We start from the raw sequence: 57,671 nt of genomic DNA on the forward strand, positions 1-57,671 counted from the left end.
CAGGGAGGTCATGAAGCCCTTCAGCCGCTCGAAGTCGTACGCGAGATCCGCCAGTCGGGCGCGGGTCGCGGCGGCCAGGATCAGATGGCGTGCCCCGGCGTAGCCGATCCGCGGCGGGAATGCGGGGTCAAGGTCGGTGGCAGACCAGCCGAGCGCATCGAGCGCATCGGTGATGTCCTTCCCGGCCGCGTCGTGGACGGCGGGCTCGACACTGGTCAGGGTCGCACGCAGGGCGCCGTCCGGCGCCTTGGTCACCGTCACCGGGACGGTGCCGGCAGGGGTGGCGAGGAGCATGTCGCCGGGGCCGTGGCGTTCCGCGTAGGCGATGGCGGTGGCGATCGTGGCGTGTCCGCAGAAGGAGACCTCGGCTTGGGGAGAGAAGTAGCGGACGGTGTAGGCCCGTTCCTGACCGGCGAGCTCCGCCGGCGGTGCGGTCAGGAAGGCGGTCTCGCTGTAGCCGAGCTCCGCGGCGATCGCGAGCTGGTCCTCGTCGGACAGGCCCGCGGCGTCCAGGACGACACCGGCGGGGTTGCCTCCTGCGGGGTCGGCGGAGAACGCGGTATAGCGGAGGATCTCAGGGCTGCGGTGCAGTGTCGTCATGATGGTGGCAACTCCTTGCGGTCCGGAGACCATGGGTGGGGTGGTATTGGTATCGGTGCGGGGATTGGTGCCGTCGTGTGTTCACGCGGCCCCGGGGGTGGTGCGGCCGGTGGCGGCCGCCGTCTGCGGGGTCGAGGACTGTTGCTCTCCGTGGGTCAGGCATGCACCCCGCGGGCTCGGCGCCGGACCGACAGGGCGAGCAGGGCGCCGATGGCGAACGTAGCCGCCGCGATGCCCGCCGACAGGCGCAGGCCGGAGGTGAAGTCGTCCGCCGTGGCGGCGAACGTGCCGAAGAGGGCCACGCCCACGGCGCTGCCGACCTGCCGCGACACGTTGAGGACGGCAGTGGCGACACCCGCGTCGGAAAGCGGAGCGGCTTCGACGACGGCGGCGATGGCGGCAAGGGCCGTCATGGTCTGGCCGAGGCCGGTGGCGATCAGCGCGAAGAGCAGGACGGGATAAGGAGTGCCGGGCCCGGCGAGCAGCCAGCCGAGGAAGCCGACGGTGCCGAGGACGAGACCGGCGGCCATCGGGACGTACGGGCCGGTGCGGGCCGCGATACGGCTGAACAGCGGGGCGGCGGCCAGCCCCATGCACACCGAGGGCAGCAGGGCCAGGCCCGTGCCCAGGGCGCTGAGATGGCGTTCCTGCTGGAAGTACAGCGTGGCGAGGAAGAGCATGCCGTAGTAGCCGAGGCCGATCAGCATCCCGATCACGGTGGTGGACGTGAAGGCGCGGGAGCGGAACATGGACGGCCGCAGCAGCGGATCGCGCCGGGTGCGGCCCCGCGCAGAGCGTGACTCCAGGGTGCGTTCCATCAGCACGAAGGCCACCATGGCCGCGGCGCCGACGCCGAACACGGACAGGACCAGGGGTGACGTCCAGCCGTGCGAGCCCGCTTCATTGAGGCCGCCGGCCACACCGACGAGGCCGATGACGGCGAGTATCTGGCCCATCGGATCCGCCTTCCGCGTGCTCGGCCGGGGTGCGGAGGAAGGGATGTGCCGCAGCGTCAGCAGGACGGCGAGTGCGCCGAACGGCAGATTCAGCCAGAACACCGAGCGCCAGTCGGAGCCCGAGACGAGCAGCCCGCCGACCGCCGGCCCCGCACCGAAGGCGACCGACGCGACGGCTCCCCAGACGGCGATGGCCCGGGCCCGCACCGCGCGGTCGGGAAATGCGGCTTGGAGCAGTGCGAGCGAGGCGGGCACGAGCAGGGCGGCTCCGGCGCCCTGGGCGAGTCGTCCGGCGATCAGCAGACCGGAGGTGGTGGCCAGACCGCAGGCCACGGAGGCGGCGGTGAACAGCCCCAGGCCGGCGAGGAACACCTGGCGATGCCCGAACCGGTCGGCGAGTCCTCCGCCGAGGAGCAGCAGTGCGGCGAAGACGGTGCTGCATCCGTCGACGATCCACTGGAGCGCGGAGGGGCCCGTGCCCAGCGAGGTCCGGATGTCGGGGATCGCCACGTTCACGACGGTGACGTCCAGCATCACCAGGAAGTAGCCGAGGCTGAGCGCGATCAGCGGGGGCAGATCGAGGGGCTTCTTCTCGCCGCTTGCCGGCGCGGGCGTGCGGCCGGCCGGGCCGCGGACACTGGTGGCAGACGCTGCGGTGGTCATGAGAAGAGCATCGGGGCCGAATATTTCGTTCCCCGACGAAGTGTCGTTGTTCTACGCTGGCTCCATGCCGAACACCAGCCGCCCCACTGGCCCGAACCCGGCGGCCGGTGCCGGCCCGGTCGAGCGCCAGGGAGAGCCGCTCAAGCACCAGACCGACATCGCACGCGCCGCCGCTCTCATCGCCGACCCCTCGCGTGCCCGCATCCTCAAGTGTCTGGCCGACGGCCGCGCGCTGCCCGCGAGCGCCCTGGCGGGCGAGGCCGGCATCGGTGCCGCCACCGCCAGTGCGCACCTGGCCAAGCTCGCCGAGGGAGAGCTCGTCACCGTCGAACAGCGAGGAAGGCACCGCCTGTACCGGCTCACCGGCCCGGACGTGAGCGCAGCTTTGGAGTGCCTTGCCCTGATCGCGCCACCATTGGCCATCACTTCGCTCAAGCAGAGCAACCGCACCAACGCCCTGCACCGGGCCCGCTCCTGCTACGACCACCTCGCCGGTGAACTCGGCGTCGCCCTGATGCGCGGCCTCCTGGAGCGTGGCGTACTCACCGGTCACGACGGCGTCCACCGGCCCGACGAAGCCGTACGCGACCGGCCGTCGTCCTATGGGCACGATGTCCGGTATGAACTCACCCACACTGGCCGCGCGACCCTCGCCGAACTGGGCGTCGACGCCGAACGTCTACCCCCACGCCGCCCCGCGATCCGCTACTGCGTGGACTGGAGCGAGCACCAGCACCATCTTGCCGGAGGACTCGGCGCCGCCCTGACCGCCCGGCTGTTCGCGCTGGACTGGGTACGGTGGGGACCGAGCCCGCGGATAGTTCACCTGACCAACGCGGGCGCACACGGCCTGGAGCGCACCCTCGGGATCGCGCTCACGGGTTGGGTACTGCCCGATTGATCTGCGACTGCCTGACTGGTGGCTGACGGCCCGTCGTGCCCGACATCGGGCCCAACACCAACCGGCCCCTCTGTCGAACAGTCAGGGCCGACAACGAGAGTCGCCCCTGCGGCTGCCGAGCCCTGGCCTGCCGCGGCACCGATCTCACTCTTGCTGACTCCGTCGCCGTCGGTGCCGCGCGTACCGAGCCGTCCCGGACCGTGACCGTCTGTGCCTGGCCTGCCGGGTGGAACACACCGTCCGCTCACGCATCGCTTACACATTTCGGCTCCGTCCCAGGGATCAGGAGCCGGGCTTGAGTTGCTTCTGAATGATGGTCGCCGGTGTTTGGCGCTGGAGCTCAGGCGCGTTGTCGATCGGGGCGAGGGTGACGCTGTAGTCAAGCTGATTGGGGGCTGTGATCGCGCGGCGGGTGGCGCGTTCAGGGTCGTGCTTGCGGCTGGCCGCTACTGCTCCAGCGGCCCGAGCTGCTCGACGATCTTCGCGAGGGCCAGGATTGCGTCAGTCTCGGCGCTGGTGCGCCAGACCAGTGCCCACCGGGCCGGCGGGGCGTCGTGGATGGGGACATAGGCGACGTCGGGCCGTGCGAAGTAGCGGGTGGCCTGCAGGTGTACCGGCGACACGGCCTCGTCGGTGGACAGGATCGGCAGCATCTCCAGGAAGTCGGAGGCGGTCGGTCCGACCGGGATGGGACGGCCGCTGGGGGTGTGCGACGGCACCACGGCCTCGCGCTTCTCCTTGCTGAACTCGTTCTCCTCCGTCGTCGCGGCACTGGGCGGCGAGGTGCTCACCGCGGAGTCGTCCACTCACACCGACGACACTTCTGAACCGGAACATTGGTACGGGCCGCCGGACCGGGCCGAGTGTTGCTACAAATTACGGCGCCGGAACCCGGTCGATCATGGCGTGCTCCCAGAACTGGGTGGTGTCCCTGTTCGATGTCGTGTCACTGGGCGAGCACGCCCAGGTCCCGCACCACCTGGGCGAGTGCGCGGACGGGTTCCGTCTCGGCGTCGGACCGCCAGACCAGGCCCCATCTGAGCAGGTGAGAGTCGGTGATCGGGAGGTAGGCGATGTCAGGGCGGGCGCAGTAGCGGGCCGCGTGGGCGCTGGTGAGATCGATGGCGTCGGACGTGGCCACGATCGTGGGCACCTCCTCACAGCTGGCGACGGTGTGGGCGCGTTCGATGGCGCGTCCCGAGGGGGTCGTGAACGGGCTGTAGGCGTCCTCCCAATAAGCGGGCTGAGGCTCGCTGGGCCCGAACAGTCCACGATCGCCGAATGCCTCCATGGACACGTTCTTGTCGTCGACGAGGGGGTGGGTCGCGGCCATCATCGCGACCATGGGTTCGGTGCAGATGACAGGGCCGACGCTGAGGTCGGGTTCCTCGATCGGCAGCCATGCGACGAGTACGTCGATATCCCGCTGGCGCAGCGAATCGAAGGGATTGACGAACGGGCTGTGCCGAATCTTCAGTTGCCACTGGGGGTGACGAGAGCGGAACGACTCCCAGAAGGGCAGGAGGTCGTGAGCGTTCTCGCCGATCATTCCCACCCGCAGCACGGCGGTGCCGCCGCGGGCGGCGAGTGCGGCTCGGTCCAGGCTGCGCCGCAGCGCGCCCGGGATCGGCAGGAGGTCTTCGCGGAGCTGTCGGCCGAGGGCGGTGAGCCGCACTGTGCGGCTGCTGCGGTCGAAGAGCCTGCCGCCGATGCTGCGCTCCTGCTTGGCGATGGACTGACTGACCGACGCCTGGGCGATTCGCAGCCGTTCAGCAGTGCGCCCGAAGTGCAGTTCATCGGCCAAAGTCAGGAATATCTCGATATCGCGCAACTGCATGGTGCAGGTCCCTCCATTGATAGCTCACAGCGATCGCAAGCATAAGAAAACCATCCTTGATCGACTACCGGATCCTCAAGCAAGCTGACAGCACATTCCGCCTCCGGATGAGTTACACGGATTCTTTGATTTCCGACAAATCGGATTCTCAACACGTTTGAGTTCTGTGGTGGGGATTCCGCGATCCGGGCGCAGGGAGCGGCCGCTCGCGGTCCATGGCCCAGCAGGGGAGGCCATAGGCCGCCTGGGCGTGACGCGGGAATCGCGCGCTGCTCGCACCGGTGTCCACGTGACATCGAGAACTCCTCCACATACCGACACCAACAGGAGAGTCAATGAAGCGAACGCTGCCCCGTCTTACGACGGCCCTGGCGACATTTACCATCGCGGCTGCTGGGGTGGTAGTCCTCGGAAGTCCCGCCCAGGCTGCCCCGTGCGGCAGTTTCCAGAAGAAGGAATTCCCCACGTCTGGTTACAACACTGACCTCACCATCAAACTGTGTGTAACCCAGACCAGTGAAGGAGAGGTGCGTGCCACCGCGGACGGCCACTGGACCGACGGTGGGGGCGTCCGGAAGTTCGACAACTTCGACCTCCAGGTCCGACTGGAGGGCGAGGGGGGCGTCAATATTCTGAAGACCACCTGCGATTACACGTCGGAAATAAACCGCCTCAGCTCCGGCGGCTTCCAATGCCACACGACGTGGCTTGAGCCGGCGACTGCCCGCGGACTGACCGCGGATGGAACCGTGTACTACGACTTTGACGCTGACGGTAAGGGCGGATACTCCTGGGGACTTCAGGGAACCCCGGCTGCGTAGCGACCACCGCCGCTCACAAGGGCTGACGCCAGCGTCTCATTTGCTCATCGCCTGGTGGGCTACCTACGCGCACCGACTGCCGCATCGACCAGGGTGGTCAGTATGGTCTCAACGTCGCTCAGGTGGAATTTCCTGCCCCCAGCCACTGCGGTTGGGGGCAGGCCTCGATGAGCCTCCCCATCGGACACCGTTGACGAACGTCGTGAAACACCACAACTAGCTGGGCGGCATGGAACGATCCGTGCCGCCCGTGTGAGAGAGAAGATCCCATGCGTACGTTGATCAGCACTGCTTTCGTCTCGCTCGACGGTGTCGTGGAGGCCCCCGGGGGCGAGCCCGGCTACCGGAACTCCGGCTGGACGTTCAAGGACATCGAGTTCGTCGAGGCCGCCTACGAGATCAAGGGCCGGGAGCAGCAGGAGGCCACGGCGATGCTGTTCGGCCGGACGAGCTACGAGGCGTTCAGCCCGGTCTGGCCGGGCATGGAGGAGTTCGCCGACTACAAGCCGATGCCGAAGTACGTCGTCTCCAGCACCCTGTCCGAGGACGACCTGGTCGACGGCTGGGGCGAGAACACCATCCTGCGCTCCCTCGACGACGTCGCCGCGCTCAAGGAGACCGAGGGCGGCCCGATCATCATGCACGGCAGCGCCACCCTCAATCGGAACCTCTCCGACGCGGGCCTGATCGACCGCTACCACCTGCTCGTATTCCCGGTTCTGCTGGGCGCGGGCAAGCGCCTGTTCAGCACCACCGACAAGGACGCGCAGCAGCTGAAGCTCGTCGAGCACGAGGCGTACTCCAACGGCATGCAGCTGAACGTCTTCGACGTCGTGCGCTGACTTGTCGCGGCACGGCTGTCGCCGGGAAGCGGCACGGACCTCGACGTCCACCGGTGGATCACCGACGGCACGGTCGACGCTGCGGACTTCATCGCGGGTATCGAGTCGGCTTCGGCCGGAGCCTCGACAAGCTCGCGGCGCGCCTCGCCGCAGACGCGCACGACAACCACAGCGACAGCGACAGCACCGACGACGCAGACACAAGGAGCACACGAGATGACCGACTCGACCGGCCGCAGGGTGACATCGAACCTGAGCCTCACCCTCGACGGACGTTTCAACGGCCCTGGCGGTCCGAGCGATTTCAGCATGTTCGCCCCGTACGTGACCAGCGAGGTCGCCCGGGACCAGCTCACCCGCATCTGGGAAGGGGCGACGACGGCGCTGCTCGGCCGGGTCAATGCCGAGGGATTCCTGGGGTACTGGCCGTCGGTTGCTGAAGACGAGAACGCCGATCCGCGTGATCGCGGATACGCGAAGTGGCTGGTCGACACGGAAAAGGTGGTCTTCTCGACCACCCTGACGGCAGCGCCGTGGGAACGCACCCGCGTGGTGAACGCCCCGGCCGCCGACGTCGTCGCCGAACTCAAGGCCACCGGTGAGGGCGACATCCTCGTCAACAGCTGCCCGAGCGTCATCAAGCCGCTCCTTGCGGCAGACCTGCTCGACCGGCTGTACCTCATGATCTTCCCCGAGATCGCCGGGGGAGGGCAACGACTGTTCGACGACGGCCTGCCGGCTTCGAAGTGGACGCTCACCCACCAGGCGACCGGCGAGCTGGGCGAAATCGCCATGGTCTACGACCGAGTCCGCTGACCCGGCCGATCTGCAAGTGCCGCAACCGGACCATGCGGGCGCCCGCGAGGTGCTCGCATGGACATCTTTGAAGGGACACGCTGATGAGGTTCGCTCTGGTGTACGCCTACGACCCCGTGCAGGCGGGGCCCGGGCACGGTGAGATCGACGAATGGGTGGAATTGGATGCGGCGTTGAAGGCGGCCGGACTCTCGTCCATGAGTCCGGGTTCCACCCGGCGGCCAGGCGCAGACCGTCATGGTTCGGGACGGACACGCCCAGGTGCGGGCCGGCGCTGTGATCGGCGCGGGGACCACGGTCGCTGGATACATCGAGGTCGAGGCGGCGGACGAGGACGCCGCGCTGTCCTGGCCGAGCGGGTGCCGACGGCTCGCTATGGGCAGGTCGAGGTCCGCCGGATCGTCGAATACTAGGCAGCCCAGTGTCCGACCAGTCACGGATGCAGCGATGAGTCTGCCCGGCCCGGAGAGTCTCACCACCGTTATCGACAACTACAGGAGGAACACATGTCTCAGCTACTGAGAGTCCAGAACTTCACCGTCTCAAGTGACGGATTCGGTGCCGGTGAGGGCCAGAGTCTTGAGCGTCCTTTCGGACATGCCGATCCCGGGAAGCTGGTCGCGTGGGCCGGTGCCACGGCGAGCTGGCCCGGGCGCACCGACCCCGGTGGCAGCCGCGGCCTCGACGACTACTTCACGCGGGACTACGCGCGCAACATCGGCGCCGAGATCATGGGCCGCAACAAGTTCGGGCCCCAGCGCGGGCCCTGGCAGGACCACGAGTGGCAGGGCTGGTGGGGTGACGAACCGCCGTTCCACACCCCGGTGTTCGTCATGACCCACCACAAGCGCCCTTCGTTCACACTCTCCGACACAACCTTCCACTTCGTGGGCAGCGACCCGGCCACCGTCCTCGCACAGGCGCGGGAGGTAGCGCAGGGCAAGGACGTCCGGCTCGGCGGCGGGGCCACCACCATCCGGCAGTTCCTCGACGCCGACCTCGTCGACACCATGCATGTGGCGGTCTCGCCGGTGAAGCTCGGATCCGGGGCACGGCTCTGGGAGTCACCCGATGAGCTGCTCGACCGCTTCCACCTGGAGGTCGTGCCCAGCCCGAGCGGTGTCACGCACCACCTGTTCTGGCGAAAGTGACCGGTCCTCAGGGCTGACCCCGGCCGGGCTGTTGCCTCCCGGGGCTCCCCTGAGGCGGGCCAGCGTGGTGGTGGTCTGCTCCGTCAAGCCTCAATCGAGGAGTCCGGCGTGGTGGGCGAGGATGGCCGCCTGGACGCGGTTGGTGCAGGAGAGCTTGGTGAGGATCCGGCTGACGTGGGTCTTCACCGTCGCCTCGCTCATCCCGAGGGCGGCGGCGATGTCGGTGTTGGACAACCCGCCGCCCAGCTCCGCGAGCACCTCACGCTCCTTCGCCGTCAGCACCTGGAGCCGTTCTCGGGCCTGCGTCCTGCGGCGGTCGTCCCGCGTATCGCGCGCGTCGTCGGCCGCGAAGTGCCGCAGCAGCCGCCGGGTCACCCGCGGCGCGAGCATCGCGTCGCCGCGAGCGGCGCTGCGCACCCCGGTGATCATCTCCTCCGCCGAGGCGTCCTTGAGCAGAAAGCCCACGGCGCCGTTGCGAATCGCCGCGCGCACGTACTCGTCCAGGTCGAAGGTGGTGAGGACGACGACGCGCGGGGCGGAGGCAGCCTGTGTGATCCGCTCGGTGGCGGTCAGCCCGTCGGCCCCCGGCATGCGGATGTCCATCAGGACCACGTCGGGCCGCAGAGCCGCGGCCATGCGCTGCGCGGCGGCACCGTCGGCGGCCTCGCCCACCACCGTCAGATCGGGTGCCGACTCCATGATGGTGCGCAGCATCGAGCGCACCATCCACTCGTCGTCCACGATCAGCACCCGCGTCGGGCCGCTCCCGCTCATCGGACTGCCTCCGCCCTGACCGCGTTCGGATCGAGCGGGACCTGCGCGGAGATCTCGAATCCCCCCTCCGGGGTCGGCCGGGCGTCCAGGGTGCCGCCCAGGAGCCGGACCCGCTCGGCGATGCCGAGCAGGCCGTGTCCGCCGCTCGGCAGGCCGTGCTCGGGCCCGGCGGCGCCCTGCTCATTGGTCACCGCCAGGTGCAGCAGCTGCGGGGTGGAGGAGATCCGGACGCGGGTCCTGGCCCCTCCCGCGTGTTTGCGGACGTTGCTCAGGGCCTCCTGGACGACGCGGTAGACGGCGTGCTCGATCAGGGCGGGCAGACCCGCGGCCGCCGCTCCGGCGACGTCGGCGATCTCCAGGGTGACCGGCGTGCCCGCACGGCGCGAGGCGTCAGCCAACACCTCCAGGTCGGCCAGACCGGGCTGCGGCGCGGTCGGCGCCGCCTCGTCGGCGCGCAACACGCCCACCAGCGAGCGGAGCTCGGTCAGTGCCTCACGTCCGATGGAGCCGATCTGCCGGCCGATGGTGACGGCATTGTCGCCTTTGGTCGCCTCCAGGGCCGTGGCATGCAGCACGATCAGCGACACCCGGTGGGTGACGACATCGTGCATGTCGCGGGCGATCTGGGCGCGCTCGTCGCTGCGTGCCCGCTCCACCCGCTGCTGCTGCTCGCGCTCGGCCCGCTCGGCACGCTCGCGCAGCCCCGCCAGCAACTCGCGGCGCGTCCCCACGTACAGCCCGATCAGTGCCGGGACGACACCGATCGCCAGGCCCATGGGGGCGCTGGCATCGGGGCCGCCCATCCGCCAGACCGGGACGATCACCACCGCCAGGACGGCGGTGGTGGCGACCGCCGACTTGCGCCAGGAGGCCGTCCGCTCCGCCAGCGTGAACTGGGCGAGCATCACCACGATCCACGCTGACAGGACCACAAAGGCGGTAAGAGCGGCGACCAGCAGCAGCTCCGGACGGCGTCGTCGCTGCCAGACCGCCGCGCCGACCAGCAGCCCCAGCCCGGCAGCCAGCCACAGGGGCGGCTGCCCGCCGGGATAGTCGACATACGCGAATTTCGCCGAACCGCCGTCCCGGGTAGCCGTGCTGACGGCCACGGCAACCGCGACCAGCACCTCGATAACCGGGCGGAAGCGTCTGACGGCCGCCGCATACCGGGAACTCCGTTCCATGGCGCACGACCCTAACCGGACCGCGAACCGGACAGGGTCAGTCTTTCGTTGTACGCGGACGGGTGCGGCCTGCGTCTTTCCGCCGATCAGCGGGCGGGGAACGGCCGATGTGCGAGAGGCGCCGCCCGGCCGACGCTGAGGCCATGTCCTCTACGAATCCCCATAGCCCCGCGCAGCGCCCGGAGCACACCACGGCGCCCGGCCCGATCGCCGGTCAGGACGGCGCCCCGTGTCGGCGGAACAACGGTGCGCTGCGGGCGGCGCAAGGCGTCTTTGCTCTCTTCTGCCTGGTCGCAGCCATCGTCCTGTACCTGCGCCCGGATCCCGCGTTCCCCGTGCTCCAGACGGCAGGTGTGGCCGGGTACCTGCTGGCGGCGCCGCTGGTGGCCGTCGCCGGATGGGCGCTGGCACGGCCGGTGTCCGGGGCCCGCGCCCGCCGCACACTGATCGTCTTTCACCTTGCCTTCGTCCCACTGCAGTTCCTCTTCAGCTTCGGCAACTACGAGCCGCTGGGCGGAATGCTCGCCTCGGCGGTGCTGGCCGTGCTGATGAAGCCGCTCTTCGGACAATTGGGGCGCAGGGCGCGCAAGGTCTGGCTGATGCTGCACATCGGCTTCAGCGTCAGCTGGCTGGGACTGTCGCTCGCGATGGCGGTCATGTCCGTCGTGGGGCTGACCGCCGACGACCACGGAACGCGGCGTACCGCGTACGACATCATGCACCTGTTCGACCTCACGCTGGTCATCCCGAGCATGGCGCTGGCCCTGATCACCGGTGTCGTGGTCTCCGTGGGCACGCCGTGGGGGTTGATCCGGCACTGGTGGGTGCTGCTGAAGTTCGTCATCGCCCTGAGCCTGCCGCTGTTCGCGGCCTTCTTCGAGCACAAGTGGATCAAGGAGCTCCAGGCTCTCGAGCCGTCCCAGGAGCCCGGCGGCACGGGCCTCGCCCTGGTGGTCTGCCTGGTTGTCTTCACTGTTCTGTTGTGGACCGCGGTGTTCCTCTCCGTCTTCAAGCCCGGCGGTAGGACCCGTTGGGGTCGCCGGGCCGCGGCGGCGCGATCCGCAGGCTCGAGTGCGAAGCGGGTCCCCGCAGCGCAGACGCCGGTGACCGTGGCCGCCGTCCGCCGAGCCGCCGAGCAGGTCGTGGAACTGGATCTGCGGCGCCCGGACGGCGGGGAGCTGCCGACCTGGCAACCGGGGGCCCATGTCGACCTGGTCCTGCCATCGGGGACGGTACGCCAGTACTCGCTGTGCGGTGATCCCGAGCAGCGGGACGTCTACCGGATCGCGGTACTGCGCGAACCGCGCGGCCGCGGCGGCTCCGTCGAGGCGCACACCCTCGCCCCCGGGGCGGCTGTCGCGGTGCGCGGCCCCCGCAACCACTTCCGCCTCGCCGATGCCCCGTCCTATCTGTTCCTCGCGGGCGGCATCGGCATCGCACCGCTCCTGCCGATGATCCGCCAGTTGGCGGCCCGGGGCGCCGATTGGCGGCTGGTCTACCGGGGCGGATCACGGCGGGCCATGGCCTACGCCGACGACCTCCTGCGCGACCACCCGGACCGGGTCCTGGTGTCGGTCTCGGACACCGATCCACGCCCCGACCTCGCCGGACTCCTGGCCGGCACGCCGCGTGGCGTCGCGGTGTACTGCTGCGGGCCCGCCCCACTGATGGACGCGGTCGCCGCGACCATGCCCGCGGCCTGCCCGCAGTGGCGGCTGCACCTGGAGCGCTTCGCCGCCGCCACACGGTCCGGTACGGGACCGGACACACCCTTCGAGGCCGAACTCGCCTGCAGCGGCAGGATCGTTCCGGTGCCCGTGGGCACCAGCCTGCTGACCGCCCTTCAGACAGTCGAGGCCACCCTGGACTTCTCCTGCGAGGGCGGGGTCTGCGGCAGCTGCGAGACCCGGGTGCTCGACGGCGCGCCCGACCACCGCGACGGCGTCCTCCAGCCCCATGAGCGCGACCGCAGGGACGTCATCCACCCGTGCGTGTCGCGGGCGCACGGCCCCCGGATCGTCCTGGATCTGTGAAGCCCGCCGCCGCCCTTCGACCCGTACCGGTCCGCTGCCACCACAGCCCCTCTCGCGCGACGAACTGCACACGATCCGACAACATCCGCACCCCTGGGAGTACGACGTGACCCGCCGTATCAACCGACGCACCCTGCTCAAGGCCGGAGGCGGCACCGTGGCCGCCGCCGCGGCGGCCACGGGCGGGGTGGTGGGGTGGATGTACGCGACGGCAGACACCAACACCGCAGGAAAGGTGGAGTTCACCAACCGTCTCGCCATCCCGCCGCTGGACACCGGCCGCCGCGGCTCCTCGGGCCGCCGCGTGTTCCACCTGCGCGCGGCCAAGGGGAAGCACCGCCTGCGCCGTGGTCGTCCGACCGAGACCTGGGGACTCAACGGCCCCTACCTCGGTCCGACCCTGCGGGCCGCCCGCGGCGACACGGTGGTCGTGAACCTGCGCAACGATCTGCCGGAGACGACGAGCCTGCACTGGCACGGAATGCATCTGCCCGCGCGAATGGACGGCGGCCCGCACCAGGCCGTCGAACCAGGCAGGACCTGGTCCCCGACGTGGACCATCGACCAGCCGGCGGCCACCCTCTGGTACCACCCGCATCCGCACGAGCAGACCGCCCGGCACGTCTACCGCGGCATGGCGGGCATGTTCATACTCGACGATGACGATGACGGCGCCGTGAGGGATGCAGCCCGCGGCGCCCTGCCAATCCGCTACGGCGTGGACGACATCCCCGTGATCGTGCAGGACAAGCGGCTGGACGGCGACAACCAACTCGACACCACCTCACCCCGAATGAGCGGTGTGGGCATTCTCGGCAACCTGATCTGCGTCAACGGCACCACCGAGCCCTACCACCAGGTCACGACCGAGCGGATCCGGCTACGGCTGCTCAACGCCTCCAACGCCCGCTTTTACCGGTTCGGCTTCGCCGACCACCGGCCGTTCGCACTCGTCGGCACAGACGGCGGGCTGCTGCCCGCCCCGCACGAGACGCGGCGCATCCAACTCTCCCCGGCCGAGCGCGCCGAGATCGTGGTCACCCTGAAGCCCGGTGAGCAGGCCGTCCTGCGCAGCTTCCCCCCAGACCTCGATCTGAACCTCTGGGACCGTCGCTTCAACGGCGGCGACGACACCCTGGATATCCTCCAGCTGCGGGCCGCGCCCCGCCTGGCACCCTCACCCAAGCTGCCTCAGCGACTGGCCGAAGCACCCGCACTGGCCACTACGAGCACGAAAGTCGACCGCACCTTCGAGCTGTCGAACTTCTCCATCAACGGCAAGAGCATGAACATGAGACGCATCGACTTCACCGCCCCACGGGACACCACCGAGGTCTGGGAGGTCACCGCCAACGACGCGGTACAGCACAACTTTCACGTCCACGACGTCCAGTTCCAGGTCCTGTCCGTCGGCGGAAAGCAGCCACCGCCCGAACTCCGCGGCTGGAAGGACACCGTCCACACCCCACCCGGCGTGCCGATCCGCCTCGCCCTGCGGTTCCGCGACCACAGCGACCCCAGGTTCCCGTACATGTACCACTGCCATGTGCTGTACCACGAGGACCAGGGCATGATGGGTCAATTCGTGGTGGTCGCCCCCGGCCAAAGGCCAGGCAGAATCGGCAGTGGTTCCGGCCATCACCATGGCCACTCCTGACCTCGGCCCTCGGTGCGGGCCGACGAACTGCGATGCCGAGAGAGCGTGCTGACGTACGTACGTCCCGGGCACCGCCAACTCGGTGTTTGTCGTGCTGAACCGCTCCGGGATCGGTGGAGGCTCCGGACCGTCCCGAGTTGGGTGGCGCAATGGGCCCGCCGGCAGGCACGGGGAGATATGCGGATTGGTGCCTGCCGACGGGGGTCTCGGTCGGCGCGCGGCTCTACGTCTGCCCCAGGCGCTTGAGGTCCGCGAGCTTGGCTGCGGCGTCCTCCGCAGCGTCCGTGCCGACCCGACGGGCGGCTGGGGGGAGCCCTTCGTCCTTGGCGACGCCGATCCCGGCGCCTACCGCGCCGATGAGGTCGAACAGCTCGTCGTAGTCCAGTTCCTGTGGTTTCTGTTCCTCGGTCGCCAAGGCGCCTTTCTTCTCGTGGTCGGGGGCGGCCCCGTCCCTGCCGCGACCTGTCCTTCTGAGGTCTTGGAGGAGCCTCCAGTTCGAACGGCAGGGACGGGGGCAAGGGCCCGCCCATGGCGCGGCTGCCCAGCTACGCGACATGGGCGGGCGGTCTGTCGAGTGGCGCCTGGTGGGCCACTGGCCGATGGGGCAAGGCGGTGCGGGCGCGGGCGTCCGGGGGCGCTGCCGGCGGACGGCTCGCTCACTCATCGTGTAGTGGAGCTGTTCGAGCCTGAAGACACACCACTGGCAGCTTTGGAGGGGGAAGGTCTCGCCTGCCACGGTGATATCGCCGATCTCGGTCACGGGAAGTCCCGTCCGCTCGCACCTGAAGCAGCTCCCGCCCTGCCAGTCGAACCGGCTCCACAGCTCGGCGGGCTTCAGTCCCATTCCGGCTCCTCCCCTGCGAGGTGAGGCAGGGGGGTTCCGCCGACCACGGGCACGAAGCGCACCGGACGAGCGTGCCAGATGAACGTGTAGCGTCCGGCCGAGAGAGGGAGCGTGAACTCCTCGCCGTTCTTCAGGGCTTCGGCGGGCTCGCGCCATCCGTCGGACAGCCAGTCCCAGACGTAGCCAACCACCGACGCGTCGATGGCCGAGGCGATGACGCGCATCTGGATGCGAGCCCAGCGGATCGCGCGGTCCGGCGTGGGCATGGACGCGAGCGCGAGCTGCTTGCCATCCTCCTGGCGCCACTCGCACCAGAACCCCGACTTGGGCACCACCAGTTCCCGTACGGCGATGGTGCACCACGTGAGTGTGCCGTCCTCGCTGGTCCCCCAATCCTCGGCGAGGGCTTCGACGATCAGCATGCCGCGACCGCTCTCCTCGTCGGCGCCCGGTCTCTTCACCTGTGGCCGGCCCGGAGTTCCGTCAGCCACCTCGATGCGGACCTCGCCCCGCCAGTACGAGACGGAGAAGCTGACGTCCTCCGTCTCGCCGTACCGGATGGCGTTGGTGACCAACTCGCTGATGAGCAGGTTGGTTGTGTCGATGCAGGAGCCGATCCCCCACAGCCGGAGGTGAGCGGCACTGATCCGGCGCAGTTGCCCTACTCGCTGCGGTGCGCGGGTGCAGGAGACGACGAAGCGAACTGGCTGGTCCATGTCTCTCCCCGAACCGTGTACCTGCGGGACCCTTCCCTGCGGCGGAACAGCACTGGCTATGCCGCCGGAAGCGCTCCGTAATCTCCCGCGCGTCGCCTCGGGAGCGGTTGCACTCTGCAAGGCAAGAGCCATCGCTGTCCTCCGCACGTCACGGGCAGGAAGGTTGCTCTCGGCGCCACACCTCAGGCGCGTTCGCCGGCTTCCCTTGGTTGCTCGGGTTTGGAGACGACCGTAGGACGGCTGTCTCTCAACCCCCAAGAAGATTGCGCGAGTTTGCAGCAAGTCGATTGACGGGGTAGAGCACCTCGCGGACCATCGTCGTGTCGCGCAAACCGGCGCAAGGCAGCGGACGGGAGAGCAGCCGTGAAGCTACGGTTCCTTGGTAAGAACTCCACCCCCGGAGACAGCCCCACCCTGTACGCCAGTGACCCGGACAGCTACGTCATTCAAGGCTGGAAGGTGTTCGCGAACGACTTGCTCATGCGGCTCGACGTGCCGAAGGGCCAGACGGTGATCGAGGTGCCGACCGAGCTGTTCGAGCACCTCACGAAGGATGGGCACGAGACCGGCGAGATCAAGCGCTTTACCGCCCCGATCAAGATCGTCACGGAACAGGGCACATGCATCCTGCAGGGGCCGGAAATGCACGATCCCGAGGCTCTGAGTCAGATGCGGATGCCCGACTATGAGACCTGCATCGAGGTCCCCAAGTCCTCGATCACGGCCCTACTGGAGGAGAACAGTGGACCTGATCACCTCGGCCCAGCGTGACGAGCTGTTCAGCAGCTTCGAACGCGATGCCTTCCACCTGGAGCTGAGGGACGACTACGGGTCTCCCATCGAGGACACGCCCTACGCGCGGTGGCAGCGGGGCGAGCCTGACGACTACGCATGGCTCGACCCCTGGATGGGGCTGATGAAGCGCGTCACGGGCGAAGGGAAGACCGTCAGGCGCGTCAGGGTCATCACCGAGCCGCACTCCCAATACGTCGGCTGGGAGCACTCGTTGACCCACCTCAACCAGGAGGCCGGCGAGGACATCCGATGGCTTCCGCGGCACCGGCTGCCCGAAGGCATCGACTTCCCCGTCGGTGGCAACGACTGGTGGCTGTACGACGACCGTCTCCTCGCCGTCGGCCACTTCGACCCCGAGGGCCGAGTGCTGGGGTCGGAAATCGTCGAGGACCCGGACACCGTGGCCGAATGCGTCCGCGTGCGGGACCTCCTCTGGACCGCCGCCATCCCACACGCCGAGTACAAGCCCTGACCCATCAGTGAATAACCAAGCTCAAGAAGCACGCGAGGCGCTGGGTGCCCGGCTGCGCGGATTCCGGAAGGATGCCGGGTTCGCGAGCGGCCGGGCATTCGCCGTGGCCACGGGTTGGGCCGAGTCCAAGGTCTCTCGGCTGGAGAACGGCAAGCAGAACCCCAGCGAAGACGACATCCGTGTCTGGTGCATCAAGACCAACAGGCAAGAGCTCGTTGATGACTTGATAGCCACGGTGCGCCACATCGACGAGCTGTGGCTTGAGTGGCGCCGACAACTCCAGACGGGGGCGGAACGACGGCAGCGCAAGGCCCTGCCGGTCTACGCCAAGACCAAGGTCTTCCGGATCTGGCACCCGACGCTCGTGTGGGGAACGCTCCAGACGGCGGACTACGCGGCCGAGACGTTCAGACAGGTTGTCGACTACTACGAGATCCCCGACGACGCGGAAGCCGCCACGGCCAAGCGGCTCGAACGGCAGCAGTACCTGTACCAGGGCAACCGGATCTTCAACGTGGTGCTCGGCGAACAGGCGCTCTACACCAACTTCGGCGGCCCGGAGGTGATGAAGGGGCAGCTCGATCGCCTGCTGGCGGTGATGCGGCTCCCCCGGCTGAGCCTGGGCATCATCCCCCGATCCGCCCCCCTGGGCATCTGGCCCGGCAACTCCTTCTCGATGTTCGACGACAAGCTCGTCCTCGTCGAGACCTACTCGGCGGAGTTCTCCGTCACCCAGCCCCGCGAAATCGAGCTGTACACGAAGGCGTTCGCCCTCTTGCAGCAGTCAGCGGTCTACGGGACCGAAGTCCGAGACCTCATCCTCACAGCGATCCACCACTTCGATCAGACGCCGAGCGACTAGGAGAGCACCATGCAGCCCGTGGCCCCGAACTGGCGTACCAGCTCCTACACCGGGACGGAGAACTGCGTTGAAGTGGCCGACAACGGCCCGAAGCACGTGATGGTTCGGGACACGAAGGCCCGCAACCGGGGAATCCTGGCCGTCCAGCGAACCTCCTGGACGACATTCGTGGAGTACGCCAAGCAGGGATAGTCCTGGGGTTGCCCGGTTCGGCCCACTGAGGCGAGAAGCCGCGTAAGCCCCGAATCAAGGGGTTCTGCGAAGAGACCCCGATCAGCCCGCCACACCGCGCCTGCTGCTGTTCGACGCGTAGCCGAAGCTGCCTGGCGCTCGGCGGTTGCCTCAGTGTTGCGTCGGCAAGGGCGGGACGTGCCGGGACCTTTCCCGCCACGGCGCCCCTACCTTGGGCCGGACAACGAGTCCGTCTCGGTCTTCGTGGACCTGCATCCAACCTGCCCACCCCTGCCGGGATCCCCGGCGGACCTACATGTCGTGTAACGGGCTTGGGCGCAGTAGGTGACAGGCTGACAGGAAGGCATCACTGTGGACGCAAAGGCGATACTCGACTCCGCCGCCGACGGCTGGTGGTACCCGGCAGTGGTCGTCGGGGTGGTCCTGGCCTTCGCCATCTGGAAGGCGTTCCATTTCAATCCAGACCGCCCTGGGGAGACCATACTTCCACTGTGGGTGCTCACCCGGGGCGCGGTCCTGGCCGCCGTACCGTTCGGCCAAACTGCTCGTGCATGGCACGATGCCCGAACCCGCCCCCGGCCTGTTCTTGCTCGTGTTCCTCTCCGCACTGAGTCTCTTCACCAACGTCAAACAACAGTTGCGCGAGACCGACCGACGGCGGCCGCGGCCGTGAGGCACTCGGCCTGCTTGCCGGGCTGGGATCACCACCACCCGCCGCCGGTCACCGCCCCGAGCCAGGGATCAGAACCAGCTTCTGAATCTTCAGCATGACAGTTCCACCAGTGCCTCTAGTTGGGCGCGTGGGAGTGAGCGATGTGCCGCTGGCCGGCGAGCGTGCATCCGGCTGGGATACCTCCGCTTTCCCGCAGCCGCGTCAGGGACCGGAGGAAGGCCGGTGGGGTGGCGGGCTCAAGGTCTCCTCACCGGCCTGGCCATGCTCGCCATCAGGGGCGTCACGCTCGCTGTGTCCGCGCCGATCGCACTGGAACTACCGAACCGAACGCACACCACCGGCACCGTTGACCTACGCGGTCGGTGTGGTGGGTGAAGTTCCAGGCAGACGGGCGCACGCAGCACCAGCTGCTCCTTCCCGAAGCACAGCAGCGAGGCACGGGTGACGGGGTTCGGCTGCGCATCGTCCCGGCCGACCCGACGCGAGGTGGCCGTGCGCGCCGAGGACGTGCCCGAGGGCGGGCCGGCCGAGGCGGTGATCCGGTACGCGTTCTGAACCGCTGTCGTTTCCGTCCAAGACGGCCGCCGCGACCGCGATCTAGCGTGGAGCCCAGCAGCTCGCCCGATCATGAGGAGAGAGCACAATGCGTGACCTGGTCTACACCGGTTTCATGTCGCTCGACGGCGTCGTGGACTCGCCCGGCGGGACGGAGGAGGGGCACCGCAGCGGCGGCTGGGTGTTCAAGGACCTCGAGTTCGTCCCAGAAGCCTGGTCGCTGAAGGGCGAGGAGCTCGCCGACACGACGGCGCTGATGTTCGGCCGCCGCAGTTACGAGGCGTTCGCCTCGGTCTGGCCCGGCTCGGAGGACCACGCCGACTACAAGGAGCTGCCCAAGTATGTGGTGTCGACCACGCTGTCCGACGATGCCCTCGTCGACGGGTGGGGGCCGACGACCATCCTGCGCTCGACCGAGGACGTCGCCGCGCTCAAGGAGGGCGAGGGCGGCGCGATCTTCATCCACGGGAGCGCGGAGCTGGCCCGGCGACTGTCGGACGCGGGCCTGATCGACCAGTACAACCTGCTCGTCTTCCCCGTGCTGCTCGGTGCCGGGAAGAGCGTGTTCGGCCGGGCCGACCGCGACAAGCAGATGCTGACGCTGCGGGAATCGGAGAGCTACTCGAACGGGATCCTGAAGCTGATCTACGACGTCAAGCGCTGATCCAGGTCGAGGGCGATCGCGCCGTCGGCGCCCTCGCGCAGCTGCCTGGCGGTGCGTCCGACGTAGGAGCGCAGCGCCCGGGCCAGGTGCGGCTCGTCGAAGTAGTCGAGCTTGGCGACGACGTCGGCGGCCGGGTGGCTGGCCGCCAGCAGCTCCGCCGCCGCGCGGGCCCGCTCGATCCGCCGGACGGCGCCCCGCGTCAGCCTGGTCGCGGCGCGGAACCGGCGTTCGACCGTGCGCCCCGAGACGGCCGGGCGGTGCCCCCGCAGCACCTCGGCGACGAGCGGGTCACGGACCACGATCCCGGCCCGGACTAGACGCTCGACCAGGGCCTCGGCGTCGTCGGGGCTGGGCGTCTCCCAGCGTGCGCCGTCCAGCCGGAACGTCCGGCGCGTGGTGTCGGGGAGCTCGACGCCGCTGTCGACCAGCGTCGGCGTGGGCACGGCCCGCAACGAGGTGCCCACGGCGAACTCAATGCCCGTAAAGGCCGCGCCCTCCGGCACCGGCGCCGTGCCGGTCCGGGTCTCGGGACCGGTGATGCCCGCATACGCCTGGCCGTCCTGCTCCCAGAACACCAGGCCCCAGCGCACCCCTGCGACGGACGTCATCGCCGTGACCTGCTCGCTCGTGCAGGTCCACACGGTGCCGACCCACGGCGAGTCAGACTGGCGCGTCTCGAAGCGCAGTTCCACGGGCGAAGGATACGCCGCGCCGTAGCCGACGAACCCACTGGATAGATCGCGAAACCAGACTGGAGTACTAGCGGGGACAAGTCGTAGGAACTGATGGCCTCGTCGCCACGAACGGCGAGGTCATCAGTCTGGCTTGGCCATGCCGGATGGGCACACTGCGCTGGGTGCCTACCGGCGGTGTCGGTGCTGCTGTTCGGTGGGTGATGGAGTCACCGTAGGGGGCTGACCGTTTCGGGTCTGCTGGGCGGGGACCGGGCCTGCGATGGTCGATTGCAGGCGGGCGGCTTCGGCGCGGCGGTTGGGCGCTGGGTTTCGGCCTGTGTACTGGATGCGAGTGATGAGCACGCGGGCGGGTTGGCGGGCGGTGGTCAACTCACGCTGGGCAGCGGCTTCCTTGAGGAGTTGGTGAGGCTGGTGGCCGCGGGCTTCGGCGTCGGCGAGGACGGTGGCGAGCGCAGGCCAGGCCGGGTCGGCGAGGATTCGCTCAGCGTGGTCGGGGACGGCTGCTCGCACGTCGCTGGCCAGGACGTGGCGGGCTTCCGCCTTGGGCGGGCGGGCTGTGAGTTCGGCGAGCGTCGGGGCGAGGGCGCGGTCGGCGGCTGTCTGGAGGTGCTGGACGGCCTGGCGGGCGGCTTCGGCCTGGTGCGCGTGGTTCTTCGCTTCATGCCAACGCCCGGCAACGATGGCGGCCCAGACGAGGCGGCGAGCAGGGCAGCGAGGGCGCTGCCATCGGGGCCGGTGGCGGTGTTGGCGATGTCGCGTGCCGCGCTGCGCAGAGCGTGGGCGACTCGGTCTTCTGCCCGCATCTGGGAGCGCTGGGCGCGTGCGAACGCCTTGGAGGCGGATCGGAGTTCGACCCGGAGGTTGGCTGGTGCCTTCTGGGCGGTGGCTTCGATCAGTTCGCCGAGGGCGGTGATGTGGGCCTGGGCGTGCGTGTCGTCGGTGAGGTCGGTGTGGAGCGTGTCGAGGGCGTCGGTGGCCTGGTGCCAGGGAGTGTCGGGACGGTTGCGGCGGGCGGTGGGATGTTCCTCGGGCGCGCTGGTTTCGAGGCGAGCCTTGAGTTTGGGTAGCGAGAGGTCGGGGGCGATCTTTCCGCCGGGGTGGAAGATCTGCTCGCCGTCATTGTTGAGGTCGCCGGGGCGGCCGACGGCATATCCGAGGAGGTCTCCGGAAGGGCCGCGCTTGGCCCTGACCACGACGTCGTCGGCTTCGAGGTAGGCGAGCAGTTCCTCCGCGCTCTTGGAGTGCGGGATGGCGGCGCGGATGCGCTCCTGGAGCCACTCTTGGCTGGTCTGCTCCCAGCCGAGACGCTCGGCCTTGTGCATCTCAGCCTGGGTGGGTCGGCGGGCGGCGGTGCGGTCGCCCTTCTTCAGTTGGCGTAGGCCGTAGTCCTTCTCGATCTCGCGGCATTGGTCACCGACGCGGATGCCGCTGTCGTGGAGCTTGGGGCGGCGGCCGTCTTCGCGGACGGTGGTGGCGAGGATGTGGATGTGGTCGTCGGCGTGGCGTACGGCGATCCAGCGGCAGGCCAGGTCGTCGCCTTCGGGGGCGATGCCAGCGGCAGCAACGATGCGCTGGGCGATCTCGCCCCACTCGGCGTCGGAGAGGTAGCGGTCCTCGGGGGCTGCGCGGACGGGGCAGTGCCAGACATGGTCGGTGACCGGCTTGCCGAACTCGCTGTTGCGCAGCCGGACGGGCTCGTCGAGGTGCCGGGCGAGTTCGGTGAGGGTGGCGTGCTCGTCGCGACCGGGGTCGGGCATGCCGAGCATGGCGAAGCCAGCCACGGTGTGCGGGTCGATGTGCTCGTCGTGGCGGCCGGGTCCGTAGAGGTAGGCGAGCAGGCCGCGGGTGTTGGTCCCCGAGGGCTTGATGGCGGCGATCATCTCGGTCAGACCTCCGTCGGGTCGGCGGACTGGCGCAGGGCTTCGGCGATCTGGGCGAGCAGGTGGTGCAGCTCGTCGAGGTGTCGGCGGATGTCGGGTGGGGTGTGGTCACTGTTGAGGGCGCGGGCGATCTGGTTGACGTTGACGCCTATGCGGTTGAGCTGGCGCAGGACCTGGGCGCGGAACATGTGTGTGCGGCGGCGGTCCTCGGACAGCGGCAGGTTGGCCGTAAATCGGCCGGTGATGAAGGCGAGGACAATGTCGGCGGCGAAGCCGGATTCGCCTTTGTAGCCGTGCTCGGCGGCGGCTGCCTGGAGGCGGGCGCGCTCGTCGTCGGTGAAGCGCAGCGGGCCGACGCGGTCGGCGCGCTTGTTGCCGGTGAACCGGCGGATTGTGGGCTGGACGCTCCGTACGGCGGGCTCGCCAGCGGTGGGGGTGGCGGCGTGTACGGGGCGAAGGACGGCTTGCTGAACGGCGTGGAGTGTGTCCGGGGTGGGGCCGCCCTCGGCCTCGGCTTCCTGGTCCGGCGCCCCCTGGCGCTGGGCCGTCTCCGCCACCCCTGGGGCGGAGATCCCCCGATTCCGGCCTTGAGTCGGACTCGGGGTACTACTGGCTCCGCCAGTGGCTCCGCCAGTGGCCACCCGTCCGAACGCCTGCCGCAAACGTCCCAGCAGCGTAGGGGACTTCGTCAGCGTCAGCGGCTCGTCGGGAACGTGCTCGGGGCGGTGTGGGTCCTGCGTCACGGGTGGTTCTCCAGATGGGGCGAGCCAGGCAGGCGCACTGCCGTGGAAGGTCTGCAGCAGCGGGGGCGGTCACCGCCTTGTCCTCAGTTGTGGACAAGGGGGCGGCGAGTGGGGTGGCAGCGGCTGGCCGGTGACCGGAAGCGTTCCGGTCACCCCTCGGTAGGGCGGTCAGCCGTTGGCCGGGCCGGTGTCCGCTTCGGCTTCGAAATCGGGCCGGAGGATGTCCATCACCTCGGTCAGCCGTTTGCCGCTGACCGTCAGCCCCTTGTCCCGTACGGCCTTTCGCACGATGGCCCGGGTGAGCTTCCCCTCCTCGGCGGCGGCGATCCGACCGATCTCCGCGAGTTCCTCGACCGTGGCACCGGCCGGACGGCCACCGCGCGGCGTGCTCTCCGAAACCCGGACCGCTGGTTCCGGCGGCTGGGCGGACAGGGCAGCCAGCGGGTCGGCGGGCCGGGCGGAAGTAGTGCCCGGGTGGCCCGCAGGTTGGTCGATGAGCTGGTGGATCTGCCGCATCAGGACGCCGAAGGCCAGCAGTGCGGCAGTCGGGGGAACCGCGGCGACCACGTAGTCGAGCAGGGGCACGGTGCCAGCGTTGCCCGCGCCGCTGACCCCGGCCACGTTGAGCGCGATGGAACCGACCGATCCGGTGGCCGTGAGCGCGATGGCCCACCCGTCCGTTACCCGGCGCAGGCCCGCGCGGAGCATGAGCAGTTCGCCTGCGACGATGAACGCGTCCAGGGTCGCGGGCCAGGCCCATTGGCGGACCGGAGAGCTCCCCAGCCCGTGCTGTCCGGCGACCTCAGCAAGGTGCGCGTACGAGAGCCAGAACCCGCCGGCGGTGAGCCCACGATGACGGTTCCCGCCGCGACGAGTGCATACCGCTCGGCAGTCTGCTTGGTCATCACTTGCCGCCCTTCAGCGCGTCGTAGGACAGGGCGCAGGCGGCGGTGCCGAGAGGGAGGATCGCGGCGCGATCCCAGCCGGTCGCCAGGTGGGAGTTTGTGTGATGGGTCGGGGGAGCGAGGGTGGTCAAGCGGGATACTCCTGCGGCGGTGGCGTGGTCCGTCTTTGCCGTCTTGGCCGTTGCAAGCGCAGGTCAGGGCCGTTACGGCATGGTGGCGGCGTTCCGTCTTGGCGGTGCCGTCGCGTCTTGGTGGCCCGCAAATGCGGTGAGGGTTGTGGCTCGGTGCCCGTGGACGGATCGAATCCGTCTTCCGTCCCGGCCGCATGTGCTGTGACCTGCGGGGATACGTCAAGGACGCTGGGGACGGCACAAGACGGATGCGGGCGATGTCCCGGCGACGGCGCGGCCGTCATGATCGTGTTGCCGTCTTGGCGCCCGGCTGCCGTCTTGCCCGTATGCCGTTTGACCTGCGGAATTACGGCAGGGACGGCAAGGACGGCAACTGGGGCGGGGTCTCAGCCCTCGCTGCGGGTGGGGCCGGTGTCGGCCGGGTGGACGGTCGGGCAGTAGCGGCGCCACGCGTCGAGGAACTTGTTGCGCGTGTAGCCCTTGCGCTGGGTGCCGTCGGCGAGGCGAACGTTGCCCGAGGTGATGCCGAATTCGCGCAGCATCGAGGCGAGCTCACGGGGGCTCAGCCCGCTTCGCCCCCACTCGGCCCACGGGCTTTCCGGGTCTTGGCGCAGGTGGTGGAGGAGTTCCTCGGTGCTGAGGCTGTCGACCTCCCGCTGGGCGACGAAGACGCGGCGGATATCGGCGAGGATCCGCGCTCCGCTGGGGTGCTCCTCCTCGGCTGCCGCTTCGGCGGCGACCATCCGCGCGCACGCCGCGCGTGCGAGGTGAGGCCAGGAGCCAGCGGCAAGGTCGGCGACGATGACCAGGGGCTCCCAGGTGTCGGCGGCGCGGTCCTCGACGGGCATCACCGGTTCCAGTTCGGCGGCCTCATCAAGCAGCGGCCTGGCCCAGGTGGCGATGCGGTCGCGCAGGTCGTGGAGGGCTGGGGTGTCGCGGCGGGATCGGAAGGGCCGGACGGTCTCGCCCTCGGCCCGGCGGCGCATGCGAATGACCACGGCCCGGTCCATGATCGTGTCGGGCAGGTCTCCGATCCCGGCCAGGGCCGCCATGGCGAAGGTGGCGAACCGGTGAGGCGTGTGGTCGTTGCCGACGACGCGGGTGACGTACCGGTTGCGCTGATGCCCGGCGTTGAGCAGGCCGCGCATCTCCTCGTTCTTCTCCGCCATCTTCGGGGTGCCGAAGATGGTGTCCGCCTCGTCCACCAGGAGTGTGGGCGGCTCGTCGGTGATCGAGCGGAAGACTGCCGCCGGGGTGGTGTTGATGGTCAGCATCGGCTCGTGCACCGTCTCGGTCAGCACGTCCAGCAGCCGTGACTTGCCGCACCGCTTAGCCGGTCCCACTACCGCCAGACGAGGGGCGTGCTGCCACGCGGGCTGCAGATGCGTCGCAGTCACCCACAGCGTGACCGCGTCGAGCGCTTGCTGCGATGGCGGGATCACGAACTTGGCTATGTGCGCACGCAGCTCGTCCAGCAGCTCGGAGCCATACGTCGGCTCCGGATCCGGAACCGCTTCCTCCTCGGCGGGTTGAACCGCCCGCGCGGGGTTCGACGTCGCGACGTTGGTCTCCTTGGTGACATCGCTTGCGTGGTCGCCGGGCCGGCCGGGCACCGCGACCGGAGGCCATGCAATTTTGCCAGGTGCGGGATTCGGTTCGGGTGTCGTAGGTTGCACAGGGCAGCTCCTTATCCGGTGGCTTCGGGCATGCAGGCCCGGGGCACGCCGGTCGTTCGTTGGAATGCGGGCAGAGGGGTGTGCTGAGCCTCCGGCGTTGGCCCGCCGGGGGCTTTCTCGCTCCCTTGGCCGGGGCGAGCGACCACGGACAGTACGTCCACACCCGGCCACAGTCCAGCGATTCTGTGTCAGCTCAGCGCAGAAGCGTCTGCTACAGGCGGACGCGGTCATGCGGCCAGGCCCAGCAGGCCCAGCAGGTCGGCGGTCACGACCCGGTACGCCTTGCCCAGGCGCAGGAACCTTGCACGGGTACTGGCCGCGCTTGGCCAGCTCGTAGCCCTTGCTCCGCCCGAGCCCCAGTGCGCGGTTACCTGTGTCCAGGTCAACGGCAGCGGGAAGGGCCAGCAGCTCCTCCCGGCTCATGCCCTTCGACTGGTTGGCGATCTCGCGCTTGTGCATGCAGTGCTCCGTCCATGACTGGGCCCTCGGCGAACGCGGCATCACGTCCGGCTCCAGGCCATCAGTAACCAGGATGAGGAAGCTAATGTGTCTTCATGACACAACGCGGTTTCGATTCTGGATATGACGAGGACGACGTCCCGGAGTGGGCGGACAAGGTGATGGCCACCGTGGCCGCCGAGGTACGCAGACGGAGGAAGGAACTGCGCATGAGCGCCCAAGACCTGGCCGACCGATGTGAGGAGATCGGTTACCCGATCCCACGCAACGTGATCGCCAACATGGAGTCCGGCCGCCGCTCCACCCTGCCGCTGGTCGATGTCATGGTGCTCGCAAGAGCCCTGAACACCTCCCCGATCTGTCTGATCTACCCGGTCGGCTACATCGACCGGGTCCAACCCCTCCCCGACCAGGACATCACGGAGACCTGGAACGCCCTGGAGTGGTTCACCGGCGAGGGCTCACAGCTCGGTCTGGAAGTCGACATGCTCAGCTACTACCGCGAGCACGTAGAGGCGGAGCGCGCCGCTCTGTCAGCCATGTCGCTCGAAGACTGGGAACGCTGGAGGGCGGAGAACGCATCCAATCCCAGCCAGAGGGCCGAAGCCCTCGAAGCCCAGGCGAGACACGCCAAGCGGGCCGAATCCGCGCGACAACGGCTGCGCGTAGCCCGCTCCTTCATCCGCCGGGACGGCGGCCGACTTCCACTCCTGCCCAGCCAACTCAGCGACATCGACCCGCCCGCTACCACCTTGAACGAGACCAAGGAGAACAAGGCTTGAAGGGCTCCACCCACCGCCGCTGCTACTGCCGCGACCCCAAGACCGGCAAACCGCTCGGCAAGAACTGCCCCAAGCTCTCCGGCCGCAAGCACGGCTCCTACTCCATACGCCAGGAACTCCCGCCCCACGAGGACGGCACCCGCCGCTCCTTCAGCCGCGCCGGCTACGAAACCCTCAAAGCCGCCCAGGCCGATCTCGACCACGTCCGCGCCCTCCTCGGCTTGGCCGACGCCGACGACCCGGAAGGCATAGCCCTTATCGCAGCCATGCTCGAAGAGGTCTGCGACGAGAAGGCACCACTCCCCAATGTGGAGGAGACTCGGCGACGCCTCCGGTCCGGTCAGGACCTGATCGGCCGTCTGACCGTCAGCGAATGGCTTGACCGGTGGCTCGAAGGCAAGCGCATCCGCAAGTCGGGGCTCAGCCGATACGAGACCGATATCCGGGTCCATTTGAAGCCTCGGATCGGCCACCACCGCCTCGACCGACTGCGCGTGAGCCACCTCAGCGAGATGTTCACGGCTATCGCCGACGCCAACGCCGAGATCCTGGAGCAGAACGCCCAGAGGCGAAACGCCGTCGCCGAGTTGGCGGACGTTCCGTGGAAGGGCCCGGAGAACCGCGCCCGCCGCAAGTCGATGAAAGCGGCGATCGATGCGATGCCGCCCTTTAGGCGTGTGACCGGGCCTGCCACTCGGCTGCACATCAAGGCCACACTGCGGACCGCGTTGAACGACGCAATCGGCCAGCAGATCATCACCTTCAACCCGGCGGCCCACGTCGAAATCGACCTCGTACGCAAGCCGAAGGCCCTCGTGTGGACGGACGAGCGAATCGCGAAGTGGCGGCAGACCGGTGAGAAGCCCTCCCCCGTGATGGTCTGGACGCCTGAGCAGACAGGCGCGTTCCTCGACTTCGTGGCCGAGGACCGGCTGTACGCGATGTGGCACCTGATCGCCTTCCGCGGTCTGCGACGGGGTGAGGCGTGCGGGCAGCCATGGTCCGAGACCAACCTCGACACCCACTTCCTCACCGTCTCCTCCCAGCTCGTCCAGGACGGTTGGGATGTCGAGACGTCGGAGCCGAAGACGGACAGCGGTCACCGTGTCATCGCCCTCGACGACGACACGGTCAAGGTGCTGAAGCGCCACCGCGAGCGTCAGGAAGCGGACCGTGAGGAGTGGGGCTCGGCCTGGGTCGACACCGGTCTCGTCTTCACGCAGGAGGACGGCTCCTGGCTGCATCCGGGCAAGGTGACGGACCTCTTCGAGCGGCTCATCGCCGCATCCGGCCTCCCGCCCATCCGGCTGCACGACCTCCGCCACGGCGCGGCCACGCTGATGCTCGCCGCCGGCATCGACGTGAAGATCGTGTCCGACACCCTCGGGCACAGCGACACCCGGATCACGCGGGACATCTACCAGAGCGTCCTGCCCCATGTCGGCAAGAACGCCGCCGAGGCCACCGCCAAGCTCGTCCCACTTCAGCGGAAGGCCGAGGCGGAGCAGGCCGCCCGCAAGGCGGCGAAGGCCGCCAAGAAGGCCAAGGACAAGGCGAAAACCCAGGCCAAGGCGAAGAAGAAGGGCAAGCGGAAGAAGCCCAACAAGTAGGCCACTGAGCCGCTCCGCTCACGCATCGCTCACGCAAGCCATCCCACGGCGCCTCGGCCGTGTGGCGCGCCATGCCCAGAGAAAGCAAAAAGGCCAGGTCACGGGCTATGTGACCTGGCCTTTCTCAGAGCCGCCTAGGGGAGTCGAACCCCTGACCTACGCATTACGAGTGCGTCGCTCTGGCCGACTGAGCTAAGGCGGCGAGCTGCGGATATGCCCCGTCGCGCAGTACGGGACCGGCAGCCGCAACGGCGCCAAGTCTACACAGTCACCGGCGGTGCCTCGCACCGCGGCCCGACGGCGCTGGCGCCCCGGACCGCGGCCGCCGGAAATGCCCGCAAAGGCCACTACCTGCACCTCTTGCCGTCCTTGGGCGCCTTCCCCTCCAGCAGGTAGGTGTTGATCGTCGAGTCGATGCACTCACTGCCCCGCCCGTACGCCGTGTGCCCGTCGCCCTCGTATGTCAGGAGCGCGCCCGAGCCGAGCTGGCCGGCCAGGGCCTCGGCCCAGCGGTAGGGGGTCGCCGGGTCGCGGGTCGTGCCGACCACGACGATCGGGGGCGCGCCCTTCGCCTGGATGCGGTTCGGGCGGCCGGTCGCCTGCACCGGCCAGTACGTGCAGTTCATCGCGGCCCAGGCCAGGCCCGTACCGAAGACCGGCGAGGCCTGGCGGAACGACGGCAGCGCCTTGCGGACGTCGTCGGGTCCGCCGAAGGCCGCGGGGAGGTCGAGGCAGTTGACGGCCGGGTTGGCGAACATCAGGTTCTCGTAGGAGCCGTCCGCGTCACGCTCGTAGTAGAGGTCGGCGAGCTTCAGCAGCCCCGCCCCGTCCCCGTCCATCGCCGACTGCAGGGCGCCCCGCAGCTCCGCCCACGCTCCCTCGTCGTACATCGCCGCGATCACGGCCGTCGTCGCCAGTGACTCGCCCAGCCGGCGGCCCTCGCCGGTCGGCACCGGGTCCGCGTCGAGCTTCTTGAAGAAGCCCTGGAGGCGGCGGCCCGCGTCGCGCGCGCTCCCGCCGCCGAGGGGGCAGTCTTCGCGCTGCACGCAGTCCTCCGCGAAGGCGGTGAAGGCGGTCTCGAAGCCCGCGGTCTGGTCGCGGTTCATGGTCAGGGCGGGGAGCGAGGGGTCCATCGCGCCGTCCAGGACCAGGCGCCCCGCCCGGCGCGGGTAGAGCCCGGCGTACGTGGCGCCGAGGAAGGTGCCGTACGAGGCGCCGACGTACGTCAGCTTCTCGTCGCCCAGCACCGCGCGCAGCACGTCCATGTCGCGGGCCGCCTCGACCGTCGAGACGTGGCCGAGGACCTCGCCGGACCGGTCCTGGCAGCCGGTCGCGAAGTCCTTGAAGGAGGCGACGAGTTGGTCGACCTCCTTCTGGTCGTCGGGCGTCTGGTCGACCTGGGTGAAGGCGTCCATCTGCGAGTCGGACAGGCAGGTGACGGGCTCGCTGCGGGCCACGCCGCGGGGGTCCACGGCAACGATGTCATACCGGGCCCGGACCGGTTCCGGGTAGCCGATCCCGGCGTAGCTCTGCAGGTAGCCGATCGCGGAACCGCCCGGCCCTCCCGGGTTCACCAGCAGGGAGCCGAGTCGCTTGCCGGGACCCGTCGCCGTCTTGCGGGATACGGCGAGCTTCACGTCCTCGCCCCCGCCCGGGCTCTCGTAGTCCAGGGGCACCTTCAGCGTGGCGCACTCGAAGCCTTCGACACCGCACTCGCGCCAGCTCAGCTTCTGCTCGTAGTACGCCCGCAGCCCTGCGGGTACGGCGTCGGGGAGCGGCTGCAGCACCTGCAGGGCGTCGGTCTTCTTCTGCGGCTGCCCGCTCTTCGCGGCCTTGGGGGACGCGGACGCGCTCGACGACGAACTTCCTGAGGAGCAGCCGGACATCAGCAGGCCCGCGACCGCGAGAACGGTCCCGGAGGTGCGGAGCAGACTACTGGTGTCCATGCGGCGATCCCTCAGTCAGTTCTTCGCGTCTTCACGCCTTCACGTGTTCGCGGCTTTACGCTTCGCGGCTTCATGTCGGGTGTTCGGAGAGTATCCGTCCGAACACCGTCCATGCGCGGTCCGCCGTTCTCATACGGGTGAGAGTCCGGGGCCGGCGCGTCCGCGGTTGCCCGGACGCCCCGGCCCCCAGAGTCCGTACGCGTCACCCTGCGCGCAGCGCCATCGTCATCGCCTCCACCGCCAGCAGCGGCGCCACATTGCTGTCCAGGGCCTCCCGGCACGCCAGCACCGCCTCTATGCGACGGAGGGTGCGCTCCGGGGTGGACGACTGCGCGACGCGCTGCACGGCGTCCTGCACCTCCGTGTTGGCCATTGCCACGGAGGAGCCGAGCTGGAGGGCGAGGACGTCCCGGTAGAAGCCGGTGAGATCGGTCAGGGCGAGGTCGAGGCTGTCGCGCTGGGTGCGGGTGGCGCGCCGCTTCTGACGGTCCTGCAGGTCCTTCATCACGCCCGCGGTACCGCGGGGCAGGCGGCCGCCGGTGCCGGACGCGGCGCCCAGCGCCGCGCGCAGCTCCTCCGTCTCCTTCGCGTCGACCTCCTCCGCCACCTGCTTGGCGTCCTCGGCCGCCGCATCGACGAGCTCCTGCGCGGCCTTGAGGCAGCCGCCCACGTCATCGATCCGGAGCGGGAGCTTCAGTACGGCGGCGCGGCGGGCCCTGGCCCGCTCGTCGGTGGCGAGCCGCCGGGCCCGCCCGATGTGCCCCTGGGTCGCGCGCGCCACGGCCGCGGCGACGGCGGGCTCGATGCCGTCCCGCCGCATCAGCACGTCCGCGACGGCGTCCACCGGCGGCGTACGGAGGATGAGGTGGCGGCAGCGCGACCGGATCGTCGGCAGCACGTCCTCCAGCGACGGCGCGCAGAGCAGCCATACGGTGCGGGGCGCGGGCTCCTCGACCGCCTTGAGCAGGACGTTGGCCGCGCCTTCCGTGAGGCGGTCGGAGTCCTCCAGGACGATCACCTGCCAGCGGCCGTTCGCGGGCGAGAGCTGGGCGCGGCGGACCAGTTCGCGGGTCTCCTTCACGCCGATGGAGAGCAGGTCGGTCCTGACCACCTCGACGTCGGCGTGGGTGCCGGAGAGGGCGGTGTGGCAGCCGTCGCAGAAGCCGCAGCCGGGGGCTCCGCCGAGGGCCCGGTCGGGGCTGACGCACTGCAGCGCGGCGGCGAACGCGCGCGCCGTCGTCGACCGGCCGGAGCCGGGCGGCCCGGTGAACAGCCAGGCGTGGGTCATCTTCGATGGCCCACGCACCTCGTCGGAGGCGTCCGGGGGCGCGGGCGTGAGGTCGAGCGCGGTCCCGCTCCCAGCCTCGGCCTCTGCGGTGACGATCGCGTCGGCATCGCGCGCGGCGGCCACGAGCTGCTCCGTCACCCGCTCCTGCCCGACGAGTTCGTCCCACACCGTCATAAGCCCCTGCCCGCCTGCCTGACCGACTGCCGCCGCGCCCGTACGTCCTGCTGCCTCCTGCAGCTCCCCATTGTGGTCCACGGCACCGACACCGACGCCGCCCACCGAAGGACGGCCCCCCCGGCCGGGGAAGGAGGGAGGGGTCGCACCGCGGGCGCGCGGTTGCGCCTGCGAGGCCGCCGTCGGCGTGGGTCAGCGGCCCCGGTGGTGGCGGCCGTTGTCGTCCCCGTCTTCGCGGGGGCCCAGGAGTTCGTCGGCCAGAGACGGGAGGTCGTCCAGCGGGGTCTCCTCGGCCCAGTCCGGGCGGGAGCGGCGCGGGCGGTCCGCGGCTGACGGGTCGACCTGCGGCATCTCGCGCGTGCGCTCGGTCTCCCGGTGCGCCGCGGGCTCCGGCTCTCCGTCCTCCGGACGGAACAGCCACGGCGGCACCCGGTCCGCCGGGTCCGCGGGACGCCCCTCAGGGCGCGGCTGCCCGCCCGCCGCGGGCCCCTCGGGCGGTACGGGCGGGAGGACCGCCGTCTCATCCGCGGATCCCGCATCCGGCGGCTGCGGCAGGACCGCAGTCTCCTCGGCGTCCGGACCCGCTCCCTCCTTGCCGCCGGGACCCTCGGGCCGCACCGGCCGCAGCACCGCCGTCTCGTCCGCGGCAGCGCCCTGAGGCCCCTGAGGACCGTGCTGGTCCACCCGCGGGGTCGGCACCGTCTGCGTCGCCTCGGAGTCCGGATCCGACCCCGCATCGGTGCCCCCACCAGGGGCCGGGCCTCCGCCACGGCGGTCCGTACCAGGCCGGTCCGCAGGGCCACGGTCCGTACCCGCGACCGGCGTCTCCACCGTCGGCGCCTCGTCCGGGGCCCGCGGCGCGTCCTGAGCCGCGGCCGCCTCCGCCGCGACCCGCGCCTCCTCCGCCCGCAGCAGCGCCTCCTCCGCCTTGCGCTGCTTCTCCAGGCGGCGCGCCTCGGCCTCGGCCCGCAGCCGGGCCTCCTCCTCGGCCTGGCGCCGCAGCCGCTCCTGCTCGGCGGCGCGCGCCCGCTCCTCCGCCTCGCGCCTCTTGCGCTCTTCCTCCGCGAGGCGGCGGGCCTCCTCGGCCCGCAGCCGGGCCTCCTCCGCCTGGCGCTCGGCCTCGCGGCGCCGCGCCTCCTCCGCCTCGACGCGCTTGCGCTCCTCTTCCTCGGCGCGCAGCCGCGCGAGCTGCTCCTGCCGCTCGCGCTCCAGCCGCTCCTCCTCGGCCTTCCGCGCGGCCTCCTCCGCCTCGCGCCGCTTGCGCTCCTCCTCGGCGGCCTTACGGGCGTCCTCGCGCGCCTGGATCTCGGCCTCCGACAGCGGCAGCATCTGGTCGAGCCGGTGCCGTACGACGGTGGTGACGGCCTCCGCGTCCTGCCCTGCGTCGACCACCAGGTAGCGCGCCGGGTCGGCCGCGGCCAGCGTCAGGAACCCGGCGCGCACGCGCGCGTGGAACTCGGGCGGCTCGGACTCCAGCCGGTCGGGTGCCTCGGTGAAGCGCTCCCGCGCCGTCTCCGGCGAGATGTCGAGCAGCACCGTCAGATGCGGCACCAGGCCGTCCGTCGCCCACCGCGAGATACGGGCGATCTCGGTCGGCGACAGGTCGCGGCCCGCGCCCTGGTAGGCGACGGAGGAGTCGATGTAGCGGTCGGAGATGACGACGGCACCGCGCGCGAGGGCGGGCCGTACGACCGTGTCCACGTGCTCGGCGCGGTCCGCGGCGTACAGCAAGGCCTCCGCGCGGTGGGAGATCCCGGCGCTCGAGACGTCCAGCAGGATGGCGCGCAGCCGCTTGCCGATCGCGGTCGCGCCCGGCTCGCGCGTCACGACCACCTCGTGGCCCTTGGCCCGGATCCACTCCGCGAGCGCCTCGACCTGGGTGGACTTCCCGGCCCCGTCGCCGCCTTCCACCGCGATGAAGAAGCCGGTGGCGGCCGGGGCCTGAACGGGCTCGCCGCCGCGCAGCGCGTCCCGCAGGTCCCGGCGCAGCGGCACGCCCGACCGGTCGTCCGTCTTGCCGAGCACGAGCGCAGCCACGGGCAGCAGCAGCGCGCCGACCAGCATCAGCGTGAAGGCGGCGCCGCCGTGCGCGAAGACGAAGTCGTCGTTCGCGAGCCGGTGCGGGCCGATCGCGGCGGCCAGCAGCGGCGCCGCGACCGCGCCGAGCCCGACGAAGACGCGTACGACGGCGTGCAGGTGCTCGGTCGTACGGGCCCGCCGGTGCTCCTCGGACTCCTGGTCGAGCAGCGTGTGCCCGGTGTTGGCGGCGACACCGGCCGCCGCGCCCGCGAGCAGCGTGAGCAGCAGCACGGTCGTCGCGTCCGGCACCAGACCGGCGGCGAGCAGAGCGAGGCCGGTGACGGCGGTCGCGAGCGCGAGCAGCCGGCGCCGGGAGAGCGCGGGCAGCACGCGCGGCGCGAGCCGGATTCCGGCCACCGTGCCGCCGGTGAGCCCGAAGACGAGCAGCGCGAAGCCGACCGGCCCGCCGCCGAGGTCCGCGGCGTGCAGCGCGGCCACGGCGACGGCGGACGCGATGGCACCGGCGACGGCGGCGCAGGCCAGGACGAGCAGCGGGATCGCACCCGTACGGCCCTTGTCGGCCTCGGAACCGGACTTGGGGCGGCGCAGGCCCTCCAGCGGGGAGCGCGGGCGGGGTGTCTGCGCGCCGGGCAGCTCGAGGAAGTAGAGGACGGACACAGACGCGGCGAAGAGCCCGGACGCGACGTATGAGCCGAGGGCCGCCTGGTGCTGGTCGAACCAGTCGATCCCGGCGCCGAGCAGATTCCCGAACAGCGTGACCACGACCAGCCCGGCGGCGGCGATGGGCAGCGCCACGTAGCCCGTACGGAGCCAGAGGCGGCGCAGCGCGTCGACGTTGTCGGGCAGCGGCCTTATAGCGGCGCCCTCGGCGGGCGGCGCGGGCAGCAGCGCGGGGGCCGCGCCCTCCTTGGCGACCGTCCAGAAGCGCTCGGCGACACCGGCGACGAAGACGGTGATGAGCAGCAGGGAGAGGGCGTTGTCGGGGGTCCAGTCGATCCACAGGGGCGCCACGATGAGGAGCGCGATCCGCACCCCGTCCGCGCTGATCATGGTCCAGCGCCGGTCGAGCGGGCCTCGGTCCGCGGTGAGCGAGGAGAGCGGCCCGAGGAGCGCCGCCCCGAAGAGGACCGTCGCGACGAGGCGTGCCCCGAACACCGCCGCGACCGCGAAGGCCGCACCGCGATAGCCGCCTCCGAAGGAGCCCTCCGACACGGCCGCCTGGAGCGACAGCAGGAGGAGCACCAGCAGAGCGAGGGCGTCTCCGATGCCACCGACGAGCTGGGCGCTCCACAGCCGCCGGAGCGGCGGGAAGCGCAGCAGGGCCCGTACGGCGCGCTCGCGTGAATCTGCGGCAAGGGCGTCGGATGTGGGGTTCACGACCGTTGGCTGCTCGGCTCGCGTCATCCCGTCAGCCTATCCGCAGTGGCCGAATCCCTGTCGGCCCGCCCCGAACAAGTGGGCGTACGGGCCCGCCCCGCCGGTACGAGCGCGGCGGGCCCGCTCCCCAAACTCCTTCAGGTTTCAGGCCGTCAGGGGACGTCAGGAGGATCGAGGGGGTCAGGCGTCCTCGGCGGGCGCCTTCGCCGTGGCGGTCTTCTTCGCCGTCGTCTTGGCGGCAGCGGCGGTCGCCTTCGCCGCCGTCTTCTTGGCGGTGGTCTTCTTGGCCGCCGCCTTCTTGGCCGTGGTCGTCTTCTTCGCCGCGGCCTTCTTCGCCGGAGCCTTCTTGGCCGCCTTCTTCGCGGTCTTCTTGGCCGGGCCCTTGGCGCGCTTCTCCGCCAGCAGCTCGAACCCGCGCTCCGGCGTGATCGTCTCGACGTCGTCGTCCCGCCGCAGGGTCGCGTTGGTCTCGCCGTCCGTGACGTACGCGCCGAAGCGGCCGTCCTTCACGACGACGGGGCGCTCGCTGACCGGGTCGGTGCCCAGCTCCTTCAGCGGCGGCTTGGCCGCCGCACGCCCGCGCTGCTTGGGCTGCGCGTAGATCGCCAGCGCCTCGTCGAGCGTGATCGTGAAGAGCTGCTCCTCGCTCTCCAGCGACCGCGAGTCCGTGCCCTTCTTCAGGTACGGGCCGTAGCGGCCGTTCTGGGCGGTGATCTCGGTGCCCGACTCGGGGTCGGCGCCGACGACGCGCGGCAGCGACATCAGCCGGAGCGCGTCCTCCAGCGTCACCGTTTCGAGGGACATGGCCTTGAAGAGCGAGGCGGTACGCGGCTTGACGGCGTTCTTGCCGGTCTTCGGCGTGCCCTCGGGCAGGACCTCGGTGACGTACGGACCGTAGCGGCCGTCCTTGGCCACGATGGCGCGGCCCGTCTCCGGGTCGGTGCCCAGCAGGCGCTCGCCGCTGGGCTTGGCGAGCAGCTCCTTGGCCAGCTCGACGGTCAGCTCGTCAGGCGGCAGGTCGTCCGGCACATCGGCGCGCTGCCCGGGCTCGCCCTCGGTCTCCGACGCCTTCTCGACGTACGGGCCGTACCGCCCGACGCGCAGCACGATGCCGTCGCCGACGGGAAAGGAGGACACCTCGCGGGCGTCGATCGCGCCCAGGTCGGTGACCAGTTCCTTCAGACCGCCGAGGTGGTCGCCGTCGCCGTTCCCGGCCTCGGCGGCCGCGCCCGCGCCCGCCTCGTCCGAGCCGAAGTAGAAGCGGCGCAGCCACGGCACGGCCTGGGCCTCGCCGCGCGCGATGCGGTCGAGGTCGTCCTCCATCTTGGCCGTGAAGTCGTAGTCGACGAGCCGCCCGAAGTGCTTCTCGAGCAGGCCGACGACGGCGAAGGAGAGGAAGGAGGGCACGAGGGCGGTGCCCCTCTTGAAGACGTAGCCGCGGTCGAGGATGGTGCCGATGATCGACGCGTACGTCGACGGGCGGCCGATCTCCCGCTCCTCCAGCTCCTTCACGAGGCTGGCCTCGGTGTAGCGGGCCGGGGGCTTGGTGGCGTGGCCGTCGGCGGTGATCTCCTCGGACGTCAGCGGGTCGCCCTCGCCGACCTGCGGCAGGCGGCGCTCGCGGTCGTCGAGCTCGGCGTTCGGGTCGTCCGCGCCCTCCACGTAGGCCTTCATGAAGCCGTGGAAGGTGATGATCTTGCCGGAGGCGGAGAACTCGGCGTCCCTGCCGTCACTGGAGCGGCCGCCGACCTTCACGGTCACGGACTGGCCGACCGCGTCCTTCATCTGGGAGGCGACGGTCCGCTTCCAGATCAGCTCGTAGAGCCGGAACTGGTCGCCGGTCAGGCCCGTTTCGGCCGGGGTGCGGAAACGATCGCCCGAGGGCCGGATCGCCTCGTGCGCCTCCTGCGCGTTCTTGACCTTGCCCGCGTAGATCCGCGGCTTGTCCGGCAGGTAGTCCGCGCCGTAGAGCTGGGTGACCTGCGCGCGGGCCGCCGCCACCGCCGTGTCCGACAGCGTGGTGGAGTCCGTACGCATATAGGTGATGAAGCCGTTCTCGTACAGCTTCTGCGCGATCTGCATCGTCGCCTTCGCGCCGAAGCCGAGCTTGCGCGACGCCTCCTGCTGGAGGGTGGTCGTACGGAACGGGGCGTAGGGCGAGCGGCGGTACGGCTTGGACTCGACCGAGCGCACCGAGAAGGCGGTGTCCTGCAGCGCGTCGGCGAGGGCCCGGGCGGTTGCCTCGTCCAGGTGCAGAACCTGGGAGCCGTCCTTCAGCCGGCCGTTCGGGCCGAAGTCGCGGCCCTGCGCGACGCGGCGGCCGTCGACGGTGGTCAGCCGGGCGGAGAAGGTGCCGGGGTCGGTCGCGTCGCCGGTGCGGCCGGTGGCGAAGGTGCCGGTCAGGTCCCAGTACTCGGCGGAGCGGAAGGCGATGCGCTCGCGCTCCCGCTCGACGACGAGCCGGGTCGCCACGGACTGGACGCGGCCGGCCGACAGCCGCGGCATGACCTTCTTCCACAGCACGGGCGAGACCTCGTAGCCGTAGAGCCGGTCGAGGATGCGGCGGGTTTCCTGGGCGTCGACGAGGCGCTGGTTGAGGTCGCGCGGGTTGTTCACGGCCTCCTGGATCGCGGCCTTGGTGATCTCGTGGAAGACCATCCGGCGGACCGGGACCTTGGGCTTGAGGACCTCCTGCAGATGCCAGGCGATGGCCTCGCCCTCGCGGTCCTCATCAGTGGCGAGGTAGAGCTCGTCGGACTCCGCCAGCAGCTCCTTGAGCTTGCTGACCTGGCTCTTCTTGTCGGCGTTGACGACGTAGATCGGCTGGAAGTCCTGATCCACATTGACGCCCAGGCGCGCCCAGGATTCGCCCTTGTACTTGGCGGGGACCTCGGCGGCGCCGTTGGGCAGGTCGCGGATGTGCCCGACGCTGGCCTCGACGACATAGCCCGGGCCGAGATAGCCCTTGATCGTCTTCGCCTTGGCGGGCGACTCGACGATGACGAGTCGGCGGCCGCCTGCTGCGGTATCGCTGGTCGGGGACAACTTCGCTCTTCTCTCCGGTCGACGCCTGGGTGGTCTCGGGGCACTGCGCTGACGATGCGGAGTGTGACGGTACCTCCCGGCCCCGTGTCAAACGGGAAAAGCCCGCAACGCCACTCGAACGGTAACCCGACAAGCGTCCCGTCTGCCGCCCGGACGGGCAGGCGGGACCCGTGCACTACGGACACAGTGCGCGAACAAACGTACGACAGTGCAGCTCGGAGGGGTGAAATCAGGCCAAGCCGAAGCACCAGATGCCGAGGGCCAGCGAGGCAAGACCGAAGAAAGCCGCGAGGGCGGCGGATGCGACAGGGCTCACGCCGTGGGCCACCGGCGCGCGCAACCTGGCGCGCGCCCCAGTCCACAGCAGCAGCCCGGTTCCGAACAGGGTGAATGCCGTTCCGGCGAACACCGCGGGTCCGCTCTCCATGGCTCACGCCCTCCCTCGTGCCGCGAGACTGCCGTGTGACCGCTGGAGGATGGCACGCACAGGCGGCGTACGAACGAACCGCGGGTGAACGCGGGGCATCCTCGAGTCTCCCGCCGGTCGGCGTCCGGGCGCTCATACGGCCGTGCCTGCGGCCCCTCATCCGGCCCTTCCTGCGGCCGTGCCTGCGGCCCCTCATCCGGCCGCGGTGGGCTCCGGGACCGGCTCCAGGAAGCCCTGTTCGACCAGCAGCCGGATCGACGCGGGCGTACGGTCACGCAGCTGGACCGGGTCCTCGCCGAGGAGCTGGGCGATGGCGTCGAGGATGCGGCCCGCGGCCAGCGTTCCGTCGCACACGCCCGCGAAGCCCGCGCCGACCGTGTCCACCTGCGTCGCCCGCCGCATCCCCCGGTTCTGCCGGAGCACCACATGCTCCGGGTCCTCCGCGCCCGGCAGTCCGACCTGCTCCTGCAGCACCTCGTCGGCCAGCCGGAAGCGGGCGGCGAGCAGCGCGGCGTCATCCGTCCCGCGCAGGAAGTCCTGCCGCTCGAAGTGGGCCTGTACGGAGGTGCCGAGCGGCTGCTCGACCGGGTGCGGCCACTCCTCGGCGACCACGGACGGGCGGTCGGCGCCCGACTTGCGGAGCGTGATCCAGCCGAATCCGACGGCCCTGGTCTTACGGGCCTCGAACTCATCCAGCCAGGCGTCGTAGCGGGCCGCGTACTCGGCCGGATCACCCCGGTGGTCGCCCGCGTCCCGCAGCCACAGCTCCGCGTACTGCGTCACGTCCTGCACCTCGCGCTGCACGATCCACGCGTCGCAGCCGGCCGGGACCCAGGACGCCAGCCGCTCCCGCCAGTCCTCGCCCTCGATGTGCTGCCAATTGGCGAGGAGCTGGAGGTATCCGCCGTCGGTGAGGTGGCCCGCCGCCTTCTGGACGAGCGTCCGGCACAGGTCGTCGCCGCCCATCCCGCCGTCCCGGTATGTGAGACGCGGTCCTGGGGAGATGACGAACGGCGGATTGGAGACGATCAGGTCGAACGCCTCGTCCTCGCCGACCGGCTCGAACAGGGAGCCCTCGCGCAGGTCGGCCTGGGGCGCGCCGGACAGGGCGAGGGTGAGCCTCGCGAAGCCCAGGGCGCGGGGATTGACGTCGGTGGCGGTGACCTGGGTGGCGTGCTGGGCGGCGTGCAGCGCCTGGATGCCGGAGCCGGTTCCGAGGTCGAGCGCCCGGGCCACGGGCGTACGGATCGTGATGCCGGCCAGTGTCGTGGACGCGCCGCCGACGCCCAGCACGAGCTGCGAACGGTCCACCCCAGTCACACCCGTCACTTCGGTCACACCCGCCACGATGCCGCCTGCGCCGCCGACCGCGCAGCCGAGGTCGGAGACGATCCACCAGTCCTGGCCCTCGGGACCGCTGTAGGGGCGCACGTCCACGCTCGCCCGTACCTCCTCGCCCTGCTGCACCAGCCATCCGTCGGCCATGCAGTCCTCCACCGGCAGCGCCGCCCGCGCCTGCGCGTACGGGACCGCGGCCTGCAGCAGGAACAACCGGACCAGGGTCTCGAGCGGCGAATCGCCCCGGGTCGCGCGCAGCGCGGGGACGGTCTCGCTGCGGGCGAGCGCGGCGTAGGCGGGCGCGCCGAGCAGGTCGAGCAGCCCGTCGGCGGTGAAGGCGGCGGCGTGCAGCGCGTCGCGCAGCCGGGAGGTGCGGCCGGCGTCGGGCGTGGGGAGGCTCTGCGTACTCACCGGATCATTGTCGGGCCTTGCGGACCGGGTGCGGGTACGCCGGGCCGGGGCACGGGTTCGCCGGGCCCGGGCACGGGTTCGCCGGGCCGGAGGCGGGCCGTGGCCGCCGGGAGCCGGTCAGCTCTTGGTGGGCGTGGCGGCGCCGGGCCGCTGGCAGCCGGGCTGCTTGCTCATCGCCGCGCCGATCTCGCCGGACTGCAGCTTCTTGATCGCGTCGTCGCCGACCTTGTTGACCTTGTCGAGGTCCTCCGCGACGCCCTTGAGGCCCTCCGCGAACTTGGCCTGATCCTTGGTGTCCAGCCGATCGACGGACTTCTTCAGCTCCGCGTACGCCTTGGACGTGGCGTCGAGCTCCTTGACCGCGTCCGTCTGGATCTTCTCGCCGCCGTCGACCGGCGGGACGCCCGCGTTCTCCACGGAGTCGGACATTGCGGCATACGCCCCGGAGATCTGCTGGAACGCGGCCGAATCCGCCTTCTTGATGTCCGCTGGCTTGCCGTCCGCCGCCGTGGAGGTGATCGACTTGTTGGCGTCGGTGATCTTCTTCAGCTGCGGCTGGACCTCGTCGCAGACCTTCTTGGCGTAGTCGTTGACCTCGTTGTCGTCATCGCCGCAGCCCGACAGCGCCATCAGCAATGCCGCGCCACCCGACAGTGCGGTCACGAGCTTCTTGTTCACCGAATCGGTCCCTTCCGTGGCCTACGGCCCCGGAACATACACGGCGGGGCGGGAGGTACGCCCCAGGCGCACCGCCCGCCCCGCCCGCCGAACGGCCCCGGGGCCGCCCGTAAAACAGCCGGAAAACCCCAGCTCAGCTAGGAGACCACCGCTGGATCACCAGCCGGATCGCTGGCCTCGTTCTCGGCCCTCCCGGAGTTGCCTTCGTCACTCATGGCGATGCCGCGCCGCTTCGAGACGTAGACCGCGCCGATGACGATCGCGATGGCGATCAAGGCCACGACGACCCGGACACCGACGCTGGCGTCGTCTCCGTACGAGAACGTCACCACCGCCGGAGCGATCAGCAGCGCCACCAGGTTCATCACCTTGAGGAGCGGGTTGATCGCAGGGCCCGCGGTGTCCTTGAACGGGTCGCCGACGGTGTCGCCGATGACGGTCGCCGCGTGCGCCTCGCTGCCCTTGCCGCCGTGGTGGCCGTCCTCGACCAGCTTCTTCGCGTTGTCCCAGGCGCCGCCCGAGTTGGCGAGGAAGACGGCCATCAGGACGCCGGTGCCGATCGCGCCCGCGAGGAAGGAGCCGAGGGCGCCGACGCCGAAGACGAAGCCGACGGCGATCGGGGACATGACGGCGAGCAGACCGGGGGTGGCGAGCTCGCGCTGCGCGTCCTTGGTGCAGATGTCCACGACGCGGCCGTACTCCGGCTTCTCGGAGTAGTCCATGATCCCGGGGTGCTCGCGGAACTGCCGCCGGACCTCGTAGACGACCGAACCGGCCGACCGCGACACGGCGTTGATCGCCAGCCCCGAGAAGAGGAAGACGACCGAGGCACCGAGGATGAGGCCGACGAGGTTGTTGGGCTGCGAGATGTCCAGGCTCAGGCCCAGCTCCCCGGCCTTGGCGTCCACGTCCGCGACCGCCGTGGCGATCGCGTCGCGGTACGAGCCGAACAGCGCGGCCGCGGCGAGGACGGCCGTGGCGATGGCGATGCCCTTGGTGATCGCCTTGGTGGTGTTGCCGACCGCGTCGAGGTCGGTGAGCACCTGCGCGCCCGAGCCCTTGACGTCGCCGGACATCTCGGCGATGCCCTGCGCGTTGTCGGAGACCGGGCCGAAGGTGTCCATCGCGACGATGACGCCGACGGTGGTCAGCAGACCGGTGCCGGCCAGCGCGACCGCGAACAGCGCCAGCATGATCGAGGTGCCGCCGAGCAGGAACGCGCCGTACACGCTGAGCCCGATCAGCACCGCCGAGTAGACGGCCGACTCCAGTCCGACGGAGATGCCGGACAGGATGACGGTCGCGGCCCCGGTCAGCGAGGTCTTGCCGATGTCCCGTACGGGACGCCGGGTCGTCTCGGTGAAGTAGCCCGTGAGCTGCTGGATCAGCGCGGCGAGAACGATGCCGATGGCGACCGCGACGAGCGCGAGCATCCGCGGGTCGCCGCTGTGCCCGGCGATGGCCGAGTCGGTGACCCCCTCCAGCTCCGCGTAGGAGGAGGGGAGGTAGATGAAGACGGCCGCGGCCACCAGCGCCAGGGAGATCACCGCGGAGATGAAGAAGCCGCGGTTGATCGCCGTCATGCCGCTGCGGTCGGCGCGCCGCGGGGCGACCGCGAAGATGCCGATCATCGCGGTGACCACGCCGATCGCCGGAACGAGGAGCGGGAAGGCCAGGCCGGAGTCGCCGAAGGCGACCTTGCCGAGGATCAGCGCGGCGACGAGGGTCACGGCGTACGACTCGAACAGGTCGGCCGCCATGCCGGCGCAGTCGCCAACGTTGTCGCCCACGTTGTCCGCGATGGTCGCGGCGTTGCGCGGGTCGTCCTCGGGAATGCCCTGCTCGACCTTGCCGACCAGGTCGGCGCCGACGTCCGCGGCCTTGGTGAAGATGCCGCCGCCGACACGCATGAACATCGCGATCAGCGCCGCGCCGAGACCGAATCCCTCGAGCACCTTGGGCGCGTCTGCGGCGTAGACGAGTACGACGCAGGAGGCGCCCAGGAGGCCGAGGCCCACGGTGAACATGCCGACGACGCCGCCCGTGCGGAAAGCGATCTTCATGGCTTTGTGGGAGACCTCGGTGAGGTCCTTGGCCGGCTCGCCCTCGGCTGGTGTCGCTTCGCGGGCGGCCGCGGCGACGCGCACATTGCTGCGCACCGCCAGCCACATACCGATGTAGCCGGTCGCTGCGGAGAATGCCGCGCCGATCAGGAAGAACGCGGATCGCCCTGCGCGCTGCGTCCAGTCGTCCGCCGGAAGCAGCATGAGCAGGAAGAACACCGCAACGGCGAAGATGCCGAGGGTGCGCAGCTGCCGGGCCAGATAGGCGTTGGCGCCCTCCTGCACGGCGGCGGCGATCTTTTTCATGCTGTCGGTACCCTCGCCTGCCGCGAGCACCTGGCGTACCAGCACCACGGCGACGGCGATCGCCGCGACCGCTACCACCGCGATGACCAGCACGATCGCGCGATTCTCACTGGTCAGTACGGCGGCTGCGAGCGATGAGGGGTGGTCCTGCTGAAGAGGGGTGAAGGGCCCCGCCATTCGTCCTCCTTGACGTTTGGCACATGGGCGCGCGCAGCCAGTCCTTGCGACTTCTTGTGACAAGAACAGCCGCCACGCTCAGGCGTCCTGAGCTCAAGATGTGGACGGATTGTAGGTAGCAGGACTAGATCAAAACAGTGCGCGAGGGCGGGAATTCGCCTGGACCGGTGAAGAGACCAGCGAAGATCAAATAAGCGCTCCCAGGGAATTCGCCCGGATGAAGGATGCTGATCAATTCGCTGACGCCATTGGAATGATCTACGGAATGGCCGACGGAAAGATCTCGGGCCGTACGAAACGCCTGCTCAGCACGGGTGCGCGGACCATCGCCGCGGGTGGGGCGGGGTGTGCCGAGCTGGGCGAGGCGGCCGGAAAAGAGTCGAGACGTCGCGGCCGGGCAGGGCGGCCGGAACAGGGTGGAGCGTCGCGGCCGAGCATGGGACGGCCGGGGATGGGCCCGGCGGCCAGGGGTGGTCGGGCTAGGGGAGCACCGAGGCCGGGGTCGTCGGCCAGCTCATGCGAATGAGGCCGCCGGTCTCCCCGGCGGTCACCTCGACATCGTCGACGAGCCCGCTGATGACCGCGAGGCCCATTTCGTCCTCCTCCTCGGCGGTGGGCTCCTCCGCGGGTGGTGGCTCCCCGCCCGCGCGGGCAGCGGGCACCGGGCCCGAGGCGTTGGCATGTGGCGCCTCGTCGCCGACCTCGATGGAGAACTTCTTCTCGTCCTCGATCAGGGAGACCTTGACCGGCGCCGAGACACCGCTGCTCTGGTGCAGGCTCACGGCCCGGGTGCAGGCCTCGCCGACGGCCAGCCGCACCTCGTCCAGCACGGCCTCGTCGACTCCGGCCCTGCGCGCCACCGCGGCCGCCACCAGACGCGCGGTTCTGACGTGCTCGGGCAGAGCGCTGAACAGCAGCTCAACGGTGGCCATGCCATCCCCCTCGATCGTGCGGGCGTACATCTCGGGGGCCCGGGCAGAGCCCGGAGCCCCCCGGTGACTTCCGTGCGGTGACGTCGTCAGTCGGTTGCGGCGACGGCGTCATCGACCGAGGTGTGAATCGGGAACACCTTGGTCAGACCGGTGATACGGAAGATCTTGAGAATGCGCTCCTGGTTGCAGACCAGACGGAGCGAGCCCTCATGGGCACGCACCCTCTTCAGTCCGCCGACCAGCACGCCGAGCCCGGTGGAGTCGAGGAAGTCGACGCCCTCCATGTCAACGACGAGGTGGTAGCTACCGTCGTTGACAAGCTCGACCAGCTGCTCGCGCAGCTTGGGCGCGGTGTATACATCAATCTCGCCACCGACCTCGACGACCGTGCGGTCGCCAACGGTCCGGGTCGACAGGGACAGGTCCACGGATCCTCCAGCACCTTGCATCGAGCGGTCGCCCCCCATGGATCGGCAGCCGCGATGGCATTCAATCACTTACCAGCAGGCGTGCACGACGCCTTCAGCCCATTGTCGGTCACTCCGGTGACAGACTCGGTGCCGATGGCCAACAATCAACTCCCGCACGGCGCGGGCGTCCGCCCCTCCCCCCGCTCGGTCCTGGACCGGCTCGCCGCTGGGGCCGATCGGGCTGTACGCATCACTCATACGGAGCACTTGCCCCCACGCGCGGGCCGTCATGCGGACTGGCCGACGGAGATCCGCAAGGAAGTCACCGACGCCATCGGGCGGGCCGGAATCGAGCGTCCGTGGGTGCACCAGGCGCTTACGGTCGAACACGCCCTGCGCGGCGCATCGGTCGTGGTCGCCACGGGCACCGCCTCCGGCAAGTCCCTCGCCTATGTCACGCCGGTCCTCAGCACCCTCCTCGACGGCTCCGAGGCGCCCAACGGGCGGGGCACGACGGCCCTCTATCTCGCGCCGACGAAGGCGCTCGCCGCCGACCAGCGGCGCGCCGTCGCCGAGCTGGCCGCACCGCTGGGCATCGGCGTACGGCCCGCGGTATACGACGGCGACACCCCCGTTGAGGAGCGCGAGTGGGTGCGCCAGTACGCGAACTACGTGCTCAGCAACCCCGACATGCTCCACCGGGGCATCCTCCCGGCCCACTCCCGCTGGTCCACCTTCCTGCGCGCCCTGCGCTACGTGGTGATCGACGAGTGCCACACCTACCGCGGGGTCTTCGGATCGCACGTGGCCCAGGTGCTGCGGCGGCTGCGCCGGGTCTGCGCCCGCTACGGATCCGAGCCGGTCTTCCTCCTCGCCTCCGCCACCTCCGCGGACCCGGCCGAGGCCGCGAGCCGGCTCACCGGCCTCCCGGTCGCCGAGATCACCGACGACGCATCGCCCCGCGGCGAGCTGGTCTTCGCCCTCTGGGAGCCGCCGCTGACCCAGCTCCACGGCGAGCAGGGCGCCCCCGTCCGGCGCACCGCCACGGCGGAGACCGCGGACCTGCTCACCGACCTGGCCGTCCAAGGGGTCCGCTCGGTCGCGTTCATCCGCTCGCGGCGCGGCGCGGAGCTGATCGCCCTGATCGCCCAGGAGCGGCTGGCCGCCGTCGACCGTTCGCTGCCCGGGCGGGTCGCGGCCTACCGCGGCGGCTACCTCCCCGCCGAGCGCCGTGCCCTCGAGCGCGCCCTGCACTCCGGCGAGCTGCTCGGCCTGGCCGCCACCACGGCCCTGGAGCTGGGCGTGGACGTCTCCGGCCTCGACGCCGTACTCCTCGCCGGATACCCGGGCACCCGCGCCTCCCTGTGGCAGCAGGCGGGCCGGGCGGGCCGCGCGGGGCAGGGGGCGCTCGCCGTGCTGGTGGCCCGCGACGACCCGCTGGACACCTACCTGGTTCACCACCCCGAGGCGCTGTTCCGCCGACCGGTGGAATCCACCGTTCTCGATCCCGACAACCCGTACGTCCTCGCCCCCCATCTGTGCGCGGCCGCCGCCGAACTCCCGCTCACGGAGGCCGATCTCGAACTCTTCGGGCCGGCCGCCCCCGGCCTGATACCGCAGCTCGAACAGCGCAAGCTGCTGCGCCGCCGCACTGCCGCCGGAGCCACGGCCTGGCACTGGCCGCGCCGCGAGCGGGCTGCCGACCTCACCGACATCCGCGGCGCGGGCGGCGCCCCGGTCCAGGTCGTCGAGGCGGCGACCGGCCGTCTGCTGGGCACCGTGGACGCAGCGGCCGCGCACTCGGCCGTCCACGACGGCGCGGTCCACCTCCACCAGGGCCGCAGCTACCTGGTCAAGCACCTCGATCTCGAGGACTCGGTGGCCCTGGTCGAGGAGGCGAACCCGCCGTACTCCACCACCGCCCGCGACACCACGGCGATCTCCATCCTGGAGACCACCACCGAGATCCCGTGGGGCCACTCGCGCCTGTGCTTCGGCTCGGTCGAGGTCACCAATCAGGTCGTCTCGTTCCTCCGCCGGAAACTGATCACCGGCGAGGTCCTGGGCGAGTCGAAGCTGGACCTGCCGCCCCGGACGCTGCGCACCCGCGCGGTGTGGTGGACGGTCACCGAGGACCAGCTCGGCACCGCTCGCGTCGCCCCGGAGCAGCTGGGCGGCGCGCTGCACGCCGCCGAGCACGCCTCCATCGGGATCCTGCCGCTGTTCGCCACCTGCGACCGCTGGGACATCGGCGGGGTGTCGGTCCCGCTGCACCCGGACACCCTGCTGCCCACGGTCTTCGTGTACGACGGCCACCCCGGCGGGGCGGGCTTCGCCGAACGCGCCTTCCACACCGCGCAGCGCTGGCTGCGGGCGACCCACGAGGCCATCGACTCCTGCGAGTGCGAGTCCGGCTGCCCCTCCTGCATCCAGTCCCCGAAGTGCGGCAACGGCAACGACCCGCTGAACAAGCGCGCCGCCGTGCGGCTGCTCACCACACTCCTCGCGGGCGCGCCTGAGGAGGCCGCCGACGCCCGGAACGCCGGGGATGCTGCGGACTCCGGGGAGGCGAGCCTTCCATGACCTCCGCGAGACCGGTTCGGCCGGAGTACTAGTCGCGGCCCTGCCCTACGGCGCTGGGTGGCGGGCGGAGGTGAGCGCGCCCGGGACTCCGGGTCACGCGGATTTCGCCGACCCGGCGGGCCGTGGCTCGGGCGCGGGTCAGGCCCGGCGCGGGTGGCAGCAGGGCCCGCCCGCGAACGAACCCGCGAACTGAAGGGACCCGAGCGCACCTCGGCCGTGAGGTCGGCGATCTCGCCGGTCACCGCGCAGCGCACCACCCGCGCACTCTGCGCGGCCGCCACCCGCCGTGCCGTGGCGCAGGCCGTCGACTGCCCTTCAAGCGCGTGGTCAGCTGCGGCCAGTGCCGCCAAGTCGGCAGCTGCCCCCGCGCGGTGACGGACCACCACCACCTGGCCGAGGCTCAGAACGGCGGCGAACACCGCGCAGAGCGCGGTCGCCAGCACGGCTGTCCACACCGTGGCCGACCCCCGGTCGGCAGGTCGCTTGATACGGCCACTCCCGGCTCCCCCGACTGCCCGGGCTCTCCCGACTGCCCCGGCTCCTTCGACTGCCCCGGCTCTCCGGGTTGTACGGGTTGTCCGGGCTCTCCGGTCTCTTCCGCTTCCCCCAGTTCTCCTTGCTCGCTCGTGCGCTGGAGCCGGACAGGGGCGCGTCGAGGGCATGCCCGTGGCGGTGAGGCGTCTCAGGCGGCTCATGCGTCGCATGTGTGTCATCGGGCCGCCCACGCGGCGTCGTCGGTCACTGCCGCATCCTCAGCCAGCGCCGCGGCTTCGGCGCGCAGCCGGACCGACAAGGGCCCTGGGCCGACCGTGGGTGCCTCGACCCGAACCCGCACCAGGTCTCCCTCGCGCTGAAGGGCGACTTCGGCCCCACGTGGCGCGGCCGACCGGGCGGCGGCCAGCGCCGCCGCCCGCGGTTCGGACCGTGCCACCGCGCGGGCCCCGGCCCTCGCCGCGTCCACGCACTGGATCTGCGCGGCGGCGGCCATCAGCCCCCAGAGCAGCACCACGGCGAACAGCGCCAGGGTCGGCATCACCAAGGCCGCCTCAGCCGTCACGTAACCCCTGTCGGAACGGTCCCGGCACCGGTTCCGGCACCGGCGGCCCGAACGGCCGGAACACCAGCCAGAGGACCGGTCGGAAGACCCTTCAGAACTGCGCATCGAGGGCCCTCCCGATCACCGACTCGAGCGCCGCGGACACCGTCCCGCTCGTCACCACCTTGTAGAGAACAGCGGCGAAGCCACATGCCGCGACCGTCCCCACCGCGTACTCGGCCGTGGTCATTCCTGCCTCCCGCCGCGCTCCGCACACTGCCCGCAACCGAGCACAGACCTTCGCGAACATTCCGACCCCCTCGTTGTTTCGTTCCTTCGCGGTGCGTCCTATCCCGCCCTATCCGCGGAATTCGCCCGTCTCGGCACTTCGCAGTCGGGGCTCCCACTCGGTCAGCCACCGCTCAGCAGCCCGCTTGCCAGCCCGATCAGTACGGGCGCGACGCCGATCGTCAGAAAGGCGGGGAGGAAGCACAGGCCCAGCGGCGCGGTGGCCAGCACCCCGGCCCGCCGTGCCGCAGCCGTGGCCGCGCGCGCCTGCGCGGCCCGGCAGTCCGCCGCCAGGCGGGTCACGGGCTCCACCGCGGGCACGCCCGCCGCCATGGCACGATCCAGACAGCGCGACAACCCGTCCGCACCCGGAAGGGCCCCCAACCGGCCCCAGGCGGCTGCCGGTTCGCCCCCGAGCCGTAGCTCCGCGGCGGCCTGTGCCAGCCGGTCGCCAACCGGACCGCCCAGCGAACTCCCCACCGCCGCGGCCGCTTCGCGCGGCCCGGCTCCTGCCGCGAGACAAGCGGCCAGCAGATCGGCGGCCAGCGGTAGTTGGCGGTGCGCCGCGTCCTCGGTATCCGCGCCCGCGGCCGGTCTCGGGCGCCGGTGCCACCACGTCCGTATGCCGTACGCCGCGGCGAGCCCCACGGCGCACCCCGGCACTCCGCCGACGAGCACGAAGCCGGTGAGTCCCGCGGCCAACGGGGGCCACCCGTCCCGCAGCGCGGCACCACGGCTCCACCTGGCGAACCGGTCGGCCAGCCCCGCCCACATACCGGGCCGCGCGCGGGGCGCCCCCAGCAGCAGAAGAGCCAGCCGCCGGCGGGTCGACCGCTCCCGCCGGACCCCGCACATCGCCGCTGCCAGGCATCCCGCCGCCACGACAGCGAACACCACCGCCCCCAGCCTGTGGACAACCTCGCCGCTCATGCGGCCCCCGCTCCGCGCCCGACGGCCGCGGACCGCACGATGCGCGATGTCCAGGCCAGCCCAGCGCATTCGAGCAGGACGCCCACCGCCAGGCAGGCCCAGCCGGCCGGTGTGTGCAGCAGCACTCGCAGCGGCTCGGCACCCAGCGCGCTGCCCATCAGCAGCCCGAAGACCGGTAGCAGGGCGAGCAGGGCCGCCGTGGATCTCGTACCGGCCAGCTGTGCGTACAGGTCCTCGTCCCGATCCCGCTCCGCCCTGAGCGCCGCGGCCACCCGCTCCAGACCGGTCGCCAGGCCTGCTCCGCCGTCCGCCGCGACCTGCCAGCAGGCCGCGACTCCGAGCAGTCCCTCCGCGCCCGGCTGCCGCGCCGCCCTGCGCAACGCACCCGGTACGTCCCCGCCGAACCGGGCCGCCGCCAGCACCGAGGCCTCGGCCTCACCGAGGGAGCCCACGGCAGCCGTGCGCAGCGCCTCGTTCGGCTGCCGCCCGGCCCGCAACTCGCCCGCTACGGTGGCGCAAAGATCGATCACCCGCGCCGCGGTGCGTTCTCGCGCCCGACGGCGCTCGCGCCGACGCAGCCACCGCCGCGCCACGGGCAGCGCGGCCACTGCCCCGAGCAGCGGAAGCACGGACTCGCCGAGCAGCGCGACAACTCCCCCGGCCGGCAGGCACCAGAGCTCCGGCCCGAACCCTCCGCCAAGTCGCGCCCGCCACCACTCGCGGAGCGCCGCGGACGCCTTCCGCCACAAAGAAGCCCACGGATCGGGGAGTCCGCCCCTCTCCGGTTCCGCCCCACCACCGCCCGCGAAGAGCAGGCGTGCCCTGTGCAGTTCTCTGTCCCGCCCGGTCAGCATCCAGAGCGCCAGACCGGCGCACAGCGCAGCCGCGCACGCGGGGCCGGTGTCGACCCCCAATCCTCCTGCCGTCACAGCGCACCCCCGCCCCGCGTGCACAAGTGCTCCAGCCGCGCCCAGCCCCGCTCCCGCCGGAAGCCGTCAGGGCCCCACACCGCTGCCGGGACCGTCGTGACGAACCCTGCGCCGTCGCGCTCCAGTACGTGCACCTCGGCGATACGGCGCTGCCCGGCCCGGTCCCGTACGAGATGCAGCACCACGGCCAGCGCGGCCGCCAGCTGGCTGTGCAGCGCCGCCCGGTCGAGACCCGCGGTCGAGCCGAGGGCCTCGAGCCGGGCGGGTACGTCCCCGGCGGCGTTCGCGTGCACGGTCCCGCAGCCGCCCTCATGGCCGGTGTTGAGCGCCATGAGCAGGTCCAGCACCTCCGGTCCCCGGACCTCGCCGACCACCAGCCGGTCGGGCCGCATCCGGAGCGCCTGCCGCACCAAGTCCCGCAGGTTGACGCGCCCGGTGCCCTCCTGGTTCGCGGGCCGTGCCTCAAGCCGCACCACATGAGGGTGGTCGGGCCTCAACTCCGCGGAGTCCTCGGCCAGGACGAGCCGCTCCTCCGGGCCCACCAGGCTGAGCAGAGTACTGAGCAACGTAGTTTTCCCTGACCCCGTACCGCCGCTGATGAGGAACGACAGCCGGGCCTCCAGCAGCGCCCTGAGCAGCCGCTCCCCGCCCGGCGGCACCGTGCCGGCGGCGACGAGCTCCGCAAGGCCGAAGGCCCTCGGCCGCACAACCCGCAGGGACAGGCAGGCCGAGCCGACGGCCACCGGAGGCAGTACGGCATGCAGCCGCGTCCCGTCCGGCAGCCGGGCGTCCACCCACGGCCGGGCATCGTCAAGCCGCCGCCCGGCAACGGCCGCGAGGCGCTGTGCGAGCCTGCGCACGGCCGCCGCGTCGGGGAAGCGCACCTCCGTGCGCTCCAGGCCGAGACCGCGGTCCACCCACACCTGATCCGGTCCTGTCACCAGCACGTCGGTGACATCGGGCGCGGCGAGCAGCGGCTCCAGCGGGCCGCTGCCGACGAGCTCCGATCTCAGTCGCGCCACGACGCCCAGCACTTCCGCATCGCCCAGCAGCCGCCCCTGCTCACGCAGCACGGCCGCCACCCGCGCCGGTGTCGGCTCGGCCCCGGTCTCCGCGAGCCGCAGCCGCACCGCCTCCACCAGCGGCGCCGGAAGGGCGCCCCCCACAGGGCTCGTCGCGCTCATCCCGTCACGCCCCCCTTGCCACCCCAGGCATCGTCGGTGGAGCCGGTCCCCATGGCTTCACCCGATGGACCACGGCCCGAGGGAGAGACCCCACCGCCGCCCGCCAGGGCCTGTTCCCAGAACGCCGAGCAGAACCGGGCGAGTGGACCCCGCGCACTGCTCCCGGGCGGGGCTCCGCCTTCGAGGGCGCCCATCAGCCCCGGCTCCGGCGGGAGTTCACCCGCCAGCGGCAGGCCCAGCAGCCGCGCGATCTCCTCGTCGTCGAGCCCGGCGCCGCACGGGCCCCGCACCACCACCCGCAGGTCCCGCAGCACCATGGCCGCCGACGCCGCCACCCGGTGCGCCGCCGCGACGGCCCGCAGCTCCGCAGGCACCACCAGCAGCCCGGCATCCAGTTGCGCGAGGGCCTCGGCGGCCGCGTCGTCCACGCGCCGCGGCAGATCGACCACCACCACTCCGCCGCGCCGGCGGGCGGCGGACAGCACCGAGCGCATCGCCTCCGGCGGGATGACGACCGAGTCGCCCCTGTCCCAGCTCAGCACCCGCAGGGAGTGCAGCTCGGGCAGCGACTCCTCCAGCGCCCCGCCACCGACCCGGCCGCGCGACTGGGCGAATGCGGGCCACCTCAGCCCGTCCGCGCCCTCCCCGCCCAGCAGCACATCGAGCCCGCCACCGAGCGGATCACCGTCGATGAGCATCGTGCGCTGCCCCGCGCGGGCCGCGGTCACGGCCAGCGCGCAGGCCAGGGTGCTCGCCCCGGCCCCGCCGCGGCCGCCGATCACCCCCACTGTCAGCGCCTGCCGCCCGACGCCTTCCGCCGCGTCCGCGATCCGGTCCACCAGCCACGACTCGGCATCGGGCAGGAACAGGACGTGGTCGGCGCCGATGTCCACAGCCTGCCGCCACACCGCGTGATCGTCGAGGTCCCGCCCGACGAGCAGCACTCCCGTTCTGCGCGCGGCGCCGCGGAGTCGGTGCGCCGCGTCGTCCCCGACCAGGACGAGCGGCGCTCCCTCCCAGCTCCCCTTCCTCGCGGGCATCCCCGGCGAGACTTCCGGCTCGGCGCCGGCCGCCGCGCACAGTCTCAGCAGATCATCGAGCAGTCCCTCGTCCTCCGTGACGATCAGCGGTCGGCCCTGCTGTCCGCCCGCCGCAAGCAACCGATCGGATGTCATGGATCCGGCCACACTCCCCGCCCCCTCACACTTCGCACTCTCGCGTCCGCGGACATCCGCGAACGTCCGCGAACACCGCGGGGAATCACCGTGCAGCGATCCGGAAAATCGTGTGGATCTTCGTCAAAAACTGTGGACAACTCGCCAGTTGTGAATATCCCGCTCACCTATACCGGTGACATCCCCTCCGCAGCGCGACGATTACGCTCCGTCACTCGTCACTGGTACGGAGGGCCGGGGGCGCACAACGGCGCAGAGGGGGAGCGAGGCGAAGCAGTGGACGGCGAAAATGCGTCCGGACATGCGACGACCCCCGCCGGGGGGGAGAGCGGGGGTCGTCCCCACGGCCGACTCGGGGGGGGAGGAGTCGGACCGGGTTAGCACGGTCGCGAACGATCCGTGACTTCCATGGTGTACCCGAGAGCCTTCTCAGGCAAACCCACGCGCCCCAGCTTACGCCGAATGGCGGGCCCCTATGCTCGCCCTCGTGGAAAACCACTCCTTGCCGCGCACAGCCGCCTTCTTCGATCTCGACAAGACAGTGATTGCGAAGTCGAGCACGCTGACCTTCAGCAAGTCCTTCTACCAAGGCGGCCTGATCAACCGCAGAGCCGTACTGCGCACCGCCTATGCCCAGTTCGTCTATCTCGTCGGCGGTGCCGACCACGACCAGACGGAGCGGATGCGCCAGTACCTCTCCGCCCTGTGCCGCGGCTGGAACGTCCAGCAGGTCCGGGAGATAGTGGCCGAGACCCTGCACGAGCTGATCGACCCCATCATCCACGACGAGGCGGCCTCGCTCATCGAGGAGCACCACACGGCCGGCCGCGACGTGGTGATCGTCAGCACCTCGGGTGCCGAGGTCGTCGAGCCGATCGGCGAGCTGCTCGGCGCCGACCGCGTGGTGGCCACCCGCATGGTCGTGAAGGGCGGCCGCTTCACCGGCGAGATCTCGTACTACTGCTACGGGCCCACGAAGGCGGAGGCCATCGCCGAGCTGGCCGAAAGCGAGGGCTACGACCTGGCGCGCTGCTACGCGTACAGCGACTCGGTGACCGACATCCCCATGCTCGAGGCCGTCGGCAACCCGCACGCCGTCAACCCGGACAGGGGGCTGCGCCGCGAGGCGGTGGCCCGCGGCTGGCCGGTGCTCACCTTCGACCGTCCGGTCCGGCTGAAGCAGCGCGTACCGTCGCTGTCCATGCCGCCGCGCCCGGTGCTCGCGGCCGTCGCCGCGATCGGCGCGGCGGCCGCCACCGCGGGCCTGGTCTGGTACGCGAGCCGGCGCCGCGCCGCGTATGCCCGTATTTGAAGTCAAAAGTAAAGAACTGCAAGCAGGGCTTCCGCTTAATCATTCGCGGGAGTACAAAGAACGTAACGGCCCGCGAGACCAGGGATATCCGGGAGGATCTTCCCGATAACGCATCAAGGCCCCACGGACCGAAGCATGGAAGTCGGGCACCCACGCGACGCCGACCCGTCGAATACGGGCCAGCCGCACCAGGTGACGGGCAAAAGTTCCCGGCCTGATGGGCGAATATCGAGCACGCACTGGTAACCGGACGGACATGCCAGCGGCGGTACCAATTGGTACCGCCGCAACCCTGTTCAGGGACCGGGAATCAGACCGCGCCTCAGGGCACCGGAGTCAGGCCGCGCCCCAGGGGACCAGCGGTCAGGCCGCGCCGCGCTGCAGCGCCTCGCACACCGCCGTGCTCTCCCTGACCCCCAGCCCCACCGCCCGCCCGCAGTGAGCGATCCACGCCGCCATCCCCTCCGGCGTCCCGGAGGCGTACGCCTCCAGCGCCTGCGCGTACGCCTCGCGCCCCAGCTCCGCGTGCCCCACCTCCGCCGGGCAGACCGACTTCGGGTCCAGCCCGCTGCCGACCAGGACGATCCGCTCCGCGGTCCGCGCCACGAGACCGTTGCACGACCCGAAGGGCCGCAGCGCCAGCAGCTCGCCGTGCACCACCGCGGCCGTCACCAGCGCAGGCGCCGCGGTCCCCGCCAGCAGCAGTCCGGCCAGGCCGTCCAGCCGGCCCGCCACCTCGTCCGCGTCCGGGAGCGGCAGCTCGACGAGCGGCTCCGAGACCGCTTCGCCCGCCTGCCGCGGCCGTCCCACCGTCTCGTCCGGCGCCGCGCCGCCCGCCGCCACCAAGTGCAGCCGGGCGAGCGCCCGCAGCGGGGACTGCCGCCACACGCCGAGTAGCTGGCCTGCCTCGGCGGTGAGCCGCAGCGCCGCGCCGACCGTCCTCGGCTCGCCCTCACCCCCGAAGTCGGTGCGCCGCCGCACCTCTTCCAGGGCCCAGTCGGCGCCGGCCAGCGCCGCCGAGGCGCGTGCCCCGCGCAGCGCGGCCTCCGAAGTGATCTCGTTGCTGCGGCGGCGCATCACCCGATGGCCGTAGACCCGGTCCACGGCCTTGCGCACGGAGTCCACGGAGTCGGCGACACCCGGGAGATCGGCCAGAGCGGCCAGCGGATCGGCATTCGTACCCATGGGCAGGAGCCTACGCACCCACCGCGCACACCCCTCGAAGGAGTGGTCTTCTTCACGGAGATCACTTCGGGCGAGGGCTGGGCGCCGTAGTCTAGGTGAACATGAAGATCGCTTTCGTAGGGAAGGGCGGCAGCGGCAAGACGACGCTGTCCTCGCTGTTCATCCGCCAGCTCGCCGCGACCCGTATCCCGGTCATCGCCGTGGACGCCGATATCAACCAGCACCTGGGCCCCGCCCTCGGCCTCGACGAGGCGGACGCTGCGGATCTCCCCGCCATGGGCGCCCGGCTGCCGTTGATCAAGGACTATCTGCGCGGCACGAATCCGCGGATCGCGTCCGCCGAGACCATGATCAAGACGACGCCGCCTGGCGAGGGTTCACGGCTGCTGCGGATCCGCGAGGACAATCCGGTCTACGCCGCCTGCGCCCGGCCGCTGGAGCTCGAGGGCGGCACGGACGTACGCCTGATGGTGACCGGCCCCTTCACCGAATCCGATCTCGGCGTCGCCTGCTACCACTCCAAGGTCGGAGCGGTCGAACTGTGCCTGAACCACCTGGTCGACGGCCGCGACGAGTACGTCGTCGTCGACATGACGGCGGGCTCCGACTCCTTCGCCTCCGGAATGTTCACCCGCTTCGACGCGACCTTCCTGGTCGCCGAGCCCACCCGCAAGGGCGTTGCCGTCTACCGCCAGTACAAGGAGTACGCGCGCGACTTCGGCGTAATCCTGCATGTGGTCGGCAACAAGGTGCAGGGGCCCGACGACGTGGCCTTCCTGCGCGAGGAGGTGGGCGACGACCTGCTCGTCACCTTCGGCCACTCCGACTGGGTGCGGGCCATGGAGAAGGGCCGCCCGCCGCGCTTCGAAACACTCGAGCCCGCCAACCTCGGTGCGCTGCGGACCCTGTACGAGGCGGCCGACGCGTCGTACGAGCTGCGGGACTGGGTGCGCTACACCCGCCAGATGGTCCACTTCCACCTGAAGAACGCGGAGAGCTGGGGCAACGCGAGGACGGGCGCCGACCTGGCGGCCCAGGTCGACCCCGCGTTCACCATGGACGAAGGCCTGGCCACGGCGCAGGGCCCGGGGGCCGCTTCCGCTCCCCTGCCCGCTTGACCGAGGCCCCTTCGGCCGATGACCGGGCCCTGACGGGGGGTTTGTCGCCGGATGAACGAGCCTTGCTCCACGGCAGGGCCCCGTCCGACAACTCGTCGACCGATGGCCCCTCGACCGACGACCTCTCGACCGACGACTCCTCGGCCGGCCGTCCCGGGCCCGCGGGCGCCGCGGGCCGGGCGCCCAGGAAGGCCGCCCAGCCCTCTTCGGGCTTCTCGCCGACCTCGAGGCTGCGCAGCCTCTCCAGCACCTCCGGGTCCTGCGCGTCCAGCCAATCCGCGAGCTGCTTGAAGGTCACGCAGCGCACGCCCTCCCTGCGGCACACGGCCTTGATGGTGTCTTCGACGGCGCGCATGTACGTTCCACCGTTCCAGGACTCGAAGTGGTTGCCGATGAAGAACGGGGCCCGGTTGCCGTTGTAGGCCCGGTC

General features: G+C 70.8%; 47 protein-coding genes, 1 tRNA gene and 4 pseudogenes (2 of these 52 only partly in view). 17 read left to right on the plus strand and 35 right to left on the minus strand.

The window, feature by feature from the left end; all coding sequences use genetic code 11:
* Window positions 1-600, minus strand: partial view of a PhzF family phenazine biosynthesis isomerase gene (locus ACTWQC_RS23925; protein ID WP_443317845.1) — the 5' portion only. The gene continues 291 nt to the left of window position 1, outside the view; 600 of the gene's 891 nt are visible here — the first part of the coding sequence; it begins with the start codon at window positions 598-600; its stop codon lies beyond the left edge, outside the window.
* A gap of 155 nt (window positions 601-755) precedes the next feature.
* Window positions 756-2,219 carry a DHA2 family efflux MFS transporter permease subunit gene (locus ACTWQC_RS23930; protein ID WP_443317846.1) on the minus strand — a complete coding sequence of 488 codons (1,464 nt, stop codon included), beginning with the start codon at window positions 2,217-2,219 and terminating at the stop codon, window positions 756-758.
* Window positions 2,220-2,283: 64 nt separating this feature from the next.
* On the opposite strand from ACTWQC_RS23930, the gene ACTWQC_RS23935 reads away from it, so the two are divergent.
* The gene (locus ACTWQC_RS23935) at window positions 2,284-3,120 is read left to right on the plus strand and encodes an ArsR/SmtB family transcription factor (protein ID WP_443317847.1); all 837 of its coding nucleotides are present in this window, start codon (window positions 2,284-2,286) and stop codon (window positions 3,118-3,120) included.
* 446 nt (window positions 3,121-3,566) lie between these two features.
* On the opposite strand, the gene ACTWQC_RS23940 is transcribed toward ACTWQC_RS23935, so the two are convergent.
* Window positions 3,567-3,911 carry a hypothetical protein gene (locus tag ACTWQC_RS23940; RefSeq protein ID WP_443317848.1) on the minus strand — a complete coding sequence of 115 codons (345 nt, stop codon included), beginning with the start codon at window positions 3,909-3,911 and terminating at the stop codon, window positions 3,567-3,569.
* 155 nt (window positions 3,912-4,066) lie between these two features.
* Window positions 4,067-4,957: a LysR family transcriptional regulator gene (locus tag ACTWQC_RS23945; protein WP_443317849.1), complete on the minus strand. Its 891-nt coding sequence runs from the start codon at window positions 4,955-4,957 to the stop codon at window positions 4,067-4,069.
* A gap of 335 nt (window positions 4,958-5,292) precedes the next feature.
* Here ACTWQC_RS23945 and ACTWQC_RS23950 point away from each other — a divergent pair, with 335 nt between their 5' ends.
* The 4 genes from ACTWQC_RS23950 (at window position 5,293) to ACTWQC_RS23965 (ending at window position 8,587) form a co-directional block, all read left to right on the plus strand.
* Window positions 5,293-5,778 (plus strand): hypothetical protein, encoded by a 486-nt coding sequence (locus ACTWQC_RS23950; RefSeq protein WP_443317850.1) that lies wholly within the window; start codon window positions 5,293-5,295, stop codon window positions 5,776-5,778.
* A 269-nt stretch (window positions 5,779-6,047) separates the two neighbouring features.
* A complete protein-coding gene (locus ACTWQC_RS23955) occupies window positions 6,048-6,620 on the plus strand; it encodes a dihydrofolate reductase family protein (protein WP_443317851.1) in 573 nt (190 codons plus the stop codon).
* Between the two features lie 216 nt (window positions 6,621-6,836).
* The gene (locus tag ACTWQC_RS23960) at window positions 6,837-7,436 is read left to right on the plus strand and encodes a dihydrofolate reductase family protein (protein WP_443317852.1); all 600 of its coding nucleotides are present in this window, start codon (window positions 6,837-6,839) and stop codon (window positions 7,434-7,436) included.
* A gap of 506 nt (window positions 7,437-7,942) precedes the next feature.
* Window positions 7,943-8,587 carry a dihydrofolate reductase family protein gene (locus ACTWQC_RS23965; protein WP_443317853.1) on the plus strand — a complete coding sequence of 215 codons (645 nt, stop codon included), beginning with the start codon at window positions 7,943-7,945 and terminating at the stop codon, window positions 8,585-8,587.
* A 90-nt stretch (window positions 8,588-8,677) separates the two neighbouring features.
* On the opposite strand, the gene ACTWQC_RS23970 is transcribed toward ACTWQC_RS23965, so the two are convergent.
* Together ACTWQC_RS23970 and ACTWQC_RS23975 are read right to left on the minus strand one after the other, a co-directional pair.
* On the minus strand, window positions 8,678-9,361 hold the full coding sequence (locus tag ACTWQC_RS23970) for a response regulator (RefSeq protein WP_443317854.1): 684 nt from the start codon (window positions 9,359-9,361) through the stop codon (window positions 8,678-8,680).
* Window positions 9,358-10,545 (minus strand): sensor histidine kinase, encoded by a 1,188-nt coding sequence (locus tag ACTWQC_RS23975; RefSeq protein ID WP_443317855.1) that lies wholly within the window; start codon window positions 10,543-10,545, stop codon window positions 9,358-9,360. The genes ACTWQC_RS23970 and ACTWQC_RS23975 overlap by 4 nt, the downstream gene beginning before the upstream one ends.
* Before the next feature lie 143 nt (window positions 10,546-10,688).
* Between ACTWQC_RS23975 and ACTWQC_RS23980 the strand changes: the two genes are divergently transcribed.
* Entirely contained in the window at window positions 10,689-12,578 is a 1,890-nt protein-coding gene (locus tag ACTWQC_RS23980) for a 2Fe-2S iron-sulfur cluster-binding protein (RefSeq protein WP_443317856.1), read from the plus strand.
* A 106-nt stretch (window positions 12,579-12,684) separates the two neighbouring features.
* Window positions 12,685-14,235, plus strand: coding sequence for a multicopper oxidase family protein (locus ACTWQC_RS23985; RefSeq protein WP_443317857.1), 1,551 nt, complete (start codon window positions 12,685-12,687; stop codon window positions 14,233-14,235).
* 223 nt (window positions 14,236-14,458) lie between these two features.
* Here the strand turns inward: ACTWQC_RS23985 and ACTWQC_RS23990 are convergent, their stop codons facing one another.
* Window positions 14,459-14,650 carry a hypothetical protein gene (locus ACTWQC_RS23990; protein ID WP_443317858.1) on the minus strand — a complete coding sequence of 64 codons (192 nt, stop codon included), beginning with the start codon at window positions 14,648-14,650 and terminating at the stop codon, window positions 14,459-14,461.
* 419 nt (window positions 14,651-15,069) lie between these two features.
* Entirely contained in the window at window positions 15,070-15,795 is a 726-nt protein-coding gene (locus ACTWQC_RS23995; RefSeq protein ID WP_443317859.1) for an ATP-binding protein, read from the minus strand.
* Window positions 15,796-16,158: 363 nt separating this feature from the next.
* Between ACTWQC_RS23995 and ACTWQC_RS24000 the strand changes: the two genes are divergently transcribed.
* The 5 genes from ACTWQC_RS24000 (at window position 16,159) to ACTWQC_RS24020 (ending at window position 20,008) form a co-directional block, all read left to right on the plus strand.
* Window positions 16,159-16,566: a hypothetical protein gene (locus tag ACTWQC_RS24000; RefSeq protein ID WP_443317860.1), complete on the plus strand. Its 408-nt coding sequence runs from the start codon at window positions 16,159-16,161 to the stop codon at window positions 16,564-16,566.
* Entirely contained in the window at window positions 16,538-17,062 is a 525-nt protein-coding gene (locus tag ACTWQC_RS24005; protein WP_443317861.1) for a DUF6879 family protein, read from the plus strand. Before ACTWQC_RS24000 ends, ACTWQC_RS24005 begins: the two co-directional genes overlap by 29 nt.
* A 7-nt stretch (window positions 17,063-17,069) precedes the next feature.
* Window positions 17,070-17,924, plus strand: a complete 855-nt coding sequence (locus ACTWQC_RS24010; RefSeq protein ID WP_443317862.1) for a helix-turn-helix domain-containing protein — start codon at window positions 17,070-17,072, stop codon at window positions 17,922-17,924.
* A gap of 9 nt (window positions 17,925-17,933) precedes the next feature.
* Window positions 17,934-18,116, plus strand: a complete 183-nt coding sequence (locus tag ACTWQC_RS24015) for a DUF397 domain-containing protein (protein ID WP_443317863.1) — start codon at window positions 17,934-17,936, stop codon at window positions 18,114-18,116.
* 1,316 nt (window positions 18,117-19,432) lie between these two features.
* Window positions 19,433-20,008, plus strand: a complete 576-nt coding sequence (locus ACTWQC_RS24020) for a dihydrofolate reductase family protein (RefSeq protein WP_443317864.1) — start codon at window positions 19,433-19,435, stop codon at window positions 20,006-20,008.
* Here ACTWQC_RS24020 and ACTWQC_RS24025 read toward each other — a convergent pair.
* The 7 genes and pseudogenes from ACTWQC_RS24025 to ACTWQC_RS24055 form a co-directional block, all read right to left on the minus strand.
* Entirely contained in the window at window positions 19,990-20,700 is a 711-nt protein-coding gene (locus ACTWQC_RS24025; protein WP_443317865.1) for a helix-turn-helix domain-containing protein, read from the minus strand. The genes ACTWQC_RS24020 and ACTWQC_RS24025 overlap by 19 nt on opposite strands.
* 168 nt (window positions 20,701-20,868) lie before the next feature.
* Window positions 20,869-22,583 (minus strand): annotated as a pseudogene (locus tag ACTWQC_RS24030) (relaxase/mobilization nuclease domain-containing protein).
* A 5-nt stretch (window positions 22,584-22,588) separates the two neighbouring features.
* Window positions 22,589-23,140 (minus strand): plasmid mobilization relaxosome protein MobC, encoded by a 552-nt coding sequence (gene mobC, locus ACTWQC_RS24035; protein WP_443317866.1) that lies wholly within the window; start codon window positions 23,138-23,140, stop codon window positions 22,589-22,591.
* A gap of 354 nt (window positions 23,141-23,494) precedes the next feature.
* Window positions 23,495-24,231, minus strand: a pseudogene (locus tag ACTWQC_RS24040) (DUF2637 domain-containing protein).
* On the minus strand, window positions 24,231-24,362 hold the full coding sequence (locus ACTWQC_RS24045; RefSeq protein WP_443317867.1) for a hypothetical protein: 132 nt from the start codon (window positions 24,360-24,362) through the stop codon (window positions 24,231-24,233). The pseudogene ACTWQC_RS24040 and the gene ACTWQC_RS24045 overlap by 1 nt, the downstream one beginning before the upstream one ends.
* 386 nt (window positions 24,363-24,748) lie before the next feature.
* Window positions 24,749-25,840: a DUF3631 domain-containing protein gene (locus ACTWQC_RS24050; protein WP_443317895.1), complete on the minus strand. Its 1,092-nt coding sequence runs from the start codon at window positions 25,838-25,840 to the stop codon at window positions 24,749-24,751.
* A 425-nt stretch (window positions 25,841-26,265) separates the two neighbouring features.
* A pseudogene (locus tag ACTWQC_RS24055) lies at window positions 26,266-26,513 on the minus strand (hypothetical protein).
* A gap of 79 nt (window positions 26,514-26,592) precedes the next feature.
* Between ACTWQC_RS24055 and ACTWQC_RS24060 the strand changes: the two are divergent.
* Both ACTWQC_RS24060 and ACTWQC_RS24065 read left to right on the plus strand, forming a co-directional pair.
* A complete protein-coding gene (locus ACTWQC_RS24060; protein ID WP_443317868.1) occupies window positions 26,593-27,279 on the plus strand; it encodes a helix-turn-helix domain-containing protein in 687 nt (228 codons plus the stop codon).
* A complete protein-coding gene (locus tag ACTWQC_RS24065; RefSeq protein WP_443317869.1) occupies window positions 27,276-28,889 on the plus strand; it encodes a tyrosine-type recombinase/integrase in 1,614 nt (537 codons plus the stop codon). The genes ACTWQC_RS24060 and ACTWQC_RS24065 overlap by 4 nt, the downstream gene beginning before the upstream one ends.
* Before the next feature lie 128 nt (window positions 28,890-29,017).
* Here the strand turns inward: ACTWQC_RS24065 and ACTWQC_RS24070 are convergent.
* From ACTWQC_RS24070 to bldG, 11 genes are all read right to left on the minus strand, one after another.
* Window positions 29,018-29,091, minus strand: a tRNA-Thr gene (locus tag ACTWQC_RS24070).
* 145 nt (window positions 29,092-29,236) lie between these two features.
* Window positions 29,237-30,835 carry an alpha/beta hydrolase gene (locus ACTWQC_RS24075; protein WP_443317870.1) on the minus strand — a complete coding sequence of 533 codons (1,599 nt, stop codon included), beginning with the start codon at window positions 30,833-30,835 and terminating at the stop codon, window positions 29,237-29,239.
* A 202-nt stretch (window positions 30,836-31,037) separates the two neighbouring features.
* Window positions 31,038-32,297 (minus strand): DNA polymerase III subunit delta', encoded by a 1,260-nt coding sequence (locus ACTWQC_RS24080; protein ID WP_443317896.1) that lies wholly within the window; start codon window positions 32,295-32,297, stop codon window positions 31,038-31,040.
* 192 nt (window positions 32,298-32,489) lie between these two features.
* Window positions 32,490-35,741: a dTMP kinase gene (gene tmk, locus ACTWQC_RS24085; RefSeq protein WP_443317871.1), complete on the minus strand. Its 3,252-nt coding sequence runs from the start codon at window positions 35,739-35,741 to the stop codon at window positions 32,490-32,492.
* 153 nt (window positions 35,742-35,894) lie between these two features.
* Entirely contained in the window at window positions 35,895-38,759 is a 2,865-nt protein-coding gene (gene topA, locus ACTWQC_RS24090) for a type I DNA topoisomerase (RefSeq protein WP_443317872.1), read from the minus strand.
* Window positions 38,760-38,988: 229 nt separating this feature from the next.
* Entirely contained in the window at window positions 38,989-39,186 is a 198-nt protein-coding gene (locus ACTWQC_RS24095; RefSeq protein WP_443317873.1) for a hypothetical protein, read from the minus strand.
* 192 nt (window positions 39,187-39,378) lie between these two features.
* On the minus strand, window positions 39,379-40,935 hold the full coding sequence (locus ACTWQC_RS24100; RefSeq protein WP_443317874.1) for a DUF7059 domain-containing protein: 1,557 nt from the start codon (window positions 40,933-40,935) through the stop codon (window positions 39,379-39,381).
* Between the two features lie 117 nt (window positions 40,936-41,052).
* Window positions 41,053-41,613, minus strand: a complete 561-nt coding sequence (locus ACTWQC_RS24105) for a small secreted protein (protein ID WP_443317875.1) — start codon at window positions 41,611-41,613, stop codon at window positions 41,053-41,055.
* 137 nt (window positions 41,614-41,750) lie between these two features.
* Window positions 41,751-44,159, minus strand: coding sequence for a sodium-translocating pyrophosphatase (locus tag ACTWQC_RS24110; RefSeq protein WP_443317876.1), 2,409 nt, complete (start codon window positions 44,157-44,159; stop codon window positions 41,751-41,753).
* Between the two features lie 479 nt (window positions 44,160-44,638).
* The gene (locus tag ACTWQC_RS24115; protein ID WP_443317877.1) at window positions 44,639-45,091 is read right to left on the minus strand and encodes an ATP-binding protein; all 453 of its coding nucleotides are present in this window, start codon (window positions 45,089-45,091) and stop codon (window positions 44,639-44,641) included.
* An 86-nt stretch (window positions 45,092-45,177) separates the two neighbouring features.
* Window positions 45,178-45,519 carry an anti-sigma factor antagonist BldG gene (bldG, locus tag ACTWQC_RS24120; protein ID WP_055472740.1) on the minus strand — a complete coding sequence of 114 codons (342 nt, stop codon included), beginning with the start codon at window positions 45,517-45,519 and terminating at the stop codon, window positions 45,178-45,180.
* A gap of 54 nt (window positions 45,520-45,573) precedes the next feature.
* Between bldG and ACTWQC_RS24125 the strand changes: the two genes are divergently transcribed.
* Entirely contained in the window at window positions 45,574-48,084 is a 2,511-nt protein-coding gene (locus tag ACTWQC_RS24125) for a DEAD/DEAH box helicase (protein WP_443317878.1), read from the plus strand.
* 200 nt (window positions 48,085-48,284) lie between these two features.
* Here ACTWQC_RS24125 and ACTWQC_RS24130 read toward each other — a convergent pair.
* From ACTWQC_RS24130 to ssd, 7 genes and pseudogenes are all read right to left on the minus strand, one after another.
* Window positions 48,285-48,797 (minus strand): annotated as a pseudogene (locus tag ACTWQC_RS24130) (Rv3654c family TadE-like protein); the annotation flags it as partial.
* On the minus strand, window positions 48,794-49,141 hold the full coding sequence (locus tag ACTWQC_RS24135) for a TadE family type IV pilus minor pilin (RefSeq protein ID WP_443317879.1): 348 nt from the start codon (window positions 49,139-49,141) through the stop codon (window positions 48,794-48,796). The pseudogene ACTWQC_RS24130 and the gene ACTWQC_RS24135, both read right to left, overlap by 4 nt.
* A gap of 91 nt (window positions 49,142-49,232) precedes the next feature.
* Window positions 49,233-49,430 (minus strand): DUF4244 domain-containing protein, encoded by a 198-nt coding sequence (locus ACTWQC_RS24140; RefSeq protein ID WP_443317880.1) that lies wholly within the window; start codon window positions 49,428-49,430, stop codon window positions 49,233-49,235.
* A gap of 101 nt (window positions 49,431-49,531) precedes the next feature.
* Entirely contained in the window at window positions 49,532-50,338 is an 807-nt protein-coding gene (locus ACTWQC_RS24145) for a type II secretion system F family protein (protein ID WP_443317881.1), read from the minus strand.
* Window positions 50,335-51,252: a type II secretion system F family protein gene (locus ACTWQC_RS24150; protein ID WP_443317882.1), complete on the minus strand. Its 918-nt coding sequence runs from the start codon at window positions 51,250-51,252 to the stop codon at window positions 50,335-50,337. Before ACTWQC_RS24150 ends, ACTWQC_RS24145 begins: the two co-directional genes overlap by 4 nt.
* 11 nt (window positions 51,253-51,263) lie before the next feature.
* Complete coding sequence (locus ACTWQC_RS24155; protein ID WP_443317883.1) at window positions 51,264-52,451, minus strand: TadA family conjugal transfer-associated ATPase; 1,188 nt, start codon at window positions 52,449-52,451, stop codon at window positions 51,264-51,266.
* Complete coding sequence (ssd, locus tag ACTWQC_RS24160) at window positions 52,448-53,626, minus strand: septum site-determining protein Ssd (RefSeq protein WP_443317884.1); 1,179 nt, start codon at window positions 53,624-53,626, stop codon at window positions 52,448-52,450. Before ssd ends, ACTWQC_RS24155 begins: the two co-directional genes overlap by 4 nt.
* A 475-nt stretch (window positions 53,627-54,101) precedes the next feature.
* On the opposite strand from ssd, the gene ACTWQC_RS24165 reads away from it, so the two are divergent.
* Window positions 54,102-54,938: an HAD family hydrolase gene (locus ACTWQC_RS24165; protein WP_443317885.1), complete on the plus strand. Its 837-nt coding sequence runs from the start codon at window positions 54,102-54,104 to the stop codon at window positions 54,936-54,938.
* 363 nt (window positions 54,939-55,301) lie between these two features.
* On the opposite strand, the gene ACTWQC_RS24170 is transcribed toward ACTWQC_RS24165, so the two are convergent.
* Window positions 55,302-56,123: an oxidoreductase gene (locus ACTWQC_RS24170; protein ID WP_443317886.1), complete on the minus strand. Its 822-nt coding sequence runs from the start codon at window positions 56,121-56,123 to the stop codon at window positions 55,302-55,304.
* A gap of 101 nt (window positions 56,124-56,224) precedes the next feature.
* On the opposite strand from ACTWQC_RS24170, the gene ACTWQC_RS24175 reads away from it, so the two are divergent.
* On the plus strand, window positions 56,225-57,241 hold the full coding sequence (locus ACTWQC_RS24175; RefSeq protein WP_443317887.1) for a nucleotide-binding protein: 1,017 nt from the start codon (window positions 56,225-56,227) through the stop codon (window positions 57,239-57,241).
* On the opposite strand, the gene ACTWQC_RS24180 is transcribed toward ACTWQC_RS24175, so the two are convergent.
* A protein-coding gene (locus tag ACTWQC_RS24180; protein ID WP_443317888.1) for a hypothetical protein crosses the window boundary here: on the minus strand, window positions 57,174-57,671 show its 3' end. Its footprint extends 966 nt past the window's final position; only the last 498 of its 1,464 coding nucleotides appear in the window; its start codon lies beyond the right edge, outside the window; the stop codon is at window positions 57,174-57,176. The two genes, ACTWQC_RS24175 and ACTWQC_RS24180, sit on opposite strands and share 68 nt — an antisense overlap.

Origin of the sequence: Streptomyces sp. 8N616, assembly GCF_052246385.1 — a bacterium.
Lineage (GTDB): Bacteria > Actinomycetota > Actinomycetes > Streptomycetales > Streptomycetaceae > Streptomyces.

Excerpts from the sequence above, each read along its gene's own strand:
- ACTWQC_RS24140 (WP_443317880.1), bottom strand. The coding sequence starts at position 49,430 with ATGTTCGCGAAGGTCTGTGCTCGGTTGCGGGCAGTGTGCGGAGCGCGG.
- ACTWQC_RS23955 (WP_443317851.1), top strand. The coding sequence starts at position 6,048 with ATGCGTACGTTGATCAGCACTGCTTTCGTCTCGCTCGACGGTGTCGTG.
- ACTWQC_RS24015 (WP_443317863.1), top strand. The coding sequence starts at position 17,934 with ATGCAGCCCGTGGCCCCGAACTGGCGTACCAGCTCCTACACCGGGACG.
- ACTWQC_RS24115 (WP_443317877.1), bottom strand. The coding sequence starts at position 45,091 with ATGGCCACCGTTGAGCTGCTGTTCAGCGCTCTGCCCGAGCACGTCAGA.
- ACTWQC_RS23980 (WP_443317856.1), top strand. The coding sequence starts at position 10,689 with ATGTCCTCTACGAATCCCCATAGCCCCGCGCAGCGCCCGGAGCACACC.
- ACTWQC_RS23950 (WP_443317850.1), top strand. The coding sequence starts at position 5,293 with ATGAAGCGAACGCTGCCCCGTCTTACGACGGCCCTGGCGACATTTACC.
- ssd (WP_443317884.1), bottom strand. The coding sequence starts at position 53,626 with ATGACATCCGATCGGTTGCTTGCGGCGGGCGGACAGCAGGGCCGACCG.
- ACTWQC_RS24145 (WP_443317881.1), bottom strand. The coding sequence starts at position 50,338 with ATGAGCGGCGAGGTTGTCCACAGGCTGGGGGCGGTGGTGTTCGCTGTC.
- ACTWQC_RS24110 (WP_443317876.1), bottom strand. The coding sequence starts at position 44,159 with ATGGCGGGGCCCTTCACCCCTCTTCAGCAGGACCACCCCTCATCGCTC.
- ACTWQC_RS24165 (WP_443317885.1), top strand. The coding sequence starts at position 54,102 with ATGCTCGCCCTCGTGGAAAACCACTCCTTGCCGCGCACAGCCGCCTTC.
- ACTWQC_RS24125 (WP_443317878.1), top strand. The coding sequence starts at position 45,574 with ATGGCATTCAATCACTTACCAGCAGGCGTGCACGACGCCTTCAGCCCA.
- ACTWQC_RS23965 (WP_443317853.1), top strand. The coding sequence starts at position 7,943 with ATGTCTCAGCTACTGAGAGTCCAGAACTTCACCGTCTCAAGTGACGGA.
- ACTWQC_RS23995 (WP_443317859.1), bottom strand. The coding sequence starts at position 15,795 with ATGGACCAGCCAGTTCGCTTCGTCGTCTCCTGCACCCGCGCACCGCAG.
- ACTWQC_RS23935 (WP_443317847.1), top strand. The coding sequence starts at position 2,284 with ATGCCGAACACCAGCCGCCCCACTGGCCCGAACCCGGCGGCCGGTGCC.
- ACTWQC_RS23930 (WP_443317846.1), bottom strand. The coding sequence starts at position 2,219 with ATGACCACCGCAGCGTCTGCCACCAGTGTCCGCGGCCCGGCCGGCCGC.
- ACTWQC_RS24175 (WP_443317887.1), top strand. The coding sequence starts at position 56,225 with ATGAAGATCGCTTTCGTAGGGAAGGGCGGCAGCGGCAAGACGACGCTG.
- ACTWQC_RS23960 (WP_443317852.1), top strand. The coding sequence starts at position 6,837 with ATGACCGACTCGACCGGCCGCAGGGTGACATCGAACCTGAGCCTCACC.
- tmk (WP_443317871.1), bottom strand. The coding sequence starts at position 35,741 with ATGACGCGAGCCGAGCAGCCAACGGTCGTGAACCCCACATCCGACGCC.
- ACTWQC_RS24080 (WP_443317896.1), bottom strand. The coding sequence starts at position 32,297 with ATGACGGTGTGGGACGAACTCGTCGGGCAGGAGCGGGTGACGGAGCAG.
- ACTWQC_RS23975 (WP_443317855.1), bottom strand. The coding sequence starts at position 10,545 with ATGGAACGGAGTTCCCGGTATGCGGCGGCCGTCAGACGCTTCCGCCCG.
- ACTWQC_RS24155 (WP_443317883.1), bottom strand. The coding sequence starts at position 52,451 with ATGAGCGCGACGAGCCCTGTGGGGGGCGCCCTTCCGGCGCCGCTGGTG.
- ACTWQC_RS24020 (WP_443317864.1), top strand. The coding sequence starts at position 19,433 with ATGCGTGACCTGGTCTACACCGGTTTCATGTCGCTCGACGGCGTCGTG.
- ACTWQC_RS24060 (WP_443317868.1), top strand. The coding sequence starts at position 26,593 with ATGACACAACGCGGTTTCGATTCTGGATATGACGAGGACGACGTCCCG.
- ACTWQC_RS24075 (WP_443317870.1), bottom strand. The coding sequence starts at position 30,835 with ATGGACACCAGTAGTCTGCTCCGCACCTCCGGGACCGTTCTCGCGGTC.
- ACTWQC_RS23945 (WP_443317849.1), bottom strand. The coding sequence starts at position 4,957 with ATGCAGTTGCGCGATATCGAGATATTCCTGACTTTGGCCGATGAACTG.
- ACTWQC_RS24170 (WP_443317886.1), bottom strand. The coding sequence starts at position 56,123 with ATGGGTACGAATGCCGATCCGCTGGCCGCTCTGGCCGATCTCCCGGGT.
- ACTWQC_RS24095 (WP_443317873.1), bottom strand. The coding sequence starts at position 39,186 with ATGGAGAGCGGACCCGCGGTGTTCGCCGGAACGGCATTCACCCTGTTC.
- ACTWQC_RS23970 (WP_443317854.1), bottom strand. The coding sequence starts at position 9,361 with ATGAGCGGGAGCGGCCCGACGCGGGTGCTGATCGTGGACGACGAGTGG.